Raw genomic sequence first — 45,000 nt, forward strand, 5'->3', positions numbered from 1 at the left:
CCGTTATCAAAAATCTCGTATGCCGATCCAAGCGGATGCCGAAGACGCTAAGATCCAATTCGAATGGAATATACCGCGTTATTTTGAGGCTGTTGGTTCTGGCGAAGCGTCTCCTGAGTTTGTTCAGGAAGCGGAGTCCATGCGCGTTCTCGCGGCTAATGTTTTGCCGTCAGAAAGAAGCAAGTTTATCACCGCAAGAATCGTCGCTTCATCGACCATCAACGTCTACGATGTAGAAATAAACGGATGTTCGTGAGGTTGTTCTGCAACCGCCCAATGGCATGAGCTGAGTAGTTATGAGGTATCACGTAATACCATAAAAAAAGCCGCCCCAAATCGGAGCGGCTTTTTTATGTGTTTGGGCTGGTCGCTTATGACGCAGCAGGCGCATCCTCAAATGCTATGTCGTTGTCGGTGAGGGTCTTTTGCAGCTCACCGGCTTCGTACATTTCTTTGACGATGTCGCAACCACCAACAAACTCGCCTTTGACGTAAAGCTGCGGGATGGTCGGCCATTGCGAAAACTCTTTGATGCCTTCGCGGATTTGCGGGTCTTGCAACACGTCGATGCCTTTGAATTTTACTTGCATGTGAGACAGCACGCCGACGACAGCGGCGGAAAATCCGCACTGCGGGAACATCGGGTTGCCTTTCATGAACAAGACCACGTCCGTGCCCTTGATCTCGTCTTCGATACGTTTGAATGTTGCTTCTTTGCTCATGGGGTAAAACCTTTAACTTCGGGGATATTAGGCGTCTTCGGGGACGGAGGTCTGCAGGCCCAGGGCGTGCAAGTCGCTGTCCATGGAGCCCTTAAGGGCGGCATAAACCATTTGGTGCTGCTGCACCCGGGATTTGCCGACAAAGGCTTTGGAAATGACACGTGCGGCATAATGATCGCCGTCTCCGCGCAAGTCCTCGATATGGACTTCGGCGTCCGGCAGGCCTTCTTTGATCAGTTTTTCGATCACGGCGGCTTCCATGGCCATAATGCGTTCTCCTACTCTACGTTTTCACCCTATTCGAAGTCCGGATGCGCCATGTAGTCCGGCATCCAACCTTCGTGTGCATCTGATAGGTGTGCAACAGATATGCGCCCAGCGTTCTCAATGGTCAAGTCACTATTTTGAACCATTCCAAGTTTTGTCGCAACCAACCCGGCTGCTTCAGCCGCTGCGACCAGCGTGGTCGCGTCTTTGGTGGTGGTGACATAACGCGCTTGATCTTCACCGAACAGCCAGGCGTGCAGGGGCAGATCACCGCTGCTATCCGCGATATCCGCGCCCAGGCCCGACTTCATCGCCATTTCAGCCAAGCCGACGGCCAGTCCGCCATCGCTTAAATCGTGGCATGCGGTGATGTTTGCGTCCAGGATCTGACCACGGACAAAATCGCCGGTTTTGCGTTCCAAGGCGAGATCCACAGGCGGCGCAGAACCTTCTTCGCGGCCTTCGATCTCGGCCAAGTATTGGGTGCAGCCCATGTGGCCCTTGGTTTCGCCGATGAGCACGATCGCGTCGCCTTCAGCCACAAAGCCCATGCCGACGGCTTGGTTGACGTCGGCGATGATGCCCACGCCACCGATGGTCGGGGTCGGCAAGATGCCTTGGCCGTTGGTTTCGTTGTACAGCGACACGTTGCCCGAAATCACCGGATAATCCAATGCCGTGCAGGCTTCACCAATACCTTGAACGGCGCCGACAAATTGCCCCATAATTTCCGGGCGTTCAGGGTTGCCGAAGTTCATATTGTCGGTGATGGCGCGGGGCAAAGCACCCGTGGCGGTGACGTTGCGATACGTTTCCGCGACCGCTTGCTTGCCGCCTTCGATCGGGTCGGCCAGAACGTAGCGGGGCGTTACGTCGGAGGTCATCGCCACACCTTTTGTGCTTCCGTGGATGCGCACCATGGCGGCGTCGCCACCTGGACGGCCCAGACCCATTGTGTCGCCCATGACCATGTGGTCGTACTGTTCCCAAATCCAGCGTTTGGAACAGCCGTTGGGCGAGCTCACCAGCGATTTGAGGGTTTCTATCATGTCGGCGGGAGCTTTAAGCGAAGCCGGGTCGATGTCCGGGCGTTTCGGCGTCGGCACGTGCGGGCGGTCGTATTCGGGGCTGGCGTGGGCCAAGGGCGCGATGGGCAGGTCGGCGACCATGCCGCCACCGTGGAACAGGCGCATGCGGCCAGTGTCCGTGATTTCGCCGATGATGGCGAAGTCCAGTTCCCACTTTTCAAAGATCGCTTGCGCCATCTCTTCTTTGCCGGGTTTCAACACCATCAGCATGCGCTCTTGAGATTCGGAGAGCATCATTTCGTAAGGTGTCATGTTTTCTTCGCGCTGGGGCACGTTGTCCAAGTTCATGTCGATGCCGACACCACCGGATGATGCCATTTCAAACGAAGAGGACGTCAAACCCGCCGCACCCATATCCTGGATCGCGACGATGGCGTCGGTGGCCATCAATTCCAAGCAGGCTTCCAGCAACAGTTTTTCGGTGAACGGATCGCCCACTTGAACGGTGGGGCGTTTTTCTTCGGTGTCGGCGGTAAACTCGGTTGACGCCATAGTGGCCCCGTGGATACCGTCGCGTCCGGTTTTGGATCCGACATAGACTACAGGGTTACCGATACCGGCAGCCGCGCAATAGAAAATGTTGTTGGCGTCAGCGAGACCGACGCACATGGCGTTGACCAAGATGTTGCCATCATATGACGTGTGAAATTCACATTCGCCTGCGACCGTCGGCACACCCATGCAGTTGCCGTACCCGCCGATGCCTTCGACCACACCGTGGACCAAGTGACGGGTTTTTTCGTGTTCGGGAACGCCGAAGCGCAGCGCGTTCAGGTTCGCAATGGGACGAGCCCCCATGGTGAACACGTCGCGCATGATGCCGCCGACACCCGTGGCCGCGCCTTGGTAGGGCTCGATATAGCTCGGGTGGTTGTGGCTTTCCATTTTGAAGATCAGCGCATCGCCGTCGCCCACGTCAATGATGCCTGCGTTTTCGCCGGGGCCGCAAATGACCCAGGGTGCTTCAGTGGGAAGGGTTTTCAACCATTTTTTCGAAGACTTATAGGAGCAGTGCTCCGACCACATGACGGAGAAAATGCCCAACTCGTTCAAGTTCGGCTCACGCCCCATGATGTCGAGCACCATTTTGTACTCGTCTTCGGACAGGCCGTGTTCGGCAACGATTTCGGGAGTAATTTCGCTCATTCTTTTTCTCCCTTACGCCGCAAAGCTTTTGATCAGGCCGTCGAACATGGGTTTGCCGTCGGTGGCACCGTGCAGCGGATCAACCAAGCGTTCGGGGTGGGGCATCATGCCCAGCACGTTGCCTGCTTCGTTGACGATGCCCGCGATGTCGTTGCGCGAACCGTTGGGGTTGTCGACGTAACGGAACGCCACTTGGCCGTTGTCTTCAATGGCTTTCAGGGTTTCGTTGTCGGTGAAGTAATTGCCGTCGTGGTGGGCCACGGGATACGTGACGATGTCACCCGTTTGGTATTCGGTGGTGAACACCGTGTCGGTACGTTCGACCTTCAGCTCTACGTCTTTGCAAATGAACTTGAGGTTGGCGTTGCGCATCAAGACGCCCGGCAGTAGGCCGCTTTCACACAGCACTTGGAAGCCGTTGCACACGCCCAGAACTTTGCCGCCGCGCTCTGCATGCTTGACCACTTCGGCCATGATGGGGCTGCGCGCCGCCATGGCACCACAACGCAAATAATCGCCGTAAGAAAAGCCGCCCGGAATGGTGACCAGATCGTAACCGGAAAGATCGGTTTCGCGGTGCCACACCATATCGACGGGGGAGCCCAAAGATTGTTCCAGCGCAACCTTCATATCGCGGTCGCAGTTGGAAGCGGGAAAGACAATGACGCACGCTTTCATGGAGCTCAGCCCTCAAGATCGATGGTGTAATTTTCAATCACGGTGTTGGCGAGCAGCTTTTTGCACATCTCTTCAACGGCGGCGCGGGCTTTGGCTTCGTCGGTTTCAGCCAGCTCCAACTCGATGAACTTGCCTTGGCGGGCTTCGTTAACGCCGGCAAAGCCCAAGGAGGCCAGGGTGTGCTCGATGGCTTTGCCTTGGGGGTCCAAGACGCCGTTTTTCAAAGTGACGTGAACTTTGGCTTTCATGAGTGCTCTCGTTTAGATGCTCGAAAAGTGGATTGAAACGCGAGAGGCCGGCCCTCTATCTGAATGGGGCCCGGCCTTGCGTGAATTATTGAAGTGTGTCGGAACCGGGAACGTCGCCGGGGCCGGATTCGGGCAAGATGCCCAGACGGCGCGCGACTTCTTGATACGCGCCTTCTACATTCCCCATATCGCGGCGGAAGCGGTCTTTGTCCATTTTTTCGTTGGTTTCCACGTCCCACAGGCGGCAGTTGTCCGGGCTGATTTCATCGGCCAGAATCAAGCGCATCTGCTCTTCTTCATAGACGCGGCCGAACTCCAACTTGAAGTCCACCAAGCGAATGCCGATGCCTAAAAACAGGCCGACCAGGAAATCGTTGATGCGCAAGGACATGGACATGATCTCGTCCAAGTCCTGCGGCGTGGCCCAACCGAACGCGGTGATGTGTTCTTCGGAAATCATCGGATCGTCCAGCTCGTCGGACTTGTAATAGTACTCGACGATTGAACGTGGCAACGGCGTGCCTTCGGGCATATCAAAGCGTTTGGACAGCGAGCCTGCGACAATGTTGCGCACGACAACTTCGATGGGCACGATTTCGACTTCACGGACCAACTGTTCGCGCATGTTCAAACGGCGCACAAAGTGGGTGGGAATGCCGATGTCACCAAGCTTGACCATCAGGTATTCTGAAATGCGGTTGTTGAGCACGCCTTTCCCGGTGATGGTGCCTTGTTTTTTATTGTTGAAGGCGGTGGCGTCGTCTTTGAAGTATTGAACAACGGTTCCGGGCTCGGGACCTTCGAAGATCACCTTTGCTTTGCCTTCGTAGAGCTGCCTGCGTTTGGCCATGTGACTTGCTTTCCAAAAGTGGCGCGGGAGGGGGGGAATCGACCCCAACTCCTTTGGCGCAAAAAAGAAGGGGGTGATATAGCACTTGAGGGGGGGCAAAACAATGTTAAGTGACTCAGACTTCAGGTGCTTTTGGCTCCTAAATCTCGACATTTACCCATTCGACTTCGCCGGGTTTGCCGCCACGAAAACGCCAAAGGGTGGAAGTCTCTGGATTATCTGACCTTTTGGCCGCACTGGGAACGGCCAAAAGGGAACTTGAAGATGTTCCAAAGCCCCAGTCGGTTTCAATAAACATGGCACTTTCGGGTGCGTCTGAGGGCGCGCGCTCAGGGCTTTCCAACAGATTTTGCCATGCCCCCCATTCACCCGCGTCAGGATTCGGTGTTTGTGCGGTTGCGAAATGGGGGAAATGGTGCTTCTGACGTGCAGAATTGGCCGGGTCGTTTAAGTCGTGGGCGGTGATCATGGACAGCCCCAGGTCTAGGGTCTGAACGATGATTTTGTCCTCATTTTCGCGCAGCCCAACCCAATAGGCATCCCGCGCATCGGCGACGATGAGGTTGAACGGCCGGTAGGCTTCTGGGGCGAGATCCGCGAGCGCTTCAGCGGCGACGGAGGCCTCGGCATGGTCCAGGGCTTCCAGCGGCAATTCACCGCGCGAACGCTTGTTTTCTGCGGGTCCCAGGGTGCCCGGGCGGTTTAAAACGCAGGCCACCAGGCCAAAATCGTTGACCCCTAGCCAGGTGCCTCCGGCCAGCTCGTCAAGCCCCGCGACGACGTCTTCGCGCTCCGGCCAATGGCGGGCAGGGGGTAGCCACGGGCGGCTCCCGCTTTCGTCGCGGTTAGCGCCAATCAGGAGCGGCCAGTCGTGTTCAGGGCGGCGTAAAATAACAACGGTACACATAATCGACAGTTTATAACCTTTTTTGCACAAAAAAGCCTTTTGTTTTGCACTGCAAGATGGCAAATTGCCCCCGCAATTGCAGCCCGGTTGCCAAACGCAATCGGCGCCTTACATTTGACGATAAGGGCTCTGATTGTACAAGAGTCCGCACCCGTTTCTGGTCGCCCGCGCCTAGAGCCTTGTAAAATAGGGAATACCGAACACATGTCTGACACCTTTTCTGAACGCGAAAAGAGCTTCGAAGCCAAACAAAAGATGGATGATGAGATGCAGTTCAAAGCTGTGTCGCGTCGCAACAAACTGTTGGGCGAGTGGGCTGCGGAAAAAATGGGGATGAGTGGTTCGGAAGTCGAAGCTTACGCCAAAACCGTCGTGATTGCCGATCTGGAAGAGCCCGGTGACGACGATGTGGTCCGCAAAGTCATGGGTGACTTCGAAAGCCGGTCCGTCTCCGTTTCCGAAGACGAATTGCGTACCGAAATGGAACGTCTTTTGGGTATCGCGGTTGAACAAGTCAAAGACGACTTTGAACCGTTGGGTGAAGATCACAGCTAAGCGCTTCCATATCCAAATTTTCAAAGCCCGGCTGGCCCCGCTCGCCGGGCTTTTTGGTGTCTTAAGCTTGCGCGTTAAGGTTTTATTGACTAAAGTCTCCCCCGTTTTGAGCTCTAATGGTTTGGACACAAACGTGAAATTGAATTTGACCAGGATTGTGAGCGGGGGCATCGCAGCTGCGCTTTTGAGCGGTTTTGTGCAGGCTGCGTCTGCGCAATCTGCAGGTGCACAGCCCCAGGCGAGCAACGTGTTTTGGTCCATGGTTCAGGCGCAAGACCCGTATTTCAATAAACCCGCATCGGTGATGCCGCGGAGCTATACGCGCACAGAGACGAAACCCGTTCCGGCGGCCCGCACACGGCCTGATCCGTGGGACTATGGGCAATCGTACCAAACGTATCCCAATACCCGGGTGGCTGCTGCTGATCCGGCCCAACGCTCAGCTTATGGCAACAGTGATGCCCTTTGGGGCTATATCTCTGAACTGCGCTTTGGCGTGATGGGCCACGATGTGCGCTTTCCCAGCCGCCATGAATTCCACATGCCCAATCCGTTCGAAAACCGCTACGAAGGTGGCGTGAACGTGAACCCGGAAGTGATCTTTACATCGCCCGATTGGTTGGAGTGGGCCTATTCTCCGCGTCCTCGCGTCGGCGTCTCCATCAACACGTCGGGTGATACCAACAGCGCGTATACCAGCTTGGGCTGGGACACGGCTTGGGATAACGGCATTTATCTAGACGGCTTCTTTGGCTTGGCGGTGCACGATGGCGAGCTCACCGATGGCAATCCGCAAGGCAAAATCGAGTTTGGTTCGCGCGTGCTGTTTCACTTAGGTGGGGATATTGGCTGGCGCTGGGATGAGCACAACGGCATCGCTTTGGTGTGGGAGCACATGTCCAACGGGTCTATGCTGGCCAGCAAGAACCAAGGCATCGACAGCTTAGGGCTGCGCTACAGCTATCGATTTGATTCCCCGAAATGATCCTTCGTTATTGACGCAGGTCTTTTTTCCCGCCTAGAGTTTGTATGAAGAAAATGGGCGGGGATTTTTCATGAGCGATGATTTCTCGGGCGTATACGCCCACGGCGTTGAGGGCATTGCCCAAGAACTCCGTGATGAGGCCATCGAAGAAGCCAAAGAGCTGGTGCGTGACCTGGATGTGCAGCTCGACGACTTCCGCCACGAGCGGTTGGGTTCGGACGAACTGCTTGCCGAAATCTCCAAAAAAGCCCTGAAACTCAAGGTCCAGGCCGGAAACGTTGGCTTGCGTCTGGTGGGCAACATCGCCCAACGCTTGGAAGACTTTATCGTCAATGTCAAAACCCTGCCGCCCCGCGCTGCCGATGATCTGCAAGTCTTTATCGACCGTTTAGAAGACGTTTGCGAAGGCACATTGCCCCTAGACAGTGACGCTTCGAAAGTTGTGCGGGACTTGCCCGCCAAAGTGGGTTTTTCCGAATCCGACATTGAAGTGCGTAACATCGAGGTCATGCTGGTTATGCACCACAGCACAGCGGCCCACTATGTGGAGCGTGAGTTGCAGCAGTGTGGTTACCGTGTGCATACGGTCTCGACCGTCTTAGACGCCTTCGCCCAGGTCGTGCGCACCAAGCCTGACTTTGTCATCATCAATGCCATGATGCCGGAACTGGACGGCATTGATCTGGCCATTGGTCTCACGTCTATGCCGGCCACCCGCAACATCCCCATGGCGCTGATCACCAGCCTGGACGATAGCAACGAACACCTGCAGTACTTGCCCAAGCACACCTCGGTTATTCACAAAGGTGCGTCGTTTGGCGACGATTTATTCAAGGCGTTGGATAATCACTTTTTGATTTAGGCTTAGTGCTTTGAAAACGCGTCGTGGGCTTTGCAAATCAGGCCCGTGATCGGACGCGGTTTGGGCGGGGGGAGCTGTTCTTTGAGCAACGCGCGCACCGCCACCTCAGGATCGCTTTCGCGGGTCATAATGGCTTTCACCCCCCGCTTTTCCATGCGCCGCAAAAAGCTGTCGCCGGAACTGGCAGCGATCAGACCTTCGATTCCGTCCAGTGGATGCGGCCCGTCGTCTTTGAAGTGATGAAAGACTTGGGGCTTTTCCAGCTCGACCTGGGCGGGGGGCAGGTGAAGCTCGCCGTCTTGAACCTCGAACACCAGCCAGCGCCGGTTTTTCCCGGCGTGACCGGTGACGGTTTCGAAGTTTTTGCTGGCGACGGCGATCTTCATCTTAGCCAAACACGCGCTTGAAAATGTCGTCCACGCGTTTGGTGTGGTAGTCGATGGAGCTTTCGTCCAGCAGACCTTTGAGGTCTTCGACGCTCAACGCCGCTTTCAAATCCTCGTCATGAGACAAGAAGTAGAACAAGCGGTTGTCGTGGTCTTTGGCACCCTTCTCAACGTCGTTGAGTTCCGGCTCGCTGTCGGGATTGTCCGGATCGATGCCAAAGCTTTTCCACACCAACATGGCATTGCGCTGAACGATTTTATAAGCGGCTTCGCGCGACACGTCGTTTTGGGTCAAGAACAACAACACGCGCTGGGCATCGTGGATGCCGCCGAACTCGTTGAGTTGTTTCATCATGTTGTCGGGATAGACCACCAGCTTAGTCACGGTGCCGATCAAACGCTTGAGGGCGAAGTTCAACGTCACCGTGGCGTCAGGGCCGATCATGCGTTCGACGGAGGAGTGCGAGATATCACGTTCGTGCCACAAAGCGACGTTTTCCAACGCGGGCGTCACCGACATGCGCACGATGCGCGCCATACCCGTCAGGTTTTCCGTCAAGATCGGGTTGCGCTTGTGCGGCATGGCGGAGCTGCCTTTTTGCCCCGGCGCAAAGTATTCCTGCGCTTCACGCACTTCGGTGCGTTGCAGGTGGCGGATTTCGGTGGCGATGTTTTCCATGCTCGACGCGATCACGCCCAAGGTGGCGAAGTACGCCGCGTGGCGATCGCGTGGAATGACTTGGGTGGAAACCGGCTCCGGCGTCAGGCCCATTTTTTCCGCCACGTGTTCTTCGACGCGCGGGTCAATGTTGGCAAACGTGCCGACGGCACCACTGATGGCGCAGGTGGCGATGTCTTTGCGGGCAGCCAACAGGCGTTCTTTGCCACGTGCAAATTCTGCATAGAAGCGTGCGAACTTGATGCCCATGGTGGTGGGTTCGGCATGGATGCCGTGGCTGCGCCCGATGCAGGCCATGTCTTTGGTTTCCATGGCGCGGATTTTTAAGGCGTCCAACAGCTCGTCCAAGTTTTCCAACAAGATGTCGGCGGCTTGGGTCATTTGCACGGACAGGCACGTATCCAACACGTCGGAGCTGGTCATGCCTTGGTGCACAAAGCGGCTTTCTTCGCCGACGTGTTCGGCAAGCTCGGTCAAAAACGCGATGACGTCGTGCTTGGTTTCCATTTCGATCTCGTCGATGCGGGCGATGCGCGCGTCGGTGTATTCCTTTTGGCCTTTTTCCCAAACGGCCTTGGCGGCATCTTTCGGGATGACACCCAGTTCGGCCAGCGCGTCACAGGCGTGGGCTTCGATTTCGAACCAGATGCGGAATTTGTTGGCGGGCTCCCAGATTTTGGTCATCTCGGGGCGGGAATAGCGCGGAATCATGCGGGAATCTCCGTATTGAAAAGTTGCCCGGACTATACCCAAATTCCCGCGAAAAGAAAGGGGGCTTAGATGCGGCCCCGCGACTTCGCCAGATACCAAATCATCGCAAAGGCTTGCAGAACGATCATGGCCCCAAAGGCCGCCTGGAAGCCTGCCGGGTCATACCCGCCTGCTGCTGTTTGCGGCCATAAATCGATGATGCCGCCCACCGCCCACTGCCCGGCGAAAGCCAGCACGAACACCAGCAGATTGATGGCCGTGTTCACGCGTCCCGCCAAGTTGGCGGGGAAGGCCTGGGACAAGGCGGCGTAGGGGAGAATACCTGATGTGGCCAAGAAGCCAAACGCGACCCAAGCCAAGAAGGTCAGCGTTGGATTTCCAACCGTGAGCTCTAAGGCGATGACCACCTGCATACACAAAAAGCCCGCCATGCCGATGGCAGCCGTGGTCATGGTGGGCACGCCTTTGATCTTGTGCAGGCGCTCGGCGACGATGCCCCAGGTGAAAAAGCCCGCGACCATGGCGGCGGCAATCCAAAACAGGTGGGTGGCGACGTCTGTGCGCGCCAACCCGCCGACATCCTTCAGCCACGGTCCAGACCACAATCCCTGGATGGTCAGGAACGCCGCTTGCGAAAACATGCACAGCGGGGCTGCCCGCCAAAACACCGGGCTGGTGAAGACCTCGACCACCCCCGCCCAGGCGTCTTTCAGCTTGGCGTCTGCATGACGTTCGATCTTGCGCTCCGGCACCACAAAAAGAATGGCGAAGGCGGCGATAAGCGTGAGCCCGGCCAAAATCCAAAACACGCCGCGCCAATCGGTGAAGCCCAAGGCCATTTCGACCGGCTGGGTCGCGGCCAAGGCACCAAGCCCGCCTGCGGTCATCTGAAAGCCGTTGATTAAGGCCAGGCGTTCTTTGGGGAACCACTGCACATAAGCTTTGAACGCTGCCATCAAACACGCCGACACACCGAAACCGATGAGCCCACGCGCCAAGATCAAGGACGTGACACTTTCCGCCATGGCAAATAGCGCAGCACCCAAGGCGGCGAACACCAACAACCCGGCCTCAATCTTGCGCGGCCCATAGTGGTCCAGCAATACACCCAAAGGCAGTTGGAACGCGGCAAAGGTGAGGAAATACGCTGCCGTGAGCAATCCCAGCGCCGACGCCCCCAGGCCCAAATCTGCCACCAAATCAGGTGCTATGACGGCGTTGACGACGCGATATAGGTAAGACAGGAAATAGCCCAAGGCAAACGGCACAAAGACGCGGATGGCGATTGCGGTGGTGAGGCTTGGGGCGGCGGGTGTGCTTACAGTCATCTTGGTATTAGTGGGGATGGGAGTGGGGGAGGTCAATGGTAGAGTTTTTCATGAACCTCCCCCAACCCTTCACGACTTCTGCGAAAACCGTTGTTTGTCCTTCATGGCACGTTTCACCATTTTGCCAAACGCGCGGTCGCGGGACCGTCGCTCGGCCAGGGTTTCGCGGTTGTAGCTTTCTTCCGCCACCAACTTGCGCCAGCGTTTGAGGCGATCCGGGTCCAGCTCTCCGGCTTCGACAGCAGCCAAAACGGAGCAGCCCGGCTCCGTGTCGTGTTGGCAGGTGGAATAGCGGCACGATTGGGACAGCTCAACGATGTCGGCAAAGACCTCGTTCAGGCCGTCTTGTACGTCGGTCAGCTGCAGCTCGCGCATGCCTGGGGTGTCGATCAACCAGCCACCCGACGGCATGCGGTGAAGCGCGCGCCCCGTGGTGGTGTGACGGCCCTTGGCGTCGTCTTCGCGAATGCCGCTGGTGGCGATTTGGGGATTGCCGATCAAGGAATTGATCAGCGTCGACTTGCCCACACCGGACGAGCCCACCAGGGCCACGGTTTGACCGCTCTTGCACCAGGGCAACAGACGCTCAACCTCGGACCCGTCCAGCGCATTGAGGCTTTCGACCATCTGCACCGCTTGCAAGCCATAGGCTTGATTGACGTAGTCTTGGGGATGGTCGCACAAATCCGCTTTGGTCAGTACGACCACGGGTGTGACTTGGGCATCCAGGGCGAGGGCGAGATAGCGTTCCAACCGCGCAATGTTGAAGTCTTGATTGCACGAGGTGACGATCAAAAGCGTGTCCACGTTGGCGGCAATCAGTTGAACGTCCCGCCCGGTGCCCGCCGCCCGGCGTTTGAACTGGCTGGCCCGCTCCAACAGTCTTTGCGGACGGTGGGTTTGGGCGTCCACCACCAACCAATCGCCCACGGTGGCGCTGGTTGTGCTGTCGTTAGGGTCACTGCGGTAAGGCGGGATGGAGGTCTCAACCCCCGGCCCCGCCACATGAATGGCCCCGCGATGAACGGCCATCACGCGTACAGGCACGGCGTTATCGAAGTCTTCGGCATCCAGTTGGGAAGTGAAATAGGAATTCCAGCCGTACTCGGCCAGATCGGTTATTTGAAATGTCATTGCTCATACACCAGCTTTTGCGCACCAAGCGTGGGCGCGCAGGAAATAATCAGTGAGCATCGGCGTGTCCCAAAGGACCGCATCCGATGTGCGGCTGGTTCAGCGAAAGCCTAAGCCTTCAAACCAACCCGCTGCGTGACAATGACAATCAAAAAACCTCCTGTGGTGGGGATTTGGAACGGGGTTGATTCTGGCACAGGTTGGAGGGGGCGACAATGGGGGAGCGTCACCAAAGGACAACCAAGCACCATTCTCACGTGGGCATTGTTACTCGTAATCATCCCATTATTTGCGAGGATGGGGCGGGAAGGTCAAGAGCGACTATGCTTTGAGGCAGATTACGATGAAGCTAGATAAGATTTTCCACATTGACTTAAGGTGATGGTCGGAAGGAAAGAAGTCTTTGCTATGGACGTATTTGTTCATAGTGTTTGCAGAAAGAATAGGTTCAGTATTTTCGAATTTTTTCAAGCCTTCCCAGTATTTAAAATCAACTAGGTTTTCACCGCGCATGTGGTCAGCAATCTTCTTGAACCGATTTGCCAGTTTATCATTGGGATGAATGTTTGTGAGCTGTTTACGGTCAATATAATTATCAATCGCGAATTCTAATAGTACACGAAACAAAACAGCTATTGCATTGTCATGTTCTTCAAAGCGAAGATGGTGCTGTAGCTCTCCCCAAACATCCATTGCTCGTTGAGTGTGAGCTTGAGGGTAAACCCCATAATCAATATCGTGTGGGATCAACGTGGTTTGCTTAGGTGGCTTAGGTGAAGAAGTAGGGGACTTAGGTGTCTTTGGCTTAGTAGGTTTTAGGTTTTTAAAGTTCTTATTTGTTGTTAAAGAATCTGTTGCTTGTGGCAACACGTCTTCCGTTTCCAAAAGATCAAGGTACTCTTTTTTACCTTTATTATCCCAAATATTGTCTAGGACGATTTCTTTAGAAATCATGTCATGGACAACGCGTGTTAAGCTTGTCATGACCTTTGTTTCATCGTGCGTGAGTTCGACGTGGTTTTTCTTCACAGAGATCCCCACACGATTTCGGAAGCTTTCAGATGAAAGGAGACGATTAAGGTTTGAACGGGGGACTTTAACATTAGGCTTAAGGTAATCGGCCTCTTTGAGTTTTTTTCAATTTCTTCGGCAACATTTACTTTTGCTTTTTTGCCACTGCGTTTAACAAAGTTAGATTTTGCCTCTGCGTCCCAGGGGCTCTGCCCAACACCATTTGCGACACCTGTGTGGCGACGGTATAGAATTTCATCAATTCGATCTTTATTAGCCTCGACTTGGCACTGGATATTATTTGGAAACGTCCCTTTCCAATCTGCCCGCCTTTCTTGAAAAAAATCACGCCAGCTTTCTGTCGGGGTAAGGGCAGGGTTGTCTATTAGTTTAAGGCAGGTCACACGGCGGTTGCCGTCAAATACGGTGTATTTGCCTTCTTCCTCATGAACAAGAGGGGGTTCGTAAATCTCACCTTCTTTAACAATGTCCTTTGCGAGATTTTTCATGTGCTCAGCGCGGTGCTTGAGCAGCCACTCCATCGCAGTTGCATCATCAACTAGCTCTCCATGTCGATCATTAGCATAGTTCACAGCAAGATCGCTTAGAGGGATAGATTTAATTTTCATTAGACAAGACTCCTGTATTCACAATTATTACGAGCACAAGAATGAGCTTGCAGCAAGTCTTGAGTTTTAAATAACGAGTTCTCCGACCTACTCACAATCAGGCAATATCACCCATGCAACGCCCGCACCGCCGTCTCCGGCTCCTTATCAATAATGTGCAACAACGCAATCGCTGGCCCTTCGGGGTGGCGGCGGCCTTGTTCCCAGTTGCGTAGTGTGCCAACGGGGATGTGAAATAAGGCGGCGAATTTGGGTTGGGACAGTCCCGTTTTTTTGCGGATTGTTTTGACGTCTACGGCACTCAATGTTTGCAGCACGGCTTTCGTCTCGTCGCCTTCGGCGTGGGCCAAGGCATCGTCCAATCCGTCCATGATTTTATCGAAGGCTGTGCTCATGATGGTGTCCTTGTTTTCCAGGCTTTGACGATGGCGGTGGTTGCGGTTTTGAGGGCATTGCGTTCCGCTTTGGTCAAATTGTCCTTTTCGTTTTTGGCAAATACGGCCAGCAGATAAACCGGAATCGTATTGTCATGAAAGAAATAAACCACCCGTGCTCCGCCGCTTTTGCCGCGCCCGGAAAGAGGGATACGGACTTTCCGGACACCGCCCGTGTTTTGGAGCAACGATCCGCAAGTGGGATCAGCAGCGATCAGGTCAATCACCACTTGGCGATCACTGTCGTTGAGCAATCCTTTTGCCTGGGACAAGTAAGCTTGCGTTTCGGCAATGGTGATCAATTTTTCTGTCATTTCAATACTACGCCAATGACGTACTTTTGGTCAATGAAAAAACATACGTCAATGGCGCATGCCTAGAGAAGCCCCATCGTCTTAAACGAACTGTTCCCCGACCTACTCACAATCACATGATCGTGCAGCTGTATCCCGAGCTTTGAGCCTGCTGACTGCAACTCTCGCGTCATATCGATGTCCGGCTGGCTCGGTGTGGGGTCACCTGACGGGTGGTTGTGGACCAAGATCAGCGCGCTGGCTTCTAATTCCAGGGCGCGTTTGATGACTTTGCGGGGATAGACCGGGGTTTGGTCGACGGTGCCTTCTTCTTGAAGCTCATCCGCGATGAGTACGTTCTGGCGGTTGAGAAACAACACACGAAACTGTTCGGTTTTGTTGGAGCCCATGCTCACACGGCAATAATCCATCAGGCTTTGCCAGTTGCTCAGCACCGGTTTGTTCATCACATCATCTTGCAACAAGCGTTCGGCAGACTGGCGCACGGCCAAGATGCTCACCGCCGCCACTTCGCCCATGCCGGAGACTTTCTGGAGTTCGTCGGCGTCCGCATTCATCACCGCACCGAACGAGCCGAACTTGTCGATCAAGGCCTTGGCGAGCGGTTTGACGTCGCGCCGGGGTGAGGCCGCGAACAGCAAGACCTCCAATAGCTCATAGTCCGCCAAGTCCCGGCCACGCGATTTCAAGAAGCGTTCGCGCAGGCGTTGGCGGTGTCCGGTGTAGTGGGGGGTCGATTGTGGGGTGTCTGGCATCGTGTTGGCACACTCAAAAAGAAGTTTTTGCGGCCATGCCTCTCAACATGGGTGTGTGCCGAGTGTGCCTAATTATAGGGGGGCTTGTCCAGACCTTCCGGCGACAACGTGAAGACTTCATAGCCGTCAGCCGTCACGCCGATGGAATGTTCGAACTGCGCGGACAAGGACCGGTCCTTGGTCACAGCGGTCCAACCGTCGGACAAAATCTTCACATCGTATTTGCCGAGGTTGATCATGGGCTCGATGGTGAAGAACATGCCTTCTTCCAGGCGCGGACCTGTGGAGGGCGAGCCGAAGTGCATAATGTTGGGCGCGTCGTGGAACACGCGGCCCAAGCCGTGACCGCAGAAATCGCGCACCACGGAGCAGCGCTGCTTTTCCGCAAAGGTCTGAATGGCGTGGCCGATGTCGCCTGTGGTGACGCCCGGTTTGACCACGCGGATGCCTTCCCACATGGCTTCATAGGTGATGTCGATGAGGCGCTGGGATTTGCGCGACGTTTCGCCGACACAAAACATGCGCGACGTGTCGCCGTACCAGCCGTCCAAAATGACCGTGATGTCCAAGTTCACGATGTCGCCGTCGTGCAGCTTTTTATCGCCTGGAATGCCATGGCAGACCACGTGGTTCACGGATGCACAGATGGATTTGGGAAAACCGCGATAGTTCAGCGGTGCGGGCTGGGCGCCGTGCTGGACGATGAAGTCGTGGCAGAACGTGTTGAGTTCTTCCGTCGTCACGCCGGGTTTGACCAAGGGCACAACGGCGTCAATGGTTTCAGCGGCCAAACGTCCGGCCTTGCGCATGCCTTCGAAGTCTTCCGAAGTGTGGATTTTAATGGTCTTGGACTGGTTCATCGTCTCTCAAAAGTCGTTCAGTTTCGCCGATTATGGCACGTTCGTTACAAAAGAACACCTATCCCTTTAGGTGGTGCTTCACAGCTCGATTTTCACCGGGCGATCGATTTCGATCTCCTCGGGCGTGACGCGGCAGCCATAGGCCACCACCTCGACACCGCGTTTGCGCGCCGCTTCTAACCGTTCGGCGTAGGTCGGGTCGATGTCACCCGCGACGACAAAGCTGTCGGCGTCGTCGCGCTGGACCAGGTAGAACATCACGGCGCGATGGCCTTCGTCCACCATGTCGGCGAGCTCGTCTAGGTGCTTGGCCCCGCGTGCAGTGACGGAATCTGGGAATTCAGCCGGGGCACCGTCGGAGAGATCCCGGCGCATGGTGGTGTTTTTCACCTCCACATAGCAATCCGGTTTGCCTTCGCCTTGCAAAAACACGTCGATGCGGGAGTTTTTGCCGTATTTCACTTCGCGTTTGAGCGTGTCGTAGCCCGTAAGCTCCGGAATTTGGCCCGCTTCGATGGCTTCATAGACAATGCGGTTGGGGTGTTGAGTGTTGATGCCCACCATGGCGTCGCCAATGCGCGTGATCTCCCAGGTGTATTGTAGCTTGCGTTTGGGATTGTTGGCGGGGCTGATCCACACGTCCGTGCCCGGCTCGTTCACCGACAGCATGGAGCCCGAGTTCGCACAGTGCGCGGTGACGACCGAGCCGTCTTGCAGCTCCACATCCGTCATAAAACGTTTGTAGCGTTTGATCAGTTTTCCAGGGATTAGGGGCGTTTCAAATTTCATGGGGCGCTCAGGGTCAGTCTTAAGTTTCTAAAATATCGACTAAGTTGGTTGTCGCTTGCCCCGGTTTCAAGGGCTGTTGTTGATCGGGGTGCGGCGACCAGGCGGTTAAATAGATAATATCGAAGGTCGCGGGGATGCGGCCTTCGCCTGCGTCGTCCATCCCGGCGAACTTTTCCATATAGATTTCTGCGGCGCGCATGATGGTGTCGCGGCGCGTGAAATGCTTGCGCCGTCCACTGATGGTGCCCGTTTCGCCCATGCCACGCAGGTCGTGCATCAGCTTAAAAATGTCGGGGTAACTCACCGTGATGGTTTCGGTGTCTACCACCGGAAGTGTCATCCCTGCGCGCTGCAAAAGCCCGCCTAAGTCCTGCACCGTGGCAAAGGGGGAGACGCGCGGGCTCATGCCCATTTCGATTTCAACCTCGGCCGTCATCAACGCCGTGCGCAGTTCTTGCAATGTGCCTTCCCCTAACAATGTGGCAAGGAACAAACAGTCGGGCTTGAGCGCCTTGCGAATTTGCACCAGCGCGCCGGGTAAGTCATTGGCCCAGTGGAGCGACAGATTGGACAGCACCAAGTCTACACTTTCGTCTGCAACGGGAAGGAATTCTTCGTCGGCGGCGAAGCTGAGGCCTGACGTTTTCGCCTTTGCTTTGGCGGTCATTTTGGGGGACGGATCGCACTGCACCAGCGTTTCAATGTTGCCGCGCACATGAGAGCCGACCTTTAAGCTTTTCGCGACCTCGCCGCCGTGACACCCGATGTCGAGGGCGAGCGGAAAGTCGCGTTTAACGTCGTCCAAACGCTCGGTCAGACGGTCGGCGATTTCTTTGAACAAAAAGTCGTGATCGTCGAGCGTGGTTGCGGCGCGTTCGCGGTGCTTGCGCACGGCTTCGCGTTCAAACAATTGCATGTGTTGTGGTGTCGCCATGCCCCCTATATGACACAGCCCGCTTCGGTGTTAAAGTCTTAGCCTTATGGTTGTGGAGTGGATTGATTTGCAACAAAATGGGTTTCGCATTTTATCGCGTTTGGTGGATGTGGTTTTGCCACCCACCTGTGGGCGGTGTGGCGTGCAGGTGGACACGCCGCAGACCCTGTGTGCAAGCTGTTGGTCGGAACTGACGTTCCTCGGCCCGCCCAGCTGTGAAGCCTGCGCCCACCCGTTTGAATATGAAGTTCCAGACCAAACCCTTTGTGGCGCTTGTGTGCGCGAACACCCGCCCTTTGACCGGGCCCGCGCGGCGCTGGTTTATGACGATCAGAGCCGCGATTTGGTGCTGGGTTTCAAACATGCCGACCGGACCGAGACGGCGGGGCTGTTGGCCAAATGGATGCGCGCCGCGGGGGCGGATCTGCTGGCTGAGGCTGACGCTCTCGTCCCGGTGCCGCTGCATTGGACGCGCCTGTTTCAACGGCGCTATAACCAATCTGCCCTGTTGGCGAAGGCGGTGGGCAAGCTCGCGGACACGCCTGTTTTACACAACACCTTAAAACGCAAACGCAAGACGCTCAGCCAGGGGCGGATGGGGAGAAAGGCGCGCGCACGTAACGTGCAAGGTGCCTTTGTCGTGCCGCCTAAATTGAAGCAACGTATCGAAGGCAAAGCCGTTGTGTTGATTGACGATGTCTACACCACAGGGGCCACGATTTGGGCATGTGCCAAGGTCTTAAAACGTGCTGGGGCCGCGCGTGTGGACGTCCTGGTTTTGGCCCGCGTTGTGCGGGACTTTGCTTAATCCTTTCAAAGCGACTATATATAAGGAAACCATGAAGTAAGGTGCGATTCCTGACTGCCAGACCAGACGCGCCGCCGAGACGGAAAGACCTAATGGCTAAAGTAGAAATTTACACCACGCCCATCTGCCCGTATTGCCACCGCGCCAAAGCGTTGTTGGACAAGAAAGGCGTTGAATACATAGAAATCGACGTGATGAGAGACCGCGCCAAACGCCAAGAAATGCAAGAGCGCGGCGGTGCGCACACGGTTCCGCAGATTTTCATCGACGATAATGCCATCGGCGGCTGCGATGATATGTTTGAGTTGGACTTCGACGATGAACTGGACCCGATGTTGGGTCTCGGTTAACGCCCGGATTGAAAGCTGATTGCGTGAGCAATATTCCCCCAGCCTTTAAAGCCGCATGTGTGCAGGTGAATGCTTCCAACGACATGGATGAAAATATCCGTGTCGCGGTTGACTATGTGCGCCAAGCGGCAGGGCAGGGGGCGGAGCTGGTGTTCTTGCCCGAAAACGTCGCCATGATGACGTTTGGTGATGGCAACATCCGCGCAAATGCCCGCACCATGGACGACCATCCGGCCATCCCGGCGTTTTCAGCCTTGGCGAAAGAGTTGGGGGTGTGGCTGCACGGCGGCACACTTGCCATCGATTTGGGCGATAAGATCGCCAACCGCGCGTTTGTGTATTCACCGAACGGCGACGTGGTTGCGACGTACGACAAGATCCACATGTTCGACGTGGACCTGGAAGGCGGCGAGAGCTATCGCGAATCTGCGACATTTTCCCCCGGAACGGACAAAGTTTTGATCGACACGCCTTGGGGCGGCTTAGGCTTGAGCACGTGTTATGACGTGCGCTTCCCTTATCTCTATCGCGCCTTGGCAAATGCGGGCGCGACGATGCTGAGCGTTCCGGCCGCGTTCACCGTACCAACGGGCACGGCCCACTGGCATGTGTTGTTGCGCGCCCGCGCCATTGAAAATGGGTGTTTTGTGTTTGCCCCGGCGCAAGTGGGCACGCACTTCAACGACCGCAAAACCTTTGGTCATTCGTTGATCATTGATCCGTGGGGTGAAGTCTTGGCCGATGCCGGCGATGAACCCGGTGTGGTGGTTGCCGATATTGATCCGGTCCGTGTGGTGGAGGCGCGCAAAATGGTGCCGTCCCTAACTCACACGCGGGACATTTCGTGAGCCGGCGGCTCCCCGTCATCGCGCACGCTTAGGTCCAAATCGTTTATGGCGCACAGACGCTGTTTTACGCCCGGAATGTCGGTCGATTTGATCAAGCCGTGTTCGTATCCCACCACTTGCAGCTTGCCTTGAACTAACTCAAGCAACTCACCTGATTTCAACAGGTGATCGGGGTTGCGCGGGCGAGCATAGTCTTCGTTGCCCAGCGCAAATGTTTCGTAAATCAAAATGCCACCGGGGTTGAGGGCTGCGATGATTTTGTCGAACAGCGGGCGGTGCAGGTAATTCACCACGATGATGGCGTCGAAGGTCTCGCCTTCTAAGGGCCAAGGGATTGCGTCTTCCAAATCGGCCTCGACGACTTTGGCCTTGGGGTGCTCTTTTAAATCTCTCAAAGCGACCGTATCGCGATCCAAAAAGGTTACATGACACCCCAGTCCCAACATCAAGCGTCCATGGCGACCATTTCCGGCGGCCAAGTCCAAAATGCTGCCGTGATGGTCGGCCAACAGCGCCCATCGGATCACCCACGGAGAAGGTTCTGAGACTTTCAGGTGCATCGGAATTTGCGGGGAAGGCATTGAAAAAAGGATCCTTATTGGACATTTGTTAACCCTTAGAGGGCTATTTTCCTGCTCGAACGTTCACGAGACGCTTTGGATTCTCGTCTTAACGATTATAATGCTGGGCAGCAAAGAAAGAATATCGGGTTAACTTAGATGATCCACTACCAACTCTGTTGTGACGACGACCATACCTTTGAGGCTTGGTTTCGCGATAGTGCCACTTACGACAAGCAAGTGGCCGCAGGAGATGTGGAATGCCCGTATTGCGGCTCGACCCGCGTGACCAAGGCCATTATGGCACCCAATGTTCAGTCCTCCAAGGGTGGCGAAGAAACTCAAGAGACAGAGCTGCCCGAACACGACATCAATGCCATGGGCGATGCCCGCGCCCAAGAAGTCGCCCAGCAAATCCTGGACGCTGTAGGCCGCATCAAGGATTACGCGGAAGACAACTTCGAAGATGTGGGTGAAGATTTCGCCGACGAAGCGCGCAAAATCCACTACGGTGACGCGCAAGAACGCGGCATTTATGGCAAAGCTTCGGAAGAAGAAGCCCAAGAGCTCGACGAAGAAGGTATCGACTTCGTTCGCTTGCCCGGAACCCCGCGTCGCAACAGCTAAGCGCGCTTACGCTCCTAAAATCAGAGCCTTAAGTCAGCGGGCGTTCGCCAGTCAGCATCAGTTCTTCGCGCAGCACCTTGCTTTCCAACTCGGCCTCGGACAGGCTGAATTTGATGACGTCATCGATGCTGACGATGCCGCACAGGTCGCCTTTGTCGTCTGCGACCGGAATGTGCAGGAAGTGGAAGTGCCACATCATATGCAACACATCGACCAGCTTGTCGCTCAGTTTGCAGGTTTTCACCGGCGTTTGCATGATGTCGGTGACTTTGCGTTTGAGGTAGGAGAACTCGTCACCTTTAGGGTCATCGCCCCAGTGGTCGGACATGTGATAGACCACGTCGCGAACGGCGACGATGCCTTCGGCGTGTTTGCCGTCATTGCTCACCACCACACAGCCGATTTTTTCCAGCCGCATGCGATGCGCGGCCGTTAAGACGGTGGTGCTTTCGTTGACCGTGATCAACGGGGCATTGTCTTGCTTGAGGATTTCAGAAACTTTCATAATCACACCTTCCCGTGGATATCGGTTTGTATGTTCTGGGCTTCTATTCTCATCATAGCAAGAAAGTGCTTTGAAGCCTACTGAGATCGGGCAGAAAAGGGGTGCGATATCAATATTTTGCGCTGCAGCAGTTCGAAAATTACGCCAAACACTTAGGTTCGGGAATAACCTTAGGACTTTTTCGCGAACGCGACGTAATTGATATCTAAGTCCGTTTTCGACAAGGTCCACTCGTCCTTGAAGGGGTTGTAGACCATGCCTTGCAGATCGGAAAATTCCAGTCCGTGGCCGCGCACCAAGTGGGCCAATTCGCTGGGTTTGAGGAACTTTTTCCAATCGTGCGTGCCGGTCGGCAGCCAGCGCAAAATGTATTCGGCGGCCACTTTGCCCAACAACAAAGACTTGATGTTGCGGTTCATGGTCGACAGAACCATGGCCCCGCCCTCCTTGACGACAGAGGCCGACGCCGTCATGAACGCTTGAGTGTCGGCGACGTGTTCGATGACTTCCATATTCAGCACGACATCGAAGGTTTTGCCCTCTTTGGCCAAATCTTCGGGGTAGACGTTGCGATAGTCGATCTCCACGCCGCTCTTGGCCGCGTGAATTTTGGCGATTTCGATATTTTTTTCGCCCGCATCGATGCTGGTCATGTTTGCGCCCAGCCGTGCCATGGGCTCCGACAGCAAGCCGCCACCGCAGCCGACGTCTAAGATTTCCAAGCCCTCGAACGGCTTTTCAGCCTCTGGGTCACGTCCGAAGTGGTTGCAAACATTGGTTTTTATGAACGCAATGCGCACCGGGTTGAGTTGGTGCAGCGGGCGGAATTTCCCCGACGGGTCCCACCAAGCGTCGGCCATAGCGGTGAAGCGGGCGATTTCGTCGGGGTTCACGGTGCTGGTTTGGGACGCGGACATGGGTTGGGGACCTTACGTATTTCAGGTTTTTCTTAAGTCTAGAGCGTCTGGTGCTCTTGCGAGTACGGGGCATATTGAGTATGTATACGCGCCCACTGTCTCTTCAAGGCTGTATTAAGCTGAAATCGGCTGACTTTCCAGTTCTTTTCAATCCGAGAGCCCTGAGCGGGCCCTCAAAAGGGAGGGTGGGCGGCAATGATCGTTTTGATAGGTTTTAATCGCTAAAATGGCTCTTATCGTACAAAAATTCGGCGGCACGTCCGTTGGCGACATTGAACGCATTCAAAATGTCGCGAAACGGGTGAAACGCGAAGTGGACGCTGGCAATCAAGTGGCCGTGGTGGTTTCCGCCATGTCCGGCGTCACCAACCAGTTGGTGGACTATGTCACCTCCATCACACCGTTGTATGACACCCGCGAATACGACGTGGTGGTGTCTTCGGGTGAGCAAGTGACGTCGGGTCTGCTGGCTTTGGCTTTGCAAGACTTGGGCGTTCCTGCGCGCTCGTGGCTGGGATGGCAAATTCCGGTCAACACCGACAACGCCCACGGCAAAGCCCGTATTTTGGGCATTGACGGCGAAGAGGTGAAAAAGCGCTTGGCTAATGGCGAAGTCGCTGTGATCCCGGGTTTCCAAGGTGTGGGTGAAGACGGTCGCGTCACCACGCTGGGCCGTGGCGGCTCGGACACCTCAGCAGTGGCTGTGGCGGCGGGTCTGGATGCCGACCGGTGCGACATTTACACCGACGTGGACGGGGTTTACACCACCGACCCGCGCATCGTGTCCAAAGCCCAAAAGCTGGAAAAAATCACGTTCGAAGAAATGCTGGAAATGGCGTCGGTCGGGGCGAAGGTCTTGCAGACCCGCTCGGTCGAAGTGGCCATGAAACACAATGTGCGCTTACAAGTGCGCTCGTCCTTCTCAGACGAAGAAGGAACCTTGGTTGTTGACGAGGATGAAATCGTGGAACAAGAACTCATCAGTGGCGTCGCATATTCCCGCGACGAAGCAAAAATCACGTTGATCGGGGTTGAAGACACCCCGGGTATTGCGGCAAAAATCTTTGGCCCCTTGGCCGAAGCTAGCATCAACGTGGACATGATCGTGCAAAACGTGTCGGAAGACGGCAAGTCCACGGACATGACCTTTACGGTGCCCAACACCGACATGGAACGTGCAATCGAAGTCGTGAAGTCTGAAACCGACAACATCGGCTACAAAGAGCTGCTGTCGGACGGCGAAGTGGCGAAGGTTTCCGTGATAGGCGTCGGCATGCGCAGCCACGCAGGCATCGCGCAACGCATGTTCCAAGCCTTGGCGGACAAAAGCATCAACATTCAAGTGATCTCGACCTCTGAAATCAAAGTGAGCGTCTTGATCGCCGAAGAATATACCGAGCTCGCCATTCGCGCGCTGCACACGGCCTATGGATTGGATGCGGAAGACTAAAGTTTTGTGGCCACATCTTACAGACTAGGAATTTGGATATGACGTCAACCGCTAAGCAACACCTTGATCAATTGTGGGCCAAGGGCCGCGAATTTTTAGGCACCGAATACGCCATTTTGGGCGGCGCCATGTCGTGGATTTCCGAACGCTACTTGGTTGCGGCGCTTTCCAATGCGGGTGGTTTTGGCGTCATCGCGTGTGGGTCCATGACACCTGACTTGCTGCGTGCCGAAATCGAAGCAACCAAAACCATGACCGACAAGCCGTTCGGTGTGAACCTGATCACCATGCACCCCGATATGGAAGCCCTGATCGATGTGTGTTTGGATTTGAAGGTCACCCACGTGGTGTTGGCCGGCGGTTTGCCGTCGGGCGCGTCCATCAAACGCATCAAAGAAGGCGGGGCAAAAGTGATTTGCTTTGCCCCTGCAGCCGTGCTCGCCAAACGTTTGGTGCGCAGCGGTGCGGATGCCTTGGTGATTGAAGGCTCCGAGGCGGGCGGTCACATCGGCCCGGTGTCCACATCCGTTTTGGCACAAGAAATCTTGCCCAACGTTTCAGATGTTCCGGTGTTTGTCGCGGGTGGCATCGGGCGCGGGGAAACCATCGTCAGCTACTTAGAAATGGGTGCCGCTGGCGTTCAGTTGGGCACACGTTTTGTCTGCGCCACGGAATGCATTGCACACGAAAACTTCAAAAAAGCGTTCATTCGGGCGTCAGCTCGCGATGCTATACCGACCGTGCAAATTGATCCGCGTTTCCCGGTTATTCCCGTGCGCGCCATCACCAACGAAGGCACCAAAGAATTCATGGAAACCCAACGCAAAGTGATCGAACGTCACAATGCGGGAGAGCTTAACCAACAAGAAGCTCAGTTGGAAATTGAACATTTTTGGGCTGGGGCCTTGAAACGTGCCGTCATTGATGGCGATGTAGAAGGGGGCTCTTTGATGGCCGGACAAATTGTCGGAACCGTCAAATCCGAACAGCCCATGGCGGATATTTTCGCCGAATTGATTGAGCAGGCCGAAGGCGCGCTGGACGCACGCGGGCAATCGGGGCATTGAACGAAACTTTAAGCGGGAGCTGGTCATGAACTCGGCCACACATAGCAATGCGCCACGAAGGCTGTTAGCCCGTGTACGCGATGTGATGGCGGAAGAAGGCACCGCACAGTCCCGCTTGGACGAAATCACAGCCATTATCGCCGCCGATATGGTGGCCGAGGTGTGTTCCATCTATGTGCGTCGCGCAGGCGATGTGTTGGAGCTGTTCTCGACCCAAGGTTTGAGCGCCGAAGCTGTTCACGTGACGCGCCTGCGCTTTGGTGAAGGGCTGATCGGTGATATCGCCGCACACGCCAATCCTTTGTCTTTGTCCGCCGCTCAAGCGCACCCCAGTTTTGCGTTCCGTCCGGAAATGGCGGAAGAAGAATTCCATTCGTTCTTGGGGGTGCCGATTTTACGGGCCGGGCGCGTCATTGGCGTTTTGTCTGTGCAAAACAAGGTCGAGCGTAACTACGCCGAAGAAGAAACCGAAACCCTGCAAACCGTTGCCATGGTGGTGGCCGAACTGGTCGTCGGCGGGGAGCTCATCGGGCGTCACGAATTTTTGCCCGCGGACGGTATTGCGCTCAAGCCGCTGCGTATGGAAGGTACGGTGTATTCCGGAGGCCTCGGCATTGGTAAAGCCGTGCTGCACGAACCCCACTTCGACATTGGTGATCTGGTTGCCGAAGACCCGGAAGTGGAGATGGAACGCCTGCGCGAAGCGTTTGCGTCTATGCTGGGCCATCTCGATACGCTCTTGAGCCAAAGCCCGCTATCCGCTGTTGATGGCGGTGAGCACGAAGACGTCTTGGAGGCCTTTCGTTTGGTCGCCGAAGACGCAGGCTGGCTGCGCAAAACCGAAGAAGCCGTGAATTCCGGCCTGACGGCGGAAGCCGCAGTGATGAAGGTCAAAAATGAAATGCGTGCGCGCTTGGGCGCGGCGACGGATCCGTATCTGCGCGAACGCATCCACGACCTTGATGACCTGTCCAACCGTTTGATCCAGCACTTGATGGGCAAAGCCGGTGTGGATGAAGAACTTCCCGAACATATGATCTTGGTCGCTCGCAACATGGGCCCGGCCGAGCTGTTGGAATACGATCACACGCGCCTGCGCGGTCTTGTGTTGGAAGAAGGCTCCGCCACGTCTCACGTCGCCATTGTTGCCCGTGCGCTGGATATCCCCGTGATGGGGCAAGTGCGCGATATTTTGTCCAAGGTGGATCAAGGCGAAACCTTGATTGTCGACGGCGGCAATAACCAAGTGTTGGTGCGCCCCGGTGAAGACGTGCAGCAAGCGTTTCACGAAACGCGCAAGCAGTTGGAAACCGTCAAGGCGCGTTATGCGGAATATCGCGATCTTCCCGCTGTGACTAAAGACGGCACGGAAGTGAGCCTCAACATCAATGCAGGCCTTTTGTTCGACTTTGAACAAATCGAAGAGGTCGGCGCGGACGGTGTTGGCCTATATCGTACCGAAGTGCCCTTCATGGTGCGCGCCCAATTCCCCGATGTGGATGCACAGCGCCAACTTTATGAAAAGGTCTTGGACCGGGCCAATGGAAAACCCGTGGTGTTTCGCACTGTTGACGTGGGTGGCGATAAGGTTCTGCCCTATTGGGATGAGCTGGACGAAGAAAACCCGGCCATGGGTTGGCGTGCTATTCGCATTTGTTTGGATCGCCCGGCGATTTTGCGCCAACAGCTGCGCGCGCTGATTCGCGCCGCCAAAGGCCGCGACATTCGCGTTATGTTCCCCATGGTCGCCGAGGTCGAAGAGTTTGATGAGGCGAAAAAGCTGCTTCAGCGCGAATTGGAACGCGAAAAAGAGCGCGGCGGCATTTTGCCGGAGAACGTTTACGCAGGCGTAATGCTGGAAGTTCCGGCGTTGGCGCTGCAAATGGACAAGCTGATCCCGCGCGTGGACTTTATTTCCATCGGCTCCAACGACTTAATGCAGTTCCTGTACGCCGTGGACCGGGGCAATCCGCACGTTTCGGATCGTTACGACATCTTGTCGCCGTTCGCTCTGGGCTTTTTGAAAAACTTGCGCGATCGCTGTGATCAGGCGGGCGTGCCCATCAGCATTTGCGGCGAAGCCGCAGGCCGTCCGTTGGAAGCCATGGCCCTGATCGGTATAGGGTTTAGGCGCCTGTCCATGTCGCCGCCCGCGATTGGTCCGGTGAAGGAAATGATTCGCTCCATGAACGACCGCCAGGTGGCGCAATTCGTTCATTCGGTGCTGTCTATGCCGCATGTGTCCATTCGCACAAGGCTGCGCGCCTTCGCTTTGGATCACGACATCAAGGTTTAGAGGCTTTCAAGCCTTCAAATCCTTGCAATTTCCGGTGCTTCGGGCAGAATACGGGACATCTGACGGTGCCCAAGCAGCACCTGACTTGCTTTAAGGATTCTCTGCGTGAGTGACAGCCAAACCACATCTTCCGAAACTGAGCAAACCACCACTTCTGAACGTGTCGGCGATACGCTGCGCCAAGCCCGCGAACGCGCCGGGCTGAACATTGCGGATGTGGCCCGGGGGCTGCGCATCAGCCAGAAATACTTAGAAGCTCTGGAAGACTCGCGTCACGAAGATTTGCCGGGCACGACGTATGCCATCGGCTTTGTACGCAGTTTTGCCGAACATCTGCATATGGACGGCGAAGAAATGGTCCGCCGTTACAAAGACGAAGTGTCCGGCGTCACCAATAAAAATGATCTGAGCTTCCCCAAACCGATTTCCGAAGGCGGGGTTCCAGGCGGTGCCGTTTTGGGGCTGGGCGTCATCATTGCCGCAGTGGCCTATGGCGGATGGTATTGGAGCTCGTCACAAAACGAAGTCGAAGTTGCCCGGGTTGAAGCCGTTCCAGAGCACTTGGCCGCCGACACAGTGGACAAGCCTGTGGTTCAGCCCGTCGAAGAACAAGCCAAAGAGGCTATGGGCGAAGTCGAAGACGCTGTCGAAAATGTCGCTAAAGAGGTTGAGGAAGCTGTCGAAGAAGTCGCACAACCGGTTGAAGAGGCCGTAGAAGAGGCGGCTGAAGAGGTTGTCGAAGACACGCCTGCGCCCGTTGAGGAAAAAGTCGAAGACGTTGCTGAAGCTGTAGAGGAAGCGGTTGAACCCGTTGTCGAGAAAGCTGAAAACGATGTCGAACAAGCCACCGAAGAGGTGGAAGAGGTCGCTGTAGAGGCATCAGAAGAAACCGAAGCCGCCGTCGAGGCTGTGGACGTGGCAACGCCTGAGCCCGGACCCATTGCAGAAAAAATTGAACCGGCAGCTGACCCCGTTTCCGTTACACCTGTTGAACGCGAAAACGTTGGCCCTAGCCGCATTACGTTACGTGGCAAGTCCAACAGCTGGATTTCGGTGCGTGACACGGTTTCGGACCGTTTGCTGTTCATGCGTTTACTGTCCAAGGGTGAAGAGTACCAAGTCCCCAACCGCTCCGGCCTGGAGTTGATGACCGGCAATGCGGGTGAGTTGGAACTTTGGATTGATGGAAAATTGTTGCCGCCCTTGGGGCACACCGGTGAAGTCAAACGCAACGTCGAATTGGATGCCGACACTCTGAAAGCCACCGTTAAAGCTGAGCAATAGCAGCGCGTCTTTGCTTGCTTTCGGTTTTGACTTTATTTCAGGAATTGCACCATGTCCGCCAGCTCCCCCCAGGCTCTGTATAAACGACACACCACAATCGCCGTGAATATTGGCGGCGTGATGGTGGGTGGCGACAACCCCATCGTTGTGCAGTCCATGACCAATACTGACACCGCCGACATTGACGCCACGGTCAAACAGGTGGCCGAGCTGGCCTTGGCGGGATCAGAACTGGTGCGCATGACCGTGGACCGGGACGAAGCGGCCAAGGCCGTGCCCCACATTCGCGAAAAACTGTTAGCCCAAGGCATCAACGTGCCGTTGGTGGGCGACTTTCACTACATCGGGCACAAATTGTTGGTGGACAATCCGGCGTGTGCCGAGGCTTTGGCGAAGTTTCGCATCAACCCGGGTAACGTTGGCTTTCGTGAAAAACGCGACCAGCAGTTCAGCGCCATGATCGAACTGGCCGCAAAAATGGATAAAGCCGTGCGCATCGGTGTGAACTGGGGCAGTTTGGATCAAGAGCTTGCCCAATCCTTGATGGATGAAAATGCTAAGCTTGCAAATCCATTGCCGCCCGAAGACGTCACCCGCGAAGCACTGGTGCGTTCGGCGCTCGACAGTGCGGTGCGAGCGGAAGAATTGGGGCTCGCCAAAGATCGCATCGTCATTTCGTGCAAAGTCAGCGAAGCGCCGGAGCTGATCAATCTTTACCGTGAATTGGCCCGGCGCTCGGACTATGCCCTGCACTTGGGCCTGACAGAGGCGGGCATGGGTGACAAGGGTGTCGTGGGGTCAACAGCGGCCCTGTCGGTTTTGTTGTCAGAAGGCGTTGGCGATACCATCCGGGTGTCCTTAACGCCGGAACCGGGCGCCGCGCGGGACCGCGAAGTGCGCGTGTCCCAAGACATTCTGCAAAGCCTGCATCTGCGCAGCTTCACCCCGCAAGTCATCGCGTGCCCCGGCTGTGGGCGCACCACCTCGACCTTGTTTCAAGAACTCGCCCAAGACATTCAGGGCTACATCCGCGAACGCATGCCCAAATGGCGCGAAAGCTACCCCGGTGTGGAGGAAATGGGCGTCGCTGTCATGGGCTGCATCGTCAATGGCCCCGGCGAAAGCAAACAGGCCAACATCGGGATCTCGCTGCCCGGCACCGGCGAAGCCCCGTCTGCCCCTGTTTTCATTGACGGGGAAAAGGTGACGACGTTGAAAGGGGGCGATCTGGCGGGGCAATTCCAACAGATGGTCGAAGAGTACGTCGAAAAGCGTTATGGTGAGGCATGAGCGAAACTGAACTTCCTAAAGGACGGCCGATTGTGGTTGGAGCGAACCATCGTTCCTCGACCATGATGATGCGCGACCGAATCTTCGTCGAAGATCACCGCGTGCCCGCCATTTTGGAAGACCTTTCGGACTTAGGCCTGGGACAAGTGATCTTACTGTCCACGTGTGACCGGGTCGAAGCGCTGGGCATTGCCCAAGATTTGCCGGCTTTCCAAAAAAACGTGTTGGAAACCCTGGCGCGCGAAGGGGAGTGCACGCTTGAGGAATTGCAAGAACAGACCTATACGCTGACCGATGAAAAAGCGGTGGAACACATGTTCCGTGTCACCGCGTCGTTGGATAGCCTCATGGTGGGCGAGCCCCAAGTTCTGGGCCAAGTCAAACACGCCCACCGCCAAGCCACCGAGACGGATCACGTGCGCGCCGAGTTGGAAACCTGGATGCAGGCGTCTTACGCTGCGGCCAAACGCGTGCGCACCGAAACCAAAATTGGCGAAGGGCCCGTCAGCATGGCGGCGAGCGCCGTACAAATTTCGCGCGATCTCTTTGGTGATTTGTCCAAGTGCCGGGTGCTGTTGATCGGCACGGGCGATATGGGCGAAATGATTGCCCGCGATCTACAGGATTTGGGCATTGCGTCGTTGACGGTTACGCACCCCCGCCAAGGCCGGGCCGATGCTTTGGCTCGTGATTTGGGCGCACATATTGCGGACTTTGAAAACTTCGAACAGTTGCTGGCGGACAGCGAAATCGTTTTGTGTGCGGTGGGAACGCGCCGCTTTAGTCTGGCAAAAGCCCCCGTGAAAGCCGCCCTGAAGGCGCGGCGCTACAAGCCCATGTTCATCGTGGACGCAGGCGTGCCGGGCGACGTCGAAACCGACGTCGAAACCTTAGACGATGCATTTGTTTATGGCCTGGGCGATTTGGAACAGGTTGCTCTGCAAGGCCGCGCCGGGCGGGAACAAGAGGCCGCGCGTGCCGATCAAATTATTTCAGAAGAAGTCGAACGCTTTACCAAGTCGCGCGCCGAACGCGCCGCCGTTCCGGCACTGACCCGGTTGCGCGCCAAGTTTGAACGCGCACAAGAGCAAGCTTTGCAAGACGCCGGCGGCGATGCGGAAAAAGCCACCCGCCTGTTGGTGAAGCGCTTGCTGCACGATCCGTCACAAGCCATGCGCCGCATTGCCGCCGATGATGAAGCAGCCTGGGCCCGGTTGGAATTCGCTATGGAGCGTCTGTTCAATCTCAACGATGATGAAGAGGGCAAAACGTGAGCCTTGAAGAAAACCTAAAACGTGTTCAAGACCGCCATGCGGAACTGAGCGCGTTAATGTCCACGGGTGACTTGGGCGCTGACGACTTCCAAAAGATGTCGAAGGAATACGCAGACCTGAGCCCCATCGTCGAAGCCATCACGACCTTGGACAAAGTACGTGAAGATTTGGACGGTGCCGAAAGCTTGTTGGCGGACGCGGGTGACGACGTGGAAATGCGTGAGCTTGCCCAAGCCGAAGTGCTCGAGCTGAAAGGCCAGTTGCCGGATTTGGAACGCCAAGTCCAAGTGCTGTTGTTGCCCAAAGATGAAGCCGACGACAAAAACGCGATTTTGGAAGTGCGCGCGGGCACAGGCGGGGATGAAGCCGCTTTGTTTGCCGCCGACCTCATGCGCATGTATCAGCGCTTTGCCGAGACGCAAGGCTGGAAGTTTGCGCTGATGGAGGCAAACGAAACCGGCATTGGCGGCTACAAAGAAGCTACGGCGGAAATTTCCGGCAAGGCTGTGTTCGCAAAGCTCAAGTTTGAAAGTGGTGTGCACCGGGTGCAGCGTGTGCCGGAAACGGAATCGGGCGGGCGCATTCACACATCCGCCGCCACCGTTGCCGTTCTGCCCGAAGCCGAAGACGTCGACATTCAAGTGCGTACCGAAGACTTGCGCATCGATACCTACCGCGCCCAAGGGGCAGGCGGTCAGCACGTTAATACTACCGACAGTGCCGTGCGCATCGTGCACGAACCGTCCGGTATTGTGGTGCAGTGCCAAGACGGCCGTTCGCAGCACAAAAATAAAGAAAAAGCCATGACCATGCTGCGCGCGAAACTTTACGATCATCAGCGTCAACAAATCGACAAAGAACGCGCCGACTCGCGTAAAGGCCAAGTGGGTTCGGGTGATCGTTCGGAACGCATTCGCACTTACAATTACCCTCAGGGCCGCATCACGGACCATCGCATCAACTTGACCCTGCACAAGCTCGATCGTGTTTTGGAAGGTGACTTGCTAGAGCTGGTGGACGCACTCACTGCCGAAGATCAAGCCGCACGCTTGGCGGAGCTGGCATGAACAGCTTACCGTCCTTTTCCGGTTTCAGCGTTGGCACGGCGCAACGTGCGGGCTCGCTCATTTTGGAAGGGGCGGGCATTGAAAATCCTGTTGTCGAAGCCCGCCTATTGCTGGGCTTTGTCTTAGGCGGCGGCCCGGAACGAGTGTTGGCGGACCGTGACAATATCCTCACCGATGAACAGGCGGACAAGCTCACGAATGGTTTGGAGCGGCGGTGCCGGTGTGAGCCCATGTCACAAATTATGGGCGAGCGAGAGTTTTGGTCGATGCCGTTCAAAGTGACCTCGGCCACGCTGACACCGCGCCCCGATACGGAAACCTTGATCGAAGCCCTGATTGATCATGTTGACGTTGCTCCCAATCGTATATTGGATTTGGGGACAGGAACGGGCTGTATCATTATGGCTTTGTTGTCCCATTGGGAAAAGGCTCAGGGATTTGCCATCGACGCCAGTGCGGATGCATTGGCAGTGGCACAAGAGAACGCCGATCAATTGGGCTTTGCCGATCGTTCGACGCTGGCGACGGGCGATTGGACGAAACCGGGTTGGACAGACGCCTGGAACGAGCCCTTTGATGTTGTCGTGTCCAATCCGCCCTATATCCCCGCTAACGACATTGCGCGCTTAGACGTGGACGTCAAAGATTATGAACCCTTGTCGGCCTTGGCGGGAGGGGACGACGGGCTGGATGCATACCGCGCAATTGTTGCGGGGTTGCAGCGGCTTTTGGTCCCCGGCGGGTGGATTTGCTTTGAGGTGGGAATCGATCAAGCAGACGATGTCGCGTCTCTATTGACCGATGCAGGCTATAAGCTGTTGGACAAACGCAAAGACTTAGGCGGCATTGAGCGGGCTGTGATTGCCCGAAAATCCTGATTTTCCGGACTTGAGCGGAAATAAGGGAAAAAAAAGGGTTGGAAACCGCCCGCATTCAGACTAGGGTTAAATCAACAAATGGCCGGATGAGGCCGCGTTCCCGCATTATTCATTGTAAAAGATGCCGAACGAAATTCATCCAACCTTTCCGCCGTTACCGTTAAGTCCTGCGATAAAAATCGTCGAGCAATGGTTTCGTTAAAGCCCGCAGTGTGGCCGGATTATTCGTTTTCAGCACAACAAAAAAATAGACAAATGAAACAAGGTTCAAACCAACGACGTTCTAGAGGCCGCGGCAACAATAGTGGCCGTCGCTCTAATCGCAATCAGACCTTCGAAAGCAACGGTCCCGACGTAAAAGTTCGGGGTACCGCACAGCAGGTTTTGGATAAATACCTGCAGCTGGCGCGCGACTGTCAGTCGGGCGGTGACCGTGTGAAGGCCGAAGCTTATTTGCAGTTTGCCGAGCACTACTATCGCATCGTCAACGTTGACCAAGACCAAGATCAAAACAAGGGCGAGAAAAAAGCCTCTGATCAAGATGACGGTCAAAATGAGCGCAACACCGACAGACAAGAGCGTCAAGAGCGCCCCGAACGTCAAGAACGCAAGCCGCGTGGTCGTCGTGGTCGCCCACAACAGCAGAAAAATGAAGCCACATTGGCTGCCGAAGCTGCCGCTGCTAACGAAGAAGCGCAAAAGTCGCAAAGCGAAGCACCAGCCGCGTCCGAGCCCGCAGAGGCCGATGTGGAAGTGCTCAACGTTTCCGAAGAAAAGCCCGAGTCCAAGGACGAAGCTGAAGTGGTCAACGCGTAACCGTTCTTCGCTCGCATTTATGAAAAAGCCCTCGGATCAAACCGAGGGCTTTTTGTTGTGCTATGTGTCCAAAAGGTTCACGCAATCCCCAGGGCGGATCGTGCCGCCTTCGACAACCTTGGCATAAATCCCCATATTGGTGTGACCGAAGTTGTCTTTCAGCGCGTGCAGGACCTTGGCGTCTTTTTCGCCGCTGTCGGGGTTGATGTGCGTGGCGATGCAGCGGCCTGTGTCTTGGCTGACGTCCAGGATGACGTCACCGATTTTGATCCGCTTGCCGACCCAATCGCGTTCGGTCCAGGGCTCCAGGTCTTCCAAGATTAAGTTCATGCGAAAGCGCACCGGGTCGATGTTTTGGCCCATGACTTTTTCCAAGTCGCGCACGGACGCCATGTTCAGCAATGACACCGGGCCTTCGGTGGTGTCGAAGTAACCGATGTCTTTGGCTTCAACCAAAATGGGGGTGCCGCTGTCGTCCAGCCCTAAGTGCTTGGCGATGCCGCCTGCAATGGCGGCGCGTCCTTGTTCGGTGCTTAACAAGCCTTCGCCGTGTAGTTCGTTGGGGGCTTCGAAGCTCAAGCGCCCGCTCAGTTCATCAAAATGGGATTTGACCTGGGCGATGTCGTAATCGCGGGCCAAGACCAAGAAGTTCGATTTGGGATGCCAGTCTGTATTGTTGGCCGCTTCCCCGTCCGGGCGGGCCAGGGCCCACTTGCGGTCATACGGCAGACCTTGACCAGGGGTGAGGTCGGCGTGCGTGAGGCTTTCAACCGACAAACTTTTGATGGGGTAACGTAGAATTCTATCCAAGCGCATCTGCATCTCCTTCCCAAAAGATGCCATATTTAATCACAGCTGGGCTTGCGAGGTACAGATAATGCGACATATCATTGCAAAGACAGACATTTTGTCACCGCAAACCGCGAGACCAGTTCTGGTTGCCACTGATTTTGGGACCACAAACGGTTGTCGCCAACAAGGGATGTGGACCTATGGATTTTGAAAAGTACTCCGAACGCGCCAAGGGGTTTATGCAGTCTGCGCAAACCTTGGCCACGCGCCGCTCACACCAACACCTGTTGCCCGTGCACATGTTGCACGTTTTGCTCGAAGATAAAGAGGGCCTGTGTGCCAACTTGATCGAGGCTGCAGGCGGCAATGCAAAAAAAGCCCTGAAGGCTTCTGAAAAAGCTCTGAAAGCTCTGCCCAAGGTCGAAGGATCGGGCGCAGGGCAGCTGTATTTGTCTCAAGAACTCTCACGGGTCATGGAACAGGCCGAACAGGTCGCGGAAAAATCCGGCGACAGTTTTGTCACTGTGGAAAAAGTCCTGCTCGCGCTGGCTTTGGCTGCGGGAACCGATGCCCAAAAAATCTTGACCGAAGACGCAGGCGTCACGCCGCAACGTCTCAACGGTGCCATCGAAAACATTCGCAAGGGCCGCACGGCTGATACGGCGACGGCGGAAGACCAGTACGACGCGCTGAAAAAGTATGCCCGCGATCTGACTGCAGCCGCCGCCGAAGGCAAAATCGATCCCGTCATTGGGCGCGACGAAGAAATCCGCCGCACCATCCAAGTGCTCAGCCGCCGCACCAAAAACAATCCGGTTTTGATTGGTGAGCCCGGCGTGGGTAAAACCGCCATTATCGAAGGCTTGGCGCATCGCATCGTGCAAGGCGACGTGCCGGAAAACCTGAAAACGAAAACGCTGATGGTCTTGGACTTAGGTGCGCTGGTGGCGGGGGCGAAGTTCCGGGGCGAATTTGAAGAACGCTTAAAGGCTGTCTTGAAAGACGTGGAAGCCGCTGCAGGCCAGATCATTTTGTTTATTGATGAAATGCACACGTTGGTGGGCGCGGGGGCTGCCGAAGGCTCCATGGATGCGTCCAACCTGATCAAGCCTGCCTTGGCGCGCGGTGAATTGCACTGTGTCGGTGCGACGACCCTGGACGAATACCGCAAACACGTGGAAAAAGACGCAGCCCTCGCGCGCCGCTTCCAGCCTGTGTTCGTGTCCGAACCTACGGTGGAAGACACGATTTCCATTCTGCGCGGCATTAAGGATAAGTACGAACTGCACCATGGTGTGCGCATCCACGACGGGGCGCTGATTTCTGCAGCAACCTTATCCAACCGCTACATCACGGACCGGTTCTTGCCGGACAAAGCCATCGACTTGATGGACGAAGCTGGGTCGCGTCTGCGTATGCAGGTGGATTCCAAACCGGACGAATTGGACGAGCTGGACCGCAAAGTCATCCAGCTGAAGATCGAACGCGAAGCCATCAAAAAAGAAGAAGATGATGCCTCCAAAGACCGTATGGTCGTGTTGGAAGCGGAACTTGATAAGCTGGAATCTGACGCCGCTGAATTGACGGCGGAGTGGGAGAGCGAGAAAAACGCCCTCGCCGGAGCCACAAACCTCAAAGAGAAACTGGACCACGCCCGCATGGAGCTGGAACGCGCCATGCGCGAAGGCAAGTATGAAGAGGTCGGCAAACTTCAATACGAAGACATCCCGGCGCTGGAACAGCAGCTCACCGCGTCGGAAGATGCGGAGAGCCACCGCATGCTTGAAGAAGCCGTGACCGACAGCCACATCGCCCAAGTGGTGTCGCGCTGGACCGGCATTCCCGTCGATAAGATGCTCGAGTCTGAGCGCGACAAACTGGTGCATATGGAAGACGGCCTGCGCGGTCGCGTGATTGGGCAGGAAGAGGCGCTGAAGTCTGTCGCCAACGCCGTGCGCCGTGCACGTGCGGGCCTGCAAGACCAAAACCGCCCCATCGGCTCGTTCCTGTTCTTAGGTCCCACGGGTGTCGGTAAAACCGAGCTCACCAAAGCTTTGGCGGAATTCCTGTTCGACGACGAAAGTGCGCTGCTGCGCATCGATATGTCTGAATATATGGAAAAACACGCCGTCGCACGTTTGATCGGTGCACCGCCGGGCTACGTGGGCTATGACGAAGGCGGCGCGCTTACCGAAGCCGTGCGCCGTCGCCCGTATCAAGTCATCTTGTTTGACGAGGTGGAAAAAGCCCACCCGGATGTGTTTAACGTCATGCTGCAAGTCCTGGACGACGGCCGTTTGACCGACGGGCAGGGGCGCACGGTGGATTTCCGCAACACGCTCATCGTGTTGACGTCGAACCTGGGCGGAGAAATCCTCGCGAACCAAGAAGACGGCCACGACAGTGCGGAGTTGCGCGAGCCGGTCATGGACATCGTGCGCGCCAACTTCCGCCCGGAATTTTTGAACCGCCTGGACGAAGTCATCTTGTTCCACCGCCTGTTCCGCGAACACATGGACGGCATTGTGGACATCCAGTTGGCGCGCCTGTTCAAACTGTTGGACGACAAAAAGATCACCATGGACATGGACGAAGCCGCACGGGCCTGGCTGGCAGACCAGGGGTACGATCCCATCTATGGCGCTCGCCCCCTAAAACGTGTTATCCAAAGAGCCCTGCAAAACCCCCTCGCGGGTATGATCTTGGAGGGCAAGGTGAAGGATGGGGATGCGGTGCGTGTGTCGGCCAGTGACAAAGGTCTCACCATCAACGGTGAAGACGTGGCCGATTGGGCGGCCTAAAAGAAGATAAGAACGGGAAACACATGAACCAGCAAGCCGATCAGACGGAATATTTGGAGCTTTTGTACGCGTTGTTGCATTCGGACATGGTGTCCGACGACGCCATGACCATGAGTGAGCTGGACGGCTTTATTGCCGGTGTGATTTCCAGTCCCGAGCCGATCCTGCCCGCCGCCTGGGTTCCCGAGGTTTGGGGCAAGGCTGGTCTGAGCGTGGATGATGAGGAAGAGCTGGAAAGCCTAAACGGTGTGGTCACCACGCGCTTTCGCCATGTGCTGTTTGACGTCTATCAGGGCTTCATTCATCCGCTCTACAACTACAACGAAGATGACGAAGTGGACTGGGCCGAATGGGCCAACGGCTTTGGCCGCGCCATGGCGATGCAGCCGGACGGTTGGGACAAAGTCGGCGAAGAGGGCGGCGTCGGCGGGATTGACGCCAAAGAAGGTGTCGAGACGCTCAAAAAACTTTGCGCCCACGCCAAGCTGCCCGCTGACGAGCGCGAGGAAGCCGAGAGCATGGGCGACAAGATGTTGCTGATGGCACCGGATTTATTCGCCGAAGCCGTGCTGTTGCTTTACGGCGCAAAACAAGAAGCCGGGATCTCTATCCCCGTGTCCATGCGCAATGTGGAAATTCATTCGGCCCGCACCGAGCCATGTGCGTGTGGTTCTGGGAAGACGTACGAAGAGTGCTGCTTGCCAAACGATCAAGCCAAACGCATGGAAGAAGCCAAGCAGACGGAAGGCGTGCCAGACTAGGCTCAGACCCTAAGCGGCAGGCTTTCTCTGCTTGTCGAGCCAGGCGTCCAACTCACCGGAACATTTCACGTAAGCATTGCGGTGGCGGCCGAGGTCTTCGTTTTGATCTTCGGCGGTGGTGCGAAGATTGTCGCACAGGCAATGCCCGCACATCTCGGTCGAGGGCTCCAAGCCCAAACCGATACAATGCGTCGTGCAGTGATGACGAAACCGCATGTACATGCGCCAAAGGCTGATGGCCTTGTCGTATTCGTGCGCCGCAATGAAATGCATGGCGTTGATGATGTGATTCGATTGCACCGTCTCGTCCCTCAACAGTGTCTATGCCCGATGTTGAGGGTCTCAAATATGAGAACGATCGTAAATACGCGCGCGGAGTTATGCAGCTAAACCGTTCAGACTACATCATACAAATAACTTAACGCATTGAAGTTGTATGCAAAAAACAGAGGCAGGCTGTGGTTTAGTTTCGCTGCAAAAAGTCAGTCACTTCACGCAGGAACAGCTCCGGCGCTTCGGCATGAAGCCAATGTCCGGCACCGGGAATGTGGGCCACTTGGGCTTTGGGGAACAGGCGTTCAATCTCGGTGATGTGGTGGGGCTGGACGTAATCGGACGCCGCGCCTGCAACGAATTGCACCGGACCTTTATAGCTGTGACAACCTTGGGGTTCGGGGAAGTCGGCGATGTCGTCCATGCCTGCGTCGAGCGCGGCTAAATTGATGCGCCACTCAAAGCCATTTTCACCCCGCACCACGTTTTGAACCAAGAAGGTGCGCACCATTTTGTCGCGGACCACGTCTTCGATGTGCGCCTCCACATCCGCACGGCTGTCGCATTCGGCCAAGGGCACGTTGGCCATGGCTTCGATGTAGGCGTTAAATCCCGTTTCACGCTCCACCGGGGCCATGTCGACGACGATCATGCGCTTGACCAATTCGGGATGGGTCAGTGCCAAAATCATCGCCGTCTTGCCACCCATGGAATGGCCCATGACGGTGCACGCGCCCAAGGCATGGCGTTTGATGAAGGCCGCGACGTCGGCGGCCAAGTCTTGATAGTTCATGCCGTCCACCCACGGGCTGTCGCCGTGATTGCGTAAATCCAAACTGATCACCCGGTGATGCTGGCTGAGCTTTTTCGCAATCGCGCCCCAGTTGCGTTTGGAGCCGAACAGGCCATGTAAGATCAGCAAGGGATCTCCTTGGCCAAGCTCTTGAAACGACAATTCAACGGGGGTGGCGGTGTGCATGGGGGTGGTCCTTTTTCAAAACATCTGAAGAAAAGTAGGCAATACGTTTCAAAACGCAAGGCACTTGTGTTTGATTGCTATAGTCGCGGGATTTGCTAATATACAAACACAGATTGTTTTGTACCTTTGACGATGCCGGGGGGCACCATGAGCGATATAGAGACCACCACGGACGACACCGAGAACCCACAAGTTACAGATGCCGTGACGCAGGCGAGCCCCGTGCCGCAATCGCGCCCCTTAATCAAAAACCACACCGAACTGGGGCCGATGTTTAAAATCGTGCTGACCAATTTTGCGCTGACAATTGTAACGTTGGGGATTTATCGGTTCTGGGGCAAGACGCGGTTGCGCCAATACCTATGGGGCCATGTGGAGATCATGGGGGACCGGCTGGAGTACACAGGCACGGGCAAAGAGCTGTTCTTTGGGTTTTTGTTTGTGTTCATCGTGATCTTGTTACCGTTCTTTTTGTTTATCAGCTTCATAGATGTGGTGTATGCGGATAATGAAGTGGTGAGAGTCACGGTCAGTTCCGTGCAAACGATCGTCATCATTTTTTTGGTCGGTGCAGCCTGGTATCGCGCGAGGCGATACCGCTTAACCAGAACGCATTGGCGCGGAATTTACGGCAATCAAAGTGGTTCGGCTGTTCACTATGGCTTGATCGCCATAGGTTGTTATTTTTTAGTCGGGCTCACGGCAGGTCTGATATGGCCCGTGTGTAGTGTCTGGTTAAGGTCGTATGAAATGAACCATACGTGGATTGGCGATCAGCAGCCGGAGTTTCAACCTCAAGTCAGCGCACTCTATGGTCCTTTCCTTAAGGCTTGGTTCTTGGGCGCATTATCCATTGGGGGGCTGTTTTTGTTGTTGTTTGGCATGATGTTTATCTTGCCGCTCTTTGCCAGTGTTCTGGCCCCGATTGGATACGTTGGGATTATCTTGACGGTTGTCGGATGGTTTTTTTGGTATAGGGGGAAAGCTTACGACCACTTTGTCTCAAGTACGCGTTTCATCAATCACGATGTGACGAGTGCGATTACGGGTGGCGGTTTTATGCGCTTGAGCGTAGGGAATTTCCTGATCTTGTTGTTCAGTTTAGGCTTAGCCTCTCCATTTGTGTATCGGCGGTACTTGAACTACGTGGAGAACCGTGTTGGTTTATCCGGCGACGGTGATTTCTCAGATTTGCTGCAAAGTGAAATCGGCAAACCCACACGTGGAGAAGGATTGGCGGATGCCTTCGATGTCGGCGCAATCTGATCCGGTTTCTTTTGCGGCCAGATACTACGATGGCCGCCAAGCTGTCGCCCACAATGTGAGTGTGCAGATCAGTGGGACGGCTCTGATCCTCATTTCCGAAAACGGCTCTGTTTTGGATACATGGGCGTTGACGGATCTTGAACTTGGCGATCGCTCCAAAGATTGGGTGCGGGTTGCCAAAAAAGGCAGCGAAGCCCGTTTGTCATTGAACGACCCCCGCGCGTTTGATGTTTTGCTTGCCCTGGCTCCCAATATCATGACCCGCCAAAAAAGGCTGCGCCGGGGCATGCTCTTGGCTGTGGTGAGCACCATTGCCGTCATCGCTGGGGTTTATTTTGCCATTCCGGTTATCACGAAAGGGATTGTGGCTATAGTTCCGCCGTCGGTCGAAGTTCGGCTCGGCGATGGTAGCTCAAAGGCGATTGTCGATATGGTCGCGAGCGCCAAGGACAAACCGCTTTGCGACAAGCCTCAAGGCTCAACCGCCTTGGGCCGCATGACCGATACTTTGGCGAACCACACGGACGGATCGTTCCCGTATCGGGTCAAGGTTCTCAATGTGGATATGTCCAACGCGATTGCCTTGCCAGGGGGGCATATCTTTTTGTTCAAAGGCTTGTTGGAAAAAGCCGAAACCCCGGAAGAGATCGCGGGTGTCTTGGCCCATGAAATGGCGCACGTGGACCTGCGTCATTCCTTGCACGGTTTGGTCCATCAAGCCGGGCTTGGTGTTTTGTCCGATATGATGTTCGGTGGCAGTTCCATGGGAAGCTTGTCGGGCTTTGTCGTGGGGGCGTCCTATACCCGCGAAGCAGAGGCGGCTGCTGACGAACAGGCCGTGCGCACGCTTCGCGATGCCGGTATCAGCACGCAGGGGTTCGCGGCGTTTTTCGAACGCCTTCATAGCCAAGAAGCCAAAGCAGGGTTTGGTTTGCCTGCGTTTATGTCAACCCACCCACCCAGCGACAAACGTGCAAAACTGGCCCAGTCCGCTCTGCCGTCACGCATTGAACTTTTGAGCCCCACACAATGGAAAGACTTTCAGTCCATCTGTGAGTAAGGCATAAAAAAGGGTCGGCCAACGGACCCTTTTGTTCTTTATTGAGCTGCCGTCGCCTTCACCGCTGAGCATCATGCTGTGGAAGGTGTTCATATCGTCCTTGCACTCTTTGTGTTCACGGTCGATTTTATCGACACCCGTGGCAATGCTTTCATCCCACTTGTAGAGTTCCGTCTGACCGTTATCAGCGCGGATTTCCGTCAAGACATGACTGACTTCGCCGCGGAGATTCTCCGATTGTTTGGACAGCTCACTTGCCGCATCGGTGGTTTCGCGTGCGGCGCCGGTGAATTCTTCCGAAGCACTTTTCACGTGTGTGTACGTGATGTTTTTGCTGCTACGACCGAGGCCCTGTTTAGCGCTGTGCCAATTCCGGTCCTGGTGTCTTCAGGCTTGCCCATTGGACCATGAGCCGTTCGCGGCTGTCTTGGAATCGCGCCAACTCTTGTCCCTTAAGCTTTTTGCCGGACGGCATCTTGATGCGCATGGGATTGACCTTTACACCGCGGCGCATGATTTCGTAGTGCAGATGCGGGCCGGTCGAACGGCCAGTCGTGCCGACATAGCCGATCACTTGGCCCTGCTTGACGCGCTTGCCTTTGCCCATGCCACGCTTGAACGCCCGCATGTGCGCGTACGCTGTTGAGTATTCGGAGTTGTGGCGGATACGGATATATTTCCCATACCCACCTTTCCAAGCGGCAAAATCAACAACGCCGTCACCGGCTGCGTAAATCGGTGTGCCCGGCGGTGCGGCAAAATCGGTGCCGATATGTTTCTTGGTGTAGCCCAAAATCGGATGGCGGCGTTTGCCGAAGTGTGATGACAGACGGGCTCCATCAATGGGGGTGCGCATCAAAGCTTTCTTGGCACTTTGACCCTTGTCGTTAAAGTAATCCGTTTTGCCGTCTTTCAGCGTGTGCAGAAAGATCGGCTTGCGATCCCCTGAAAGCTCCAAAGCAGCGTAGACGATCTTGCCGTTGTGCACGACCTTGCCGTCTTCATCATGTTTTTGTTCAAACATGATTTCGAAACGGTCGTTTTTGCGGATGTCGCGTTGGAAGTCCACATCCCAGGAAAAGGCACGCACCATTTCAGCCATGGTCGAGGCCGGCACACCGGCGTCGGACCCGGCCTTAAACAGGCTCCAGTCAATCACGCCTTCGGCGCGGACATGTTCGGTGATGAGGTTGCGCTCAATCTCATGCGCTTCAAACCCACCTTCCGGGGCAGGGGCGACGCTGAGGCGTGTGGCGTAATCCAATTCCAATTCAAAGCCGACAAATGCATCTGCGTCTTGGTCCAGCGTCGGGCTGTAACTGATATAAACCTTTTGCCCGGCCTTCAAATTGCGCGGATCAAAATGACCTTTGAGTGCACGGATCGCCGTTTCGGCGTCAGAAGGCTTCGCACCTGCGCGGCGCAAGGCTTTGGATAGGGTGTCGCCCGATTTGATTTTGATGGCGGTTTTGTAGACCTGCGGCTCAACAACTTGAGGGGCCGGTTCTGGTTTCGCTTCGGGGATTGCCGTCGCCAGGGCGGCGACGCGGGTGTCTTGCAGTTTGTCGATGGCGCTGGCCGTGACGGGGTTGCCGACCGACAGCGGCGCTTTCGCCATGCGCATTGGTGTATAAGGAACGGAGGTAGGCGCCGAAGACGCTTGTGCAGCAGGCGCCAGCGCGCTTCCTGCGTCATCGTTCAATTGTGCATATGTATATGCACCCGTAATCAAGACCGCCGCAACGGTCATTCCCCTCAACATCATACGCTTCTTATCTCCTAAAGAGAGCATGGGTGGAAGTCACCACTCTTATTGGGATGCGACGCTGAATTAAAAAATTCACAAAGCGGAAAGTTATGATTTTGTTCCGCACCCGCATCCAGGTTTGTTATTGCCAAATTAGCCTTCAAAAATCAAGCATATCCGCCATTTTCTTAAAAGTTCATTGCCGTTCAAAAAAAATTCAAAAAAGGGTTTGACTTGGGTCGGGGCTAGGGCTAAAAACCCCTCCGTCGCGACAAACACGGCACCGGCAACGGGGCATTGAGTTGGTCGCGGTTTTTTGTCCCTAAACTTTCGGGTTTGGCTTTGCGGTGGTAGCGATATTGCCGGGACATTGTTCTTTGACATTGTTGATGTTTGGAAGAGATGCGCAGGCGGCGGTTGTTTAGGTTTCGGCTTAAATTTTGGACCATTCCGCAGTCGCTTTTGACTCGACCCTTTTGGCTTTAGGCGCTGATTGGGTTTAAATGAGGGTTCGCCCCCTTTGTTTTAAGCTCTGTGTATTTCTCATGTTAACGTTTGTAATATATGAGATATATGGAATGGCTCCTTTTGTTATTCGGATCTTTTGGTCTGAATGAACAAAGTCAACTTGAGAGTTTGATCCTGGCTCAGAACGAACGCTGGCGGCATGCCTAACACATGCAAGTCGAACGAGAACGCTCCTTCGGGAGTTAGTAGAGTGGCGCACGGGTGAGTAACACGTGGGAACCTGCCAAGAAGTGGGGGATAACCTTTGGAAACGAAGGCTAATACCGCATAATCCCTTCGGGGGAAAGATTTATCGCTTTTTGATGGTCCCGCGTCTGATTAGCTAGTTGGTAAGGTAATGGCTTACCAAGGCTACGATCAGTAGCTGGTCTGAGAGGATGATCAGTCACACTGGAACTGAGACACGGTCCAGACTCCTACGGGAGGCAGCAGTGGGGAATATTGGACAATGGGGGCAACCCTGATCCAGCAATGCCGCGTGAGT

The 45,000-nt window shown here is 55.5% G+C and carries 48 protein-coding genes and 1 rRNA gene (1 of these 49 only partly in view); 22 read left to right on the forward strand and 27 right to left on the reverse strand.

Annotated features, from left to right (window positions below; genetic code table 11):
- Window positions 1–256 (forward strand): hypothetical protein (locus V5T82_RS06805; protein ID WP_332894860.1); only part of this gene is annotated, 256 nt, incomplete at its 5' end.
- A 115-nt stretch (window positions 257–371) separates the two neighbouring features.
- On the opposite strand, the gene grxD is transcribed toward V5T82_RS06805, so the two are convergent.
- From grxD to V5T82_RS06840, 7 genes are all read right to left on the reverse strand, one after another.
- A complete protein-coding gene (grxD, locus tag V5T82_RS06810; RefSeq protein WP_332894861.1) occupies window positions 372–722 on the reverse strand; it encodes a Grx4 family monothiol glutaredoxin in 351 nt (116 codons plus the stop codon).
- 27 nt (window positions 723–749) lie between these two features.
- Complete coding sequence (locus V5T82_RS06815; RefSeq protein ID WP_332894862.1) at window positions 750–989, reverse strand: BolA family protein; 240 nt, start codon at window positions 987–989, stop codon at window positions 750–752.
- A gap of 29 nt (window positions 990–1,018) precedes the next feature.
- Window positions 1,019–3,223, reverse strand: a complete 2,205-nt coding sequence (gene purL, locus V5T82_RS06820; protein ID WP_332894863.1) for a phosphoribosylformylglycinamidine synthase subunit PurL — start codon at window positions 3,221–3,223, stop codon at window positions 1,019–1,021.
- 12 nt (window positions 3,224–3,235) lie between these two features.
- Entirely contained in the window at window positions 3,236–3,901 is a 666-nt protein-coding gene (purQ, locus tag V5T82_RS06825) for a phosphoribosylformylglycinamidine synthase subunit PurQ (protein WP_332894864.1), read from the reverse strand.
- Between the two features lie 5 nt (window positions 3,902–3,906).
- Complete coding sequence (gene purS / locus V5T82_RS06830) at window positions 3,907–4,149, reverse strand: phosphoribosylformylglycinamidine synthase subunit PurS (protein WP_332894865.1); 243 nt, start codon at window positions 4,147–4,149, stop codon at window positions 3,907–3,909.
- 85 nt (window positions 4,150–4,234) lie between these two features.
- Window positions 4,235–4,999, reverse strand: a complete 765-nt coding sequence (gene purC / locus V5T82_RS06835; protein ID WP_332894866.1) for a phosphoribosylaminoimidazolesuccinocarboxamide synthase — start codon at window positions 4,997–4,999, stop codon at window positions 4,235–4,237.
- Between the two features lie 139 nt (window positions 5,000–5,138).
- Window positions 5,139–5,906: an NRDE family protein gene (locus V5T82_RS06840; protein WP_332894867.1), complete on the reverse strand. Its 768-nt coding sequence runs from the start codon at window positions 5,904–5,906 to the stop codon at window positions 5,139–5,141.
- A gap of 204 nt (window positions 5,907–6,110) precedes the next feature.
- On the opposite strand from V5T82_RS06840, the gene V5T82_RS06845 reads away from it, so the two are divergent.
- From V5T82_RS06845 to V5T82_RS06855, 3 genes are all read left to right on the forward strand, one after another.
- Window positions 6,111–6,461, forward strand: coding sequence for a DUF1476 domain-containing protein (locus V5T82_RS06845; RefSeq protein ID WP_332894868.1), 351 nt, complete (start codon window positions 6,111–6,113; stop codon window positions 6,459–6,461).
- A gap of 133 nt (window positions 6,462–6,594) precedes the next feature.
- A complete protein-coding gene (locus V5T82_RS06850) occupies window positions 6,595–7,446 on the forward strand; it encodes an acyloxyacyl hydrolase (protein WP_332894869.1) in 852 nt (283 codons plus the stop codon).
- A 70-nt stretch (window positions 7,447–7,516) separates the two neighbouring features.
- Window positions 7,517–8,308, forward strand: coding sequence for a response regulator (locus tag V5T82_RS06855; protein WP_332894870.1), 792 nt, complete (start codon window positions 7,517–7,519; stop codon window positions 8,306–8,308).
- A 2-nt stretch (window positions 8,309–8,310) separates the two neighbouring features.
- Here V5T82_RS06855 and V5T82_RS06860 read toward each other — a convergent pair whose 3' ends face one another.
- The 12 genes from V5T82_RS06860 to V5T82_RS06915 all read right to left on the reverse strand — a co-directional run bounded on the left by V5T82_RS06860 (window position 8,311) and on the right by V5T82_RS06915 (window position 18,272).
- Window positions 8,311–8,694, reverse strand: coding sequence for a NifB/NifX family molybdenum-iron cluster-binding protein (locus tag V5T82_RS06860; protein ID WP_332895188.1), 384 nt, complete (start codon window positions 8,692–8,694; stop codon window positions 8,311–8,313).
- 1 nt (window position 8,695) lies between these two features.
- Window positions 8,696–10,084, reverse strand: coding sequence for an adenylosuccinate lyase (purB, locus tag V5T82_RS06865; RefSeq protein ID WP_332894871.1), 1,389 nt, complete (start codon window positions 10,082–10,084; stop codon window positions 8,696–8,698).
- Between the two features lie 65 nt (window positions 10,085–10,149).
- A complete protein-coding gene (locus V5T82_RS06870) occupies window positions 10,150–11,412 on the reverse strand; it encodes an MFS transporter (protein ID WP_332894872.1) in 1,263 nt (420 codons plus the stop codon).
- A gap of 69 nt (window positions 11,413–11,481) precedes the next feature.
- A complete protein-coding gene (gene rsgA, locus V5T82_RS06875) occupies window positions 11,482–12,546 on the reverse strand; it encodes a ribosome small subunit-dependent GTPase A (protein ID WP_332894873.1) in 1,065 nt (354 codons plus the stop codon).
- Between the two features lie 321 nt (window positions 12,547–12,867).
- Complete coding sequence (locus V5T82_RS06880) at window positions 12,868–13,575, reverse strand: hypothetical protein (protein WP_332894874.1); 708 nt, start codon at window positions 13,573–13,575, stop codon at window positions 12,868–12,870.
- Window positions 13,572–14,186: a ParB N-terminal domain-containing protein gene (locus tag V5T82_RS06885; protein ID WP_332894875.1), complete on the reverse strand. Its 615-nt coding sequence runs from the start codon at window positions 14,184–14,186 to the stop codon at window positions 13,572–13,574. Before V5T82_RS06885 ends, V5T82_RS06880 begins: the two co-directional genes overlap by 4 nt.
- Before the next feature lie 107 nt (window positions 14,187–14,293).
- Complete coding sequence (locus V5T82_RS06890; RefSeq protein WP_332894876.1) at window positions 14,294–14,581, reverse strand: helix-turn-helix domain-containing protein; 288 nt, start codon at window positions 14,579–14,581, stop codon at window positions 14,294–14,296.
- Entirely contained in the window at window positions 14,578–14,934 is a 357-nt protein-coding gene (locus V5T82_RS06895; protein ID WP_332894877.1) for a type II toxin-antitoxin system RelE/ParE family toxin, read from the reverse strand. The genes V5T82_RS06890 and V5T82_RS06895 overlap by 4 nt, the downstream gene beginning before the upstream one ends.
- 62 nt (window positions 14,935–14,996) lie before the next feature.
- Entirely contained in the window at window positions 14,997–15,689 is a 693-nt protein-coding gene (gene radC / locus V5T82_RS06900; RefSeq protein ID WP_332894878.1) for a RadC family protein, read from the reverse strand.
- 68 nt (window positions 15,690–15,757) lie between these two features.
- Window positions 15,758–16,549 (reverse strand): type I methionyl aminopeptidase, encoded by a 792-nt coding sequence (map, locus tag V5T82_RS06905; protein ID WP_332894879.1) that lies wholly within the window; start codon window positions 16,547–16,549, stop codon window positions 15,758–15,760.
- 78 nt (window positions 16,550–16,627) lie between these two features.
- The gene (gene sfsA, locus V5T82_RS06910; RefSeq protein WP_332894880.1) at window positions 16,628–17,338 is read right to left on the reverse strand and encodes a DNA/RNA nuclease SfsA; all 711 of its coding nucleotides are present in this window, start codon (window positions 17,336–17,338) and stop codon (window positions 16,628–16,630) included.
- Between the two features lie 19 nt (window positions 17,339–17,357).
- Window positions 17,358–18,272 carry a methyltransferase domain-containing protein gene (locus V5T82_RS06915; RefSeq protein ID WP_332894881.1) on the reverse strand — a complete coding sequence of 305 codons (915 nt, stop codon included), beginning with the start codon at window positions 18,270–18,272 and terminating at the stop codon, window positions 17,358–17,360.
- Window positions 18,273–18,339: 67 nt separating this feature from the next.
- Between V5T82_RS06915 and V5T82_RS06920 the strand changes: the two genes are divergently transcribed.
- The 3 genes from V5T82_RS06920 (at window position 18,340) to V5T82_RS06930 (ending at window position 20,278) form a co-directional block, all read left to right on the forward strand.
- Window positions 18,340–19,080, forward strand: a complete 741-nt coding sequence (locus tag V5T82_RS06920) for a ComF family protein (RefSeq protein WP_332894882.1) — start codon at window positions 18,340–18,342, stop codon at window positions 19,078–19,080.
- Window positions 19,081–19,172: 92 nt separating this feature from the next.
- Window positions 19,173–19,430 (forward strand): glutaredoxin 3, encoded by a 258-nt coding sequence (grxC, locus tag V5T82_RS06925; protein WP_332894883.1) that lies wholly within the window; start codon window positions 19,173–19,175, stop codon window positions 19,428–19,430.
- Between the two features lie 23 nt (window positions 19,431–19,453).
- Complete coding sequence (locus tag V5T82_RS06930; RefSeq protein ID WP_332894884.1) at window positions 19,454–20,278, forward strand: carbon-nitrogen hydrolase family protein; 825 nt, start codon at window positions 19,454–19,456, stop codon at window positions 20,276–20,278.
- On the opposite strand, the gene V5T82_RS06935 is transcribed toward V5T82_RS06930, so the two are convergent.
- Window positions 20,257–20,859, reverse strand: a complete 603-nt coding sequence (locus V5T82_RS06935; RefSeq protein ID WP_332894885.1) for a class I SAM-dependent methyltransferase — start codon at window positions 20,857–20,859, stop codon at window positions 20,257–20,259. The genes V5T82_RS06930 and V5T82_RS06935 overlap by 22 nt on opposite strands.
- Before the next feature lie 138 nt (window positions 20,860–20,997).
- Here V5T82_RS06935 and V5T82_RS06940 point away from each other — a divergent pair, with 138 nt between their 5' ends.
- Window positions 20,998–21,465 carry a DUF1178 family protein gene (locus V5T82_RS06940; protein ID WP_332894886.1) on the forward strand — a complete coding sequence of 156 codons (468 nt, stop codon included), beginning with the start codon at window positions 20,998–21,000 and terminating at the stop codon, window positions 21,463–21,465.
- Window positions 21,466–21,493: 28 nt separating this feature from the next.
- Here the strand turns inward: V5T82_RS06940 and V5T82_RS06945 are convergent, their stop codons facing one another.
- Window positions 21,494–21,970: a CBS domain-containing protein gene (locus V5T82_RS06945; RefSeq protein ID WP_332894887.1), complete on the reverse strand. Its 477-nt coding sequence runs from the start codon at window positions 21,968–21,970 to the stop codon at window positions 21,494–21,496.
- 170 nt (window positions 21,971–22,140) lie between these two features.
- The gene (gene ubiG / locus V5T82_RS06950) at window positions 22,141–22,887 is read right to left on the reverse strand and encodes a bifunctional 2-polyprenyl-6-hydroxyphenol methylase/3-demethylubiquinol 3-O-methyltransferase UbiG (protein ID WP_332894888.1); all 747 of its coding nucleotides are present in this window, start codon (window positions 22,885–22,887) and stop codon (window positions 22,141–22,143) included.
- A 226-nt stretch (window positions 22,888–23,113) separates the two neighbouring features.
- Between ubiG and V5T82_RS06955 the strand changes: the two genes are divergently transcribed.
- The 9 genes from V5T82_RS06955 (at window position 23,114) to V5T82_RS06995 (ending at window position 34,309) form a co-directional block, all read left to right on the forward strand.
- Window positions 23,114–24,337, forward strand: a complete 1,224-nt coding sequence (locus V5T82_RS06955) for an aspartate kinase (protein ID WP_332894889.1) — start codon at window positions 23,114–23,116, stop codon at window positions 24,335–24,337.
- A gap of 38 nt (window positions 24,338–24,375) precedes the next feature.
- Window positions 24,376–25,404, forward strand: a complete 1,029-nt coding sequence (locus V5T82_RS06960; RefSeq protein ID WP_332894890.1) for an NAD(P)H-dependent flavin oxidoreductase — start codon at window positions 24,376–24,378, stop codon at window positions 25,402–25,404.
- A 25-nt stretch (window positions 25,405–25,429) separates the two neighbouring features.
- Complete coding sequence (ptsP, locus tag V5T82_RS06965; RefSeq protein ID WP_332894891.1) at window positions 25,430–27,700, forward strand: phosphoenolpyruvate--protein phosphotransferase; 2,271 nt, start codon at window positions 25,430–25,432, stop codon at window positions 27,698–27,700.
- Window positions 27,701–27,805: 105 nt separating this feature from the next.
- Window positions 27,806–28,984: a helix-turn-helix domain-containing protein gene (locus tag V5T82_RS06970; RefSeq protein WP_332894892.1), complete on the forward strand. Its 1,179-nt coding sequence runs from the start codon at window positions 27,806–27,808 to the stop codon at window positions 28,982–28,984.
- Window positions 28,985–29,035: 51 nt separating this feature from the next.
- Complete coding sequence (gene ispG, locus V5T82_RS06975; protein WP_332894893.1) at window positions 29,036–30,274, forward strand: flavodoxin-dependent (E)-4-hydroxy-3-methylbut-2-enyl-diphosphate synthase; 1,239 nt, start codon at window positions 29,036–29,038, stop codon at window positions 30,272–30,274.
- A gap of 32 nt (window positions 30,275–30,306) precedes the next feature.
- Window positions 30,307–31,548: a glutamyl-tRNA reductase gene (hemA, locus tag V5T82_RS06980; RefSeq protein ID WP_332894894.1), complete on the forward strand. Its 1,242-nt coding sequence runs from the start codon at window positions 30,307–30,309 to the stop codon at window positions 31,546–31,548.
- Window positions 31,545–32,615: a peptide chain release factor 1 gene (prfA, locus tag V5T82_RS06985; protein ID WP_332894895.1), complete on the forward strand. Its 1,071-nt coding sequence runs from the start codon at window positions 31,545–31,547 to the stop codon at window positions 32,613–32,615. Before hemA ends, prfA begins: the two co-directional genes overlap by 4 nt.
- Window positions 32,612–33,493, forward strand: a complete 882-nt coding sequence (gene prmC / locus V5T82_RS06990; RefSeq protein WP_332894896.1) for a peptide chain release factor N(5)-glutamine methyltransferase — start codon at window positions 32,612–32,614, stop codon at window positions 33,491–33,493. Before prfA ends, prmC begins: the two co-directional genes overlap by 4 nt.
- 255 nt (window positions 33,494–33,748) lie before the next feature.
- Window positions 33,749–34,309, forward strand: coding sequence for a DUF4167 domain-containing protein (locus V5T82_RS06995; protein WP_332894897.1), 561 nt, complete (start codon window positions 33,749–33,751; stop codon window positions 34,307–34,309).
- 60 nt (window positions 34,310–34,369) lie between these two features.
- Here the strand turns inward: V5T82_RS06995 and V5T82_RS07000 are convergent, their stop codons facing one another.
- Window positions 34,370–35,125, reverse strand: coding sequence for an MOSC domain-containing protein (locus V5T82_RS07000; protein ID WP_332894898.1), 756 nt, complete (start codon window positions 35,123–35,125; stop codon window positions 34,370–34,372).
- A 176-nt stretch (window positions 35,126–35,301) separates the two neighbouring features.
- Between V5T82_RS07000 and clpB the strand changes: the two genes are divergently transcribed.
- Window positions 35,302–37,902 (forward strand): ATP-dependent chaperone ClpB, encoded by a 2,601-nt coding sequence (gene clpB / locus V5T82_RS07005; RefSeq protein WP_332894899.1) that lies wholly within the window; start codon window positions 35,302–35,304, stop codon window positions 37,900–37,902.
- 23 nt (window positions 37,903–37,925) lie between these two features.
- Window positions 37,926–38,663 carry a UPF0149 family protein gene (locus V5T82_RS07010; RefSeq protein ID WP_332894900.1) on the forward strand — a complete coding sequence of 246 codons (738 nt, stop codon included), beginning with the start codon at window positions 37,926–37,928 and terminating at the stop codon, window positions 38,661–38,663.
- Window positions 38,664–38,672: 9 nt separating this feature from the next.
- Here the strand turns inward: V5T82_RS07010 and V5T82_RS07015 are convergent, their stop codons facing one another.
- Both V5T82_RS07015 and V5T82_RS07020 read right to left on the reverse strand, forming a co-directional pair.
- Entirely contained in the window at window positions 38,673–38,963 is a 291-nt protein-coding gene (locus V5T82_RS07015; protein WP_332894901.1) for a hypothetical protein, read from the reverse strand.
- A 163-nt stretch (window positions 38,964–39,126) separates the two neighbouring features.
- Complete coding sequence (locus V5T82_RS07020) at window positions 39,127–39,915, reverse strand: alpha/beta fold hydrolase (RefSeq protein ID WP_332894902.1); 789 nt, start codon at window positions 39,913–39,915, stop codon at window positions 39,127–39,129.
- 147 nt (window positions 39,916–40,062) lie between these two features.
- On the opposite strand from V5T82_RS07020, the gene V5T82_RS07025 reads away from it, so the two are divergent.
- Both V5T82_RS07025 and V5T82_RS07030 read left to right on the forward strand, forming a co-directional pair.
- Entirely contained in the window at window positions 40,063–41,181 is a 1,119-nt protein-coding gene (locus V5T82_RS07025; RefSeq protein ID WP_332894903.1) for a YjgN family protein, read from the forward strand.
- Window positions 41,156–42,241: a M48 family metallopeptidase gene (locus tag V5T82_RS07030; RefSeq protein ID WP_332894904.1), complete on the forward strand. Its 1,086-nt coding sequence runs from the start codon at window positions 41,156–41,158 to the stop codon at window positions 42,239–42,241. The genes V5T82_RS07025 and V5T82_RS07030 overlap by 26 nt, the downstream gene beginning before the upstream one ends.
- Here the strand turns inward: V5T82_RS07030 and V5T82_RS07035 are convergent.
- Together V5T82_RS07035 and V5T82_RS07040 are read right to left on the reverse strand one after the other, a co-directional pair.
- Window positions 42,182–42,553, reverse strand: coding sequence for a hemerythrin domain-containing protein (locus V5T82_RS07035; protein WP_332894905.1), 372 nt, complete (start codon window positions 42,551–42,553; stop codon window positions 42,182–42,184). The genes V5T82_RS07030 and V5T82_RS07035 overlap by 60 nt on opposite strands.
- 43 nt (window positions 42,554–42,596) lie before the next feature.
- The gene (locus V5T82_RS07040) at window positions 42,597–44,006 is read right to left on the reverse strand and encodes a M23 family metallopeptidase (protein ID WP_332894906.1); all 1,410 of its coding nucleotides are present in this window, start codon (window positions 44,004–44,006) and stop codon (window positions 42,597–42,599) included.
- 606 nt (window positions 44,007–44,612) lie between these two features.
- Between V5T82_RS07040 and V5T82_RS07045 the strand changes: the two genes are divergently transcribed.
- Window positions 44,613–45,000: ribosomal RNA gene (locus V5T82_RS07045) — 16S ribosomal RNA — on the forward strand; it runs 1,108 nt beyond the window's last position.

It is taken from the genome of Magnetovibrio sp. PR-2 (assembly GCF_036689815.1).
Lineage (GTDB): Bacteria > Pseudomonadota > Alphaproteobacteria > Rhodospirillales > Magnetovibrionaceae > Magnetovibrio.

Coding starts and splice junctions, on each gene's coding strand:
- grxD (WP_332894861.1), bottom strand. CDS start 722: ATGAGCAAAGAAGCAACATTCAAACGTATCGAAGACGAGATCAAGGGC.
- V5T82_RS06815 (WP_332894862.1), bottom strand. CDS start 989: ATGGCCATGGAAGCCGCCGTGATCGAAAAACTGATCAAAGAAGGCCTG.
- purL (WP_332894863.1), bottom strand. CDS start 3,223: ATGAGCGAAATTACTCCCGAAATCGTTGCCGAACACGGCCTGTCCGAA.
- purQ (WP_332894864.1), bottom strand. CDS start 3,901: ATGAAAGCGTGCGTCATTGTCTTTCCCGCTTCCAACTGCGACCGCGAT.
- purS (WP_332894865.1), bottom strand. CDS start 4,149: ATGAAAGCCAAAGTTCACGTCACTTTGAAAAACGGCGTCTTGGACCCC.
- purC (WP_332894866.1), bottom strand. CDS start 4,999: ATGGCCAAACGCAGGCAGCTCTACGAAGGCAAAGCAAAGGTGATCTTC.
- V5T82_RS06840 (WP_332894867.1), bottom strand. CDS start 5,906: ATGTGTACCGTTGTTATTTTACGCCGCCCTGAACACGACTGGCCGCTC.
- V5T82_RS06845 (WP_332894868.1), top strand. CDS start 6,111: ATGTCTGACACCTTTTCTGAACGCGAAAAGAGCTTCGAAGCCAAACAA.
- V5T82_RS06855 (WP_332894870.1), top strand. CDS start 7,517: ATGAGCGATGATTTCTCGGGCGTATACGCCCACGGCGTTGAGGGCATT.
- V5T82_RS06860 (WP_332895188.1), bottom strand. CDS start 8,694: ATGAAGATCGCCGTCGCCAGCAAAAACTTCGAAACCGTCACCGGTCAC.
- purB (WP_332894871.1), bottom strand. CDS start 10,084: ATGATTCCGCGCTATTCCCGCCCCGAGATGACCAAAATCTGGGAGCCC.
- V5T82_RS06870 (WP_332894872.1), bottom strand. CDS start 11,412: ATGACTGTAAGCACACCCGCCGCCCCAAGCCTCACCACCGCAATCGCC.
- rsgA (WP_332894873.1), bottom strand. CDS start 12,546: ATGACATTTCAAATAACCGATCTGGCCGAGTACGGCTGGAATTCCTAT.
- V5T82_RS06885 (WP_332894875.1), bottom strand. CDS start 14,186: ATGAAAATTAAATCTATCCCTCTAAGCGATCTTGCTGTGAACTATGCT.
- V5T82_RS06890 (WP_332894876.1), bottom strand. CDS start 14,581: ATGAGCACAGCCTTCGATAAAATCATGGACGGATTGGACGATGCCTTG.
- V5T82_RS06895 (WP_332894877.1), bottom strand. CDS start 14,934: ATGACAGAAAAATTGATCACCATTGCCGAAACGCAAGCTTACTTGTCC.
- radC (WP_332894878.1), bottom strand. CDS start 15,689: ATGCCAGACACCCCACAATCGACCCCCCACTACACCGGACACCGCCAA.
- map (WP_332894879.1), bottom strand. CDS start 16,549: ATGAACCAGTCCAAGACCATTAAAATCCACACTTCGGAAGACTTCGAA.
- sfsA (WP_332894880.1), bottom strand. CDS start 17,338: ATGAAATTTGAAACGCCCCTAATCCCTGGAAAACTGATCAAACGCTAC.
- V5T82_RS06915 (WP_332894881.1), bottom strand. CDS start 18,272: ATGGCGACACCACAACACATGCAATTGTTTGAACGCGAAGCCGTGCGC.
- grxC (WP_332894883.1), top strand. CDS start 19,173: ATGGCTAAAGTAGAAATTTACACCACGCCCATCTGCCCGTATTGCCAC.
- V5T82_RS06935 (WP_332894885.1), bottom strand. CDS start 20,859: ATGCCTTCCCCGCAAATTCCGATGCACCTGAAAGTCTCAGAACCTTCT.
- V5T82_RS06940 (WP_332894886.1), top strand. CDS start 20,998: ATGATCCACTACCAACTCTGTTGTGACGACGACCATACCTTTGAGGCT.
- V5T82_RS06945 (WP_332894887.1), bottom strand. CDS start 21,970: ATGAAAGTTTCTGAAATCCTCAAGCAAGACAATGCCCCGTTGATCACG.
- ubiG (WP_332894888.1), bottom strand. CDS start 22,887: ATGTCCGCGTCCCAAACCAGCACCGTGAACCCCGACGAAATCGCCCGC.
- V5T82_RS06955 (WP_332894889.1), top strand. CDS start 23,114: ATGGCTCTTATCGTACAAAAATTCGGCGGCACGTCCGTTGGCGACATT.
- V5T82_RS06960 (WP_332894890.1), top strand. CDS start 24,376: ATGACGTCAACCGCTAAGCAACACCTTGATCAATTGTGGGCCAAGGGC.
- ptsP (WP_332894891.1), top strand. CDS start 25,430: ATGAACTCGGCCACACATAGCAATGCGCCACGAAGGCTGTTAGCCCGT.
- ispG (WP_332894893.1), top strand. CDS start 29,036: ATGTCCGCCAGCTCCCCCCAGGCTCTGTATAAACGACACACCACAATC.
- prmC (WP_332894896.1), top strand. CDS start 32,612: ATGAACAGCTTACCGTCCTTTTCCGGTTTCAGCGTTGGCACGGCGCAA.
- V5T82_RS06995 (WP_332894897.1), top strand. CDS start 33,749: ATGAAACAAGGTTCAAACCAACGACGTTCTAGAGGCCGCGGCAACAAT.
- V5T82_RS07000 (WP_332894898.1), bottom strand. CDS start 35,125: ATGCGCTTGGATAGAATTCTACGTTACCCCATCAAAAGTTTGTCGGTT.
- clpB (WP_332894899.1), top strand. CDS start 35,302: ATGGATTTTGAAAAGTACTCCGAACGCGCCAAGGGGTTTATGCAGTCT.
- V5T82_RS07010 (WP_332894900.1), top strand. CDS start 37,926: ATGAACCAGCAAGCCGATCAGACGGAATATTTGGAGCTTTTGTACGCG.
- V5T82_RS07020 (WP_332894902.1), bottom strand. CDS start 39,915: ATGCACACCGCCACCCCCGTTGAATTGTCGTTTCAAGAGCTTGGCCAA.
- V5T82_RS07025 (WP_332894903.1), top strand. CDS start 40,063: ATGAGCGATATAGAGACCACCACGGACGACACCGAGAACCCACAAGTT.
- V5T82_RS07030 (WP_332894904.1), top strand. CDS start 41,156: ATGCCTTCGATGTCGGCGCAATCTGATCCGGTTTCTTTTGCGGCCAGA.
- V5T82_RS07040 (WP_332894906.1), bottom strand. CDS start 44,006: ATGATGTTGAGGGGAATGACCGTTGCGGCGGTCTTGATTACGGGTGCA.